Consider the following 56,969-nt stretch of genomic DNA (forward strand, 5'->3'; position numbering starts at 1 on the left):
CCGGCCTTCTGGCCGGCTTTGCTCCACGCCTTCAATTGTCCGCTACTGTTGATGACGGGAACAAGGTCGGCAGCCACCGCTTCGGGTTCCGAGCCCGGCGGCAGCCCGTTCAGCACATGGATTTCCAGCTTCGGTCCGAGTGCGTCGCGCAGCGCTACACCCTCGGTGAGATGCGCCACAAAGAAGCTGTCGCAGCCTTCGGCAACCAGTGCCGCCGCCACTTGCCGCGCGCCAAGCCCGTAGCCGTCGGCCTTGACGACGCCGGCGCAGCGTACGCCGCCGAGCTTTGCCTTGAGCCGCCGGTAATTCTCCCTGACCGCGCCGAGATCGATGGTGAGAATGGCGCCGGCCGCCGCTTCGCTGATCGGCTGCAAGCCGGCTTCCGGTGCAGAATGCAATGACTTCCCTGAGGCGCTGCTCATCCCCGCTCCTGACCAGAGCACGAAACAAACCCTATCAGTAAGGACAGATCATGGACGTCGCAACAGCGAGCCGCCTAAGCCAAATGCCGGAACGCCGTCACCACGTCCTCATAGACCTTGCGTTTGAACGGCACTATCAGATCGGGCAGGTCCTGCATTGGCCGCCATGCCCATTCATCGAATTCGGCGGTGTGGCCGCCCGGCGGCGGATTGATCTGGATCTCTCTGGTCTCGCCGTGAAAGCGGTAGGCGAACCATTTCTGCGTCTGGCCGCGATAGCGGCCCTTGAGGGCGATGCCGACCAGATCGCGCGGCAGGTCGTAGTTGATCCAGTGCGGCGCCTCGTCGAGCAGCGTGACCGAGCGCATGCCGGTCTCTTCATAGAGCTCGCGCCCGGCCGCCTGCAGCGGCTCCTCGCCCTCGTCGATGCCGCCTTGCGGCATCTGCCAGAGCTGCGTGGTCCCGGCAAATTCGCTGTCCGGTTCGGCGATGCGGTGCCCGACCCAGACCAGCCCGTCGCCATTGAGGATCATCAGTCCTACGCAAGGGCGGTAAGGCAGCGTCTCGGGGTCGACAGGTTTCTTCGTCATGATCAGCCTTTTTCCGGGTCGATGGCCACCGCCGAGATCGGCACGATCTCGATGCCGCGCTTTTTTGCTTCGACCACCCAGGACGCCACGGTATCGACGGTGAGGTCGAAGGCCGAGCCGATGCCGACGGCGGAGCCTTTGGCACGCGCGGTCGCTTCCAGCGCGTCGAGCTTTTTCAGGATGGCGCCGCGGTCCTGCACGGCGTCGATTGCCGTATCGCCGGCGACGAATGGCACACCGTCCTTCAAGGCGAGATCGGACGCCAGGCTCCGCGCGGACGAGCCGTCATCGACATAGGCAAGGCCGCGCTTGCCAAGCTCGGCCATGAACGGCCCCATCGCCGTCGCGTCGGCCGAAAAGCGCGCCCCCATATAGTTCATGACGCCGGTATAGTTGGTGGTCCGCGACAGCGCCCAGCGCAGATTCTTCAGATTGTCGTCCGGGCTTGCCGCCACCGTCAGCGTGTTGCGGCCGGGATTGACATTGGGATAGTCGAACGGTTCGAGCGGCACCTGCATGACCACCTCATGCCCGCTCTGCCGTGCCGCCTGCATCCAGCGGCCGATGCTGTTGCCTTGCGGCGCAAAAGCCAGCGTCACTTCGGCCGGCAGCTTGGCGATCGCGGCCTGCGTGCCGGTCTGCGACACGGCAAGCCCGCCGATGACGATTGCCACTCGAGCGCCACGCGAACCCGACCACGGCCGCGCATAGACATCGAACGGCCGCCGGCCGTCAGCGGCGCGAACCGGCAACGGGCCGGTGTCGCTGGCCTCGATCAGCGCCCTGTCGGGGATATGCGCGATCTTCAGGTTCTGGCCGATCGTCGACGGGTCGTGGATGACGATGGCTGCATTGGGCGGGCCATCACCCTCCTGGGACTGCACATGGATGATCTGCGGACCGCTGGCCTTGGGCGTTTCCGCCTTCGGCGCTGCCGCCGTCGCTTGAGCAGTGGGCGCTGCGGCCGCGGGCTCGGCCGCCGCCGTCACCTTCGGCGTCGAGAGCGCGATTGCTTCCGGTTTGCGGAACGGCTTCTCGCGCAGCGCGATCGCACCGGAGATGCCGACCGCGGCCAGCACGACCAGCGTCGCCGCGACGGCGCCAGCGCTGATCCCGCGCGACGCGGCACGCGGTCGGACGGTCTGTCCGAGCGGGCGTTCGATGTCCTTGCCGACGTCAGCCAAGCCGCATCCCCCGGGCGCGTGATCAGCGAAATCTTTTCGCCATGCGCAGATCCAAAACTGACGGCGCGTCCCCTGCGCCTTTTGAGGCGCAGCGCCCAGCGGTCCCCGAATCAAACTGCCGGAACCTCACGGTCCCGGCAGCATTGCATCGCTTCGATTGGGCAGCCAGAGCTACCAGTCGATTTTACTGGTTGAGCACTGCCTTCTCCGGATTCGGCGGGAATGCCGGATCGGTCTTCTGGCCGCGCAGCAGCTGTTCGGCATAGATCAGCTGCAGATCGTCCTTCGGATCCGGCGGCACATAGGCAGCCGAGCCCGAGCCGGTATCGCTCTCGTCGGCGCCCTTGATATGGCCCTTGAGGTCCGATTCGCCGCGCGTCAGGTCCCTGCCCTGCAGTTCGGGCGGCAGCGGCTGGTCGACCTTGATGTCGGGCGTGATGCCCTTGCCCTGGATCGACTTGCCGGACGGCGTGTAATAGAGCGCCGTCGTCAGGCGCAGCGCGCCGTTCTCGCCAAGCGGGATGATGGTCTGCACCGAGCCCTTGCCGAACGACTGCGTGCCGACCACTGTGGCGCGGCGCAGGTCCTGAAGCGCGCCGGCGACGATCTCGGAGGCGCTGGCCGAACCGCCATTGACGAGCACGATCAGCGGCTTGGCGCCGATGTCGTCGCCTGCCTTGGCGTCGAAGCGTGTGACGTCCTTCGGGTCGCGGCCGCGGGTCGAGACGATCTCGCCACGGTCGAGGAAGGCGTCGGACACGCTCACCGCCTGGTCGAGCAGGCCGCCCGGGTTGAGCCTGAGATCGAGCACATAGCCCTTGAGCTTGTCGTTCGGCACCTGCTTCTTGATGGTGTCGATGGCATTCTCGAGGTCGTCATAGGTCTTTTCGGTGAAGGAGGTGATCTTCATGTAGCCGATGTCGTTCTCGACCCGGAACTTGACCGCCTTGACCTTGATGATATCGCGCACCACCGTCAGCTCGATCGGCTTGTCGGCGCCTTGGCGCAGGATGGTCAGCTTGATCGGCGTGTTGACCAGGCCGCGCATCTTTTCGACTGCATCGTTGAGCGTCAGGCCGCGAACCTCTTGGCCGTCGATCTTGGCGATATAGTCGCCGGCCAGCACGCCTGCCTTGGCAGCCGGGGTGTCGTCGATCGGCGTGATCACCTTGACCAGGTCGTTCTCCATGGTGACCTCGATGCCGAGGCCGCCGAACTCACCCTTGGTCTGCACGCGCATGTCCTGCGCCTGCTCGGCATTCATGTAGGAGGAGTGCGGGTCGAGCGAGGTGAGCATGCCGTTGATGGCGTTTTCGACCAGCGACTTGTCGTCCGGCGGCGTCACATACTGCGCCCGCACGCGCTCGAAGATGTCGCCGAAGATCGCCAGTTGCTTGTAGGTCTCGGAGCCTGCAGCGTTCGCCGTCGAGCCGGGGGCGCCATAGACCAGGCTCATCGCTGACGCGCCCATCAGCGCACCGGCAATAAGAAGCGACAGTTTCCGCATCATTTCACGTCCTTCCAGAGAAGCGGTCCGCCCACCATGGGGTCGGATCGACGGGTTTTCCATCCTTGCGGAACTCGACATAGAGTTCCGGCGTGGCATTTCCATTCTTCGAGGCCGAGGTGCTTGCCACCCGGGCCTCTCCCATCGCGCCGACCGGCTCTCCTGCGAGCACCGACTGGCCAGACGCGACGCTGATTCTGCTCATCCCCGCCAGGACGACATGATAGCCGTCTCCCGCATTGAGGATCAAGAGTTGACCATAGGAGCGAAAAGGCCCCGCATAAAGCACATTTCCGTCCGCCGGTGCCGTGACGATGGCTCCCGATTGTGTCGCAACCATGTCGCCAAGCATCACCGCGCCGTTACCGTCATCGGCCCCGAAACGCAGCTTGATCTTGCCGGTGACCGGCAGCGAGACTTGTCCCTGAAGTGCCGAAAACGGCGCGGCGGCGGTGAGGCGGTTGCCTTCCGGCACGGGCAGCGAAGCCAGCTCCGTCGACGCGGTTGTGCCTGCATCGGCGTTATCGGCGTCCGGCTTATCGCTGTCGGCCGCTTTCTGTTCGCCTGCCTTGACGGCATCCGCCGCCTTGCGGCTCTTGTCGGCTTCAAGCGAAGCGATCAGCTCTTTCAGGCTGCCGGCCTTGGCCGCAAGCGCCTGGGACCGCTGCTTTTCAGCGGCCATCGCCGTCCAGGTGTCCGCCTCGAGCTTCTGCTTGGCTTCGAGCAGCATGGAGAGGCGTTTCTTTTCCGCCGTCTGCTCGCCGACCGCCGCTGTCAGCCGCGTCCGCTCGGCCTCGATCGAGGCCGTCACCCGGGTCTGTTCCCTGAGGTCGGCCAGCAATTTGTCGGTCTGCTGGCGCAGTTCCGGCACCACTGCGCCGAGCAGGATGGCGCTGCGCACCGACGACAGTGCGTCTTCCGGCTTGACCAGGATCGCCGGCGGCGGATTGAGCCCCATGCGCTGCAGCGCCCCCAGCACCTCGGCCAGCACGTCGCGCCGCGCCGCCAGCGAGACACGGATCTTCTGTTCCTCGCCCTTCAGTCCTTCGAGCCTGGCGCCGATATCCTCGATGTCCTGGCCGAGCTTCTGCTCGGTCATCGCCGACTGGATAAGCGCCGCGGTGATCGAGGCATGGTCCTTCTTGACCGAAGCAATGTCGGCGGCGAGCTTGGCCAGCCGTTCGGACGACAGCGTGATCTCGGCCGACACCTTCTCATATTCGGCACGGCTCAGATCGGGGTCGGGCGCCACGTCCAGCGTATTTTCGGCCCGCGCAAGCCCGAGCGACAGCAAAACCACTGCTGCAGCGATGCCGCAGCGCGCGTGCCGGAAGCCCGTTCGTGATTTCCCGTTGTCAGCCATTGAAGCCCGACTCTATGCGTGGCTTCGTTAACGAACCATCAACCATGATCGAACCGAAGCCTAGCACAAAACAGCCGCGCATTGGGGCGGAAATCCGGACGATTGATCCTCGACCCACTGATTTACGAACGGTGGTAGGGATGTCCCGAAAGAATCGTTGCCGCCCGATAGAGCTGCTCGCCCAGCATGACGCGCACCAGTTGGTGCGGCCAGGTCGCCGCGCCGAACGAGACTATCAGCTCAGCCTGATCGCGAATCGACTGGTCGTGCCCGTCGGCGCCGCCAATGCCGATGACCAACGCCTTGCGTCCGCCATCGCGCAGCTGGCCGATACGGCTGGCGAAATCGTCTGAGGACAGGTTTTTGCCGCGTTCGTCGAGCAGGAACAGCGCCGTGCCCGGCTGCAGCTGTGCCTGCAGCTTCTGGCCTTCCTCGCGGCGGCGCTCATTGGCGTTCTGGGCTCGTCCCTCGGCGATCTCGGCGACACCAGAGAATTCGAACCCGATCGCCGGGCCGCTCTTGGCGAAACGCTCGAAATAGCGGTCGGCGAGTTCTCTCTCGGGGCCGGCCTTCATCCGGCCCACGGCATGAACTGCTATCTTCATCCCTGCCTCGGCGAGCTTTCAATCCATGTCGCACCCCGGATGGTTACGACATGAGACGGAGCTCAGTGCAAGGTCTCTTCCTCAAGGTCCGGCGCCTGCCACATCTTTTCAAGATTGTAGAATTCGCGGACTTCTGGGCGGAAGACATGGACGATGATGTCGCCTGAATCGATCAGGACCCAGTCGGCGCCGGACAGCCCCTCGACGCGCGCCGTGCCGAGACCGGCATCCTTGAGCGCCTTGAGCAGGTGGTCGGCGACAGCCGAGACATGACGGTGCGACCGGCCCGACGCGATGACCATATAGTCGCCGAGGCTCGATTTCCGCTGAATGTCGATTGAGACAATATTTTCGGCCTTGGAGTCTTCCAGACTGGCAAGGACTGTCTTGATGGCACGGGACACGGCGTCATCTACGCTGATCCTGGCCGGCGAAGGCATGACGTCAGCCTTCTTCCGCAATGCTGTTCTCAGTGTATTTCCTTTCGCAGCAAGAACAACCAAATCACCCACGAAATCAGGTGACACCCTATAGATAGGCAGAGTTCCCTTGCAGTTTCAAGACGGGAGGCCCTGCCACCGCGAACGCAGTGCACGACTTCCGGTTCCGGAGCCTTGAGAAAAATCGGAACCCATGGCCGCGGCAGGGGTTATCGACACACCCCCCAAACGGATTTTCCTGATGCCAATCGACCCCCAGAACACGCTGCTCACCGTGCAGGCTGGCCTTGCGCAACTCAGCACACTGATCGTTTCCTATTCCTTCTCCGCCATCGGCGCCATCATCCTGCTGGTCGTCGGCTATCTCGTCGCCGGGCTCGCAGAACGATCGATCTCAGCCGGCCTCGGCCATATCCATGGTTTCGACGCGACGCTGCGCCATTTCTTCTCGAAGATCGTGCGCTACGCCATCCTGATCCTGGTGGTCATCATGGTGCTCGGCCAGTTCGGCGTTCAGACGGCCTCGATCATCGCCGCCATCGGCGCCATCGGGCTGGCAATCGGCCTGGCGCTGCAAGGCACGCTGCAGAACATCGCCGCAGGCATCATGCTTCTGGCGCTCAGGCCATTCCGCATCGGCGAATATGTCGAGGTCGGCGCCATTTCCGGCACCGTCGAGGAAATCGGCCTGTTCGCCACCAAGCTCCGCACGACAGACGGCGTCTATGTGCTGGCGCCCAATTCGACGCTGTGGAACCAGCCGGTGCGCAATTTTACCCGCAACGGTGTGCGCCGCGGAGACATCACGCTGAGCATCGGCTCCTGGAACGACATCGACCTGGCGCAGAAAACCATGCTGGGCGTTGCCGGCGGCGAGCGCCGCGTCAAGCGAGAGCCGGCGCCGATCGCCTTCGTCGCCACGGTGGGCGATGCCAGCGTCGCCATCACCTTGCGCTACTGGACCACGGCGGCGGATTTCTTCGCCACCCAGATCGATCTCACCAAACGCGTCAAGCAGGCGTTCGACGCCGAAGCCATTTCGGTTCCCGCACCTCCGCCGGAGGCTCGACAGGAAACTGCCGCTACCAGGCAGTAGGAGCTGTGAAACCGTTCAGCGCTTATCTTCCGGGGCGTAGGCGAGCTCCACCGGCAGCGGCGCCTGCGCCGACATCGGCGCGAAACTGCTGGTCTCCGTAGCGGGGACGGCGCGCGTGGTGGCCACTCGCCACAGCACGAACAGGCAGAAGACAGTGGCGATGACGATGGCCACATAAATGAAGGCCTGCGTGCCATAGACAGCCGACAGGGCCGTCACGATACCCGGCACGATGAACCCCGACAGCGACCAGGCAAACAGCAACGAACTCGACAGCGCCACCATGTCGTCCTTGCCGGCGCGGTCGGCGGCATGCGCGCTGGCCAGCGAATAGATCGATTCCGAGGCGCCGTCCCAGACGATGTAGATCACCACGAGCACCATCAGCGCGCCGCCGTCGAAGCCGATGGCCAGAATACCGGCGACGATGGCCAGTGCCGCAGCGCCGGCCAGCACGTAACGGCGATCGGTACGGTCGGAAATCCAGCCGAGCGGTATCTGCAGGATCAGCGTGCCGACGGGCATCGCCGACAAAAGCAGCGCCACATCGGCCTGGCTGTAGCCCTTGGCCGTGGCATGGATCGGTGCGAACCCGGCGATCGCCATCGACAGGCCGCCGACGGCCAGCATGCCGGCCACGCCGACCGGCGAGATCCGCCAGGCGCGACCGAGCGCCACGGAGGCTGCGCGAGGTGGCGGCGGTTGAGCCAACCGCGTCATGCCGACCGGCAGGATCGACACTGCGGTGAAGGCAATGCCGATCAGCGGCGCCTGCGCCGTCGCGATGTCGACCGCTGCCAGCAGGGCATAGCCGACGCCAAGTCCGGCGACATAGGCGACGTAAAACACCGCCATCACCCGGCCGCGAATGGCGTTTGCGACGGCATCGTTGAGCCAGCTCTGGGCGACGATGAACAGGCCGCATATGGCAAAACCGTAAAGCGCGCGCGCGGCGATCCACAGCAGCGGGTAGGTGCCGGCGCCAATGGCAGCATTCGACAGCGCAATCAACGCCGACAGCACCATGAAGGCCCGGGCATGCCCGACGCGGCGCACCAGCGGCCCGGTCAGGATGCAGCCGGCAAGGCCGCCGGCGGAAAGGCCGGTGATGATCAGCCCGGCCCAGGTCGGATCGAAGCGCTCGACGCCAAGCCGGACCGGGATATAGGCGAACATCAACCCATTCCCGACCGCAATCAGCGCCATCGACACGATTACGCTGGCAATGGCGATCACGGGCGCCGGCGGGGCGCCATGATTGTGGTCGATGTCGGTCTGGTTCACTGAATTGGCCATATCCAGCGCAGCATCGCCCAGCGGATCGCGAAAGGCCGCCGTAAAAGCGACATCGGCGATCTGGCCTTACGAGTTACCCCTTGGCTTGCTTGCGAATAGCACTCGATGACAGCGACGAACGCGGGCCGTGAATAAAAGTCCAGGCCGGCGCCTTCATGCGGGCGAGCCGGGGCGCGTCACCCTCGTCGACGCGGGCATAGTCGAAGGTCTTGGCCACGACCGAGGACAGGAAGGACAGCGTCGCGCCCGGGCGGTCGATGACCGCGATGGGGAAGGTCATGACGATCTGGCGCCAGCGCTGCCAACGGTGGAAATCGCGGAGTGAGTCGGCGCCCATGATCCAGACGAAGTCGACGCCGGGATTGCGTGCCTTGACCAGCGCCAGCGTGTCGGCGGTGAAGCGAATATGATACGCCGCCTCGAAGGCGGTGACCTTGATCTTCGGGTTCTTGGCGATCTGCTCCGACTGGAGCAGCCGGTCGCTCAGCGGCGCCAGTTCCCTGGTGCTCTTCAGCGGATTGCCAGGCGTCACTATCCACCACAATTGGTCGAGCGCGAGGCGCCGCAAGGCAATTTCCGCCACCAGCGCATGGCCGGCATGCGGCGGGTTGAACGATCCGCCGAACAGACCGACGGCGAGGCCTTTCTCGGCATGCGGCATACGGAGGTAGTGCGAGGGGATGGCGGGCTGAAGGGACGACAGCATGGTGCTAGGCACCCCCCTCTGCCCCACCGGGCATCTCCCCCGCAAGGGGGGAGATCAGCAGCTTCGGCAAAGGCACTTTTCTTGCAACGTTAGTGATTGGCGAAAGCGGAAGAAAAACCTGATCTCCCCCCTTGCGGGGGAGATGTCCGGCAGGACAGAGGGGGGTGTCTGGGCTCAATGCCTCAAGCCCTGACGCGAATGATTCAAGGCCTCACCTGTCCCGACCCGCGCACGCGGTATTTGAACGAGGTCAGCTGCTCGACACCAACCGGTCCGCGCGCGTGCATCTTGCCGGTGGCGATGCCGATCTCGGCGCCCATGCCGAATTCGCCGCCATCGGCGAACTGCGTCGAGGCATTGTGCAAAAGGATCGCCGAGTCGATCTCGTTGAAGAACCGCTCGACCGCTTTGGTATCCTCGGCGATGATCGCCTCTGTGTGGTGTGAGGAGAACGTCTCGATATGGTCGATGGCGCCGGCAATCCCGTCGACCAGTTTTACCGCGATGACGGCGTCGAGATATTCGGTCACCCAGTCGGTATCGGTCGCCGGCTTGGCGTCGAAGAACAGCTTCATCACTTCCTGATCGGCATGGATCTCGCAGCCGGCGGCGCGTAGCGCGTCGAGGATCGGCACCAGATGTGTGGAGGCCACCGCGCGGTCGACCAGCAAAGTCTCTGCAGCGCCACAGACACCGGTGCGCCGCATCTTGGCGTTGACGGCGATCCTGACCGCCATGTCGAGATCGGCCGAGCGGTCGATGTAGAGATGGCAGATGCCTTCAAGATGGGCAAAGACCGGCACCCGCGCCTCGCTCTGCACGCGCCCGACCAGGCTCTTGCCGCCCCGCGGAATGATGACGTCGAGATTGCCGCCAAGCCCTTTCAGCATCTCGCCGACGGCGGCGCGGTCGGTGGTCGGCACCAGCTGAATGGCGTCTTCCGGCAGGCCGGCGGCCTTCAGCCCCTCGACCAGGCAGGCATGAATGGCGGCGGACGAATTGAGCGAGTCCGAGCCGCCGCGCAGGATCACCGGATTGCCGGCCTTGAGGCAGAGCGCGCCGGCATCCGCCGTCACATTCGGCCGGCTTTCATAAATGACGCCGACAACGCCGAGCGGCGTGCGCACGCGCTCGATCTGCAGGCCGTTGGGGCGATCCCAGGCGGCAATCACATCGCCGACCGGGTCCCTGAGCTCGGCGATTTCACGGATGCCATCCGCCATGGCACGGGTGCGCGCCGGATCGAGCTTCAACCGGTCCATGAAGGAGCCGGACAAGCCCGATTCGTGTCCGTTAGAGACATCGATGGCGTTGGCATCGAGAATCTGCTGCTGGCGCGCGATGATCGCGTCGGCCATGGCGAGAAGTGCGGCATCCTTGGCGGCGGCGGTCGCAATCGCCAACGGTCGGGCGGCCGCGCGGGCGCGGCGGCCGATATCAGCCATCAGCGCGACGGTGTCATCCCCGGATTGTTCATGCAACTTCAGCATGTCTCATCCTCCGCTTACCTCGCCCCCGGCCCATACCTGGCCGGCAGCCCGTATCTGGTCACCCGGATCGCTCACCACCAGATCGTCGCGGTGGATCATCGCCGAGCGCGCCTCGTAGCCGAGCACGGTTTCGATCTCGGCGGTCTTCAGGCCTGCGATCCTTACGGCATCGGCGGCATCATAGGCAACCAGCCCGCGCGCGATCTCGCGGCCCTCGGGCGACAGGATCGCCACCGTGTCGCCACGCGAGAAATTGCCGCTGACCAGCCTGACGCCGGCCGGCAGCAAAGATTTGCCGGACAGCAGCGCACCGATGGCGCCGGCGTCGACGGTGAGCCGCCCGGCCGGTTCGAGCTGGCCGGCGATCCAGGTCTTGTAGCCTTTCACCGGATTGGCGCTCGGCCTGAAGAAGGTGGCGCGCTCGCCACGCTCGATCGCCATCAGTGGCGAGAGCCTGGTGCCCGAGGTGATGATCATGGCGGTGCCGGCGGCGGTGGCGATCTTGCCGGCATCGAGCTTGGTGCGCATGCCGCCGCGCGACAGTTCGGATGCGGCCGCCCCGGCCATAGCCTCGATATCGGGCGTGATGCGGTCGACCACCGAAATGAATTTTGCATCGGGATCGCGCGCCGGCGGCGCCGTATAGAGCCCGTCAATGTCGGAGAGCAGCACAAGCAGGTCGGCGCCCATCATCGTCGCCACCCGGGCCGCCAGCCGGTCATTGTCGCCATAGCGGATTTCGGAGGTCGCTACCGTGTCGTTCTCATTGATGACCGGCACCGCCTTCATCTTGAGCAGCGTCGAGATCGTCGCGCGGGCATTCAGATAGCGTCGGCGCTCCTCGGTGTCGCCGAGCGTCAGCAGGATCTGGCCCGATTTCAGCGCACCCTTGCCCAGCGCATCCGACCATGCGCCGGCGAGCGCAATTTGCCCGACGGCGGCCGCCGCCTGGCTCTCCTCGAGCTTCAGCGCCCGTTTTCCGAGACCGAGAATGGTGCGGCCGAGCGCAATGGCGCCGGACGACACGACCAGGATCTCGGCGCCGCCATTGGCCAGCACCGCAATATCCTCGGCAAGCGAAGCCAGCCAGTCGCGCTTCAGGCCGCTGGTGCGGTCGACCAGCAAGGCCGAACCGATCTTGACCGTGATGCGCCGGTATTTTGTCAGCGACCGCGCCGTCATCGTTATCGGTCCCAGCGGGTCTCGACGGGAGCGGCAGCCCTGTCGCGCGCTTCGCCGACAACTGCCATCAGCGCGCGCAGCACCGCTTCGACGCCCTCGCCGGTGGCCGCCGACAGCAGCATCGGCGCGCGGCCGGCAGCGCGTTTGAGGGACGCAACCTTCTTCTTGCGCTCATCGGCGTCAAGGATATCCACCTGGCTGAGCGCGACGATCTCGACCTTCTCGATCAGCCCATTGCCATAGGCGTCGAGCTCGGCGCGCACGGTCTTGTAGGCCTTGCCCGGGTTTTCCTCCTGCGCCGAGACCAGGTGCAGAAGTACACGCGTGCGCTCGACATGGCCGAGGAAGCGGTCGCCGATGCCGACACCCTCATGCGCGCCCTCGATGAGGCCCGGAATGTCGGCGATGACGAATTCGCGCGCAACGATGCGGGCAACGCCGAGGCCGGGATGCAGCGTGGTGAAGGGGTAGTCTGCGATCTTCGGCTTGGCCGCGGTGACGGTTGCCAAAAAAGTCGACTTGCCTGCATTGGGCAGCCCGACCAGGCCGGCGTCGGCAATCAGCTTCAGCCGCAGCCAGACATTCATCTCTTCGCCGGGCTGGCCGGGATTGGCGCGGCGAGGCGCCTGGTTGGTCGAGGTCTTGAAATGCTGGTTGCCGAAACCGCCATTGCCGCCCTTGGCCAGCAGGAAGCGCTGGCCGACCACGGTCAGGTCGCAGATCAGCGTCTCATTGTCCTCGGCAAACACCTGGGTTCCGGCCGGCACCTTGAGCGTCACATCGGCGCCCTTGGCGCCGGTCATGTTGCGGCCCATGCCGTGGACACCAGTCTTGGCCTTGAAATGCTGCTGATAGCGATAGTCGATCAGCGTGTTGAGACCGTTGACCGCTTCCAGCCAGACATCGCCGCCGCGGCCGCCGTCGCCGCCATCCGGGCCGCCGAACTCGATGAATTTTTCGCGCCGGAACGACACAGAGCCGGCGCCACCGTCGCCGGAGCGGATATAAACCTTGGCTTGATCGAGAAATTTCATTGGACTACGCAGTTTCTGTTGGCCTTGCGGCTTTGCTCTAGATCTTGCGCCTTGCTCTAAACCAAGGCGCGGCCAAGGGCGAGGCCGTTTTGCGACTAAAGCGCCGGATGCCCTTTTGTCGGGGACGCGGTAGCAGTGTTCGCGGACGGAGCTTGAGGGGCGCGGGAATGAAGGTTGTGAGCTACAACATCCAGTACGGTATCGGTCTGGATGGCCGCTACGATCTCGGCCGCATCACCGAGGCGGTTCGCGGCGCCGACGTGATCGCGCTGCAGGAAGTGACCCGCAACAATCCGAGGAACGGCAACCGCGACATGGTCGCCGAGATCGGTGAGGCGCTGCCCGAATATTTTGCCGCCTACGGCAGCAATTTCGAGGTCAATGTCGGCTCGCGCCTGGAGGCCGGCCGCGCCATCACCACCACTTTCCAGCTCGGCAACATGGTGCTGTCGAAGACACCGATCCATCTGTCGCGCAATCTGCTTTTGCCGCGCAGCCGCAGCCTTGAGGCGATGAACTTCCAGCGCGGCGCACTCGAGGCGCTGGTCGAGACCCCGCTCGGCTTCATCCGCTTCTATTCCACGCATCTCGACCATCGCAGTCCGGTTGAGCGCGCCAGCCAGATCCGTTTCCTGCGCCAGCGCCTGTTGAACTATGCCTTCGAGGGCGGCGGTCTCTCCGGCATTCCCGAGATCGGCCTGCCGGACCTGCCCTATCCCGAAGCCTTCATCGTCATGGGCGACTTCAACATGCTGCCCGGCTCGCCCGAATATGTCGAACTCGTCGGCCGCCCGGACCATGAATTCGGCATGCCCTTGACCGCCGATCTCGCCGTCGACGTCGCCCAGCGCCTGAACACACCAGACGTCGTCACCTGGGTCGATCCCACGCGACCCGAAGACACAAGCCGCCACAAGCGCATCGACTACATCTTTACCTCGGCCTCGCTCGCCGGATCGCTGAAGCGCCTGTGGGTCGACCCGCAAGCGGTCGGTTCGGACCATCTCCCGATTTGGGTCGAGATGGGCTGAGTTGAGCCCGATCCACAACCAACGTTTCCAAACCTGTCGTTTGGAGGCACGCGCCTAGGTGTTGAGATTCAGGTCAGGCCGAGCCGAAAACACTGGTTTTCGAGAACCGGAGCGGAGTGTACTTAAGTACGTGCACCGGAAGCGCATAAAACCCGCGTTTGCAGGCCGGCCTCACCTGAATATCAAAACACCTAGAAATGCACCCAGTTTCGAAGACTGATCCAGGTCTTTCTGTCCAGCCGGTACCGCTCGACCGGCACCTGGCCGGCGACGATCGAGTTCAGCATGCCCTGGCCGGCATACTGGAAGCCGCATTTGTGGATGACCCGGCGCGAGGCCGGATTGATCACCCGCGTCGAAGCCTGCAGCACGTGGATCGACGTCCGTTGGAAGGCAAGGTCGACCAACGCGTGCGCGGCCTCCGTCGCATAGCCGCGCTTCCAATAGGGCTCGCCGATCCAGTAGCCGAGTTCCAGCCCGCGATCGGTCATGTTGAGGCCGGCGCAGCCGACGAAAATGTCGGTGCCGGCGAGCGTCAGGGCGTAGGCGATGCCGGCCCGGCGCGACCGGGTCATAGCCAGGAAGGCGCGTGCCTCGGCCTCGCCATAGGGGTGCGGCATGCGGGCCAGCATCTCGGCGACGTGACGGTTGTCGGCAAGCTCGACCAGTTGCGCGATGTCGGCTTCACACGGGGCGCGCATCACCAGCCGCTCCGTGGCCAGCACCGGGCAATCTATCGCGTAACTTTCGTCTTCGGTGTGTTCCGCTTCGGCAACCATTCGACGTCCTCCAGGCAAGAAAAAAGGGGAGATGGAAAACCCATCTCCCCTGATCCTTTTCCTGGCTCCATTCACTGGTTTGGCCAGACACCGGTTCCCGAGATGGGCGCCGGTTTTATAGTGCGGAACCGGCTACTCCGCGGCTTTGGTAATCGGGTTGACCGATACGTAGGTTCGGCCGTTGGCTTTTTTGTTGAAGGTGACTGCGCCGGTCTCGAGCGCAAAAAGGGTGTGGTCCGTGCCCATGCCGACATTGACGCCGGGATGCCAGGTGGTGCCGCGTTGACGGATGATGATGTTGCCCGGGATGACGGCTTCGCCGCCGAACTTCTTCACGCCCAGACGCTTGGAATGCGAGTCGCGACCGTTGCGCGACGAGCCGCCAGCTTTCTTGTGTGCCATCTAACTAACTCCGATGCGCCCTGGGGCGCTTGAATGGTCTTATGAACGCGTTCGCGTTCCGTTTCAAGTCCGATCCGGCGACCTTGTCGCCGGTTCGTTTTACTTCTTCGCCAGTTCCTTGGCCTGCTCGCGCCAGTCGTTGATCTGGTCGGTGCTGAAGGGCATGTGCGCGTCGATCTTGGCCACGTCCTTGTCCGACAGCTTGGCAAGCTGGGCGAAGGTGGTGATGCCCTGCTCGTGCAGCTGGCCGGCGGCAACCGGGCCGATGCCCTTGATCACGGCCAAATCGTCCGGCTCGCCCTTCGGCGCCTTGAACAGCGGCGCGGCGACGGCGGTCTCCGTCTTGGCTTCATCCTTCGGAGCAGCCTCGGCTTTGGCTTCCTTCTTCGCCTTGGCTTCCTTCGGCGCGGCCTCGGCCTTCGCCTCGGGCGCTACGTCAGCCTTGACTTCCACCTTGGCTGAGGCCTTCTTGGAAGGCTTGGCGCCACCCAGCAGGATCTCGGCGATCCGCACGGTGGTCAGAAGCTGGCGGTGGCCGATCTTGCGGCGCGAATTCTGCCGGCGGCGCTTCTTGAAAGCGATGACGGTGCGGTTCTTGCCCTGCTCGACGACTTCCGCCGTGACCAGAGCGCCATCGACGAACGGGGCGCCGAAGGTGACATTTTCGCCTTCGCCATGGGCGAGGACGCTGCCGATTTCGACGATATCGCCGACATTGGCTTCGAGCTTCTCGATCTTCAGGAGATCGTTGGCGGCAACGCGATACTGCTTACCGCCCGTTTTAATGACTGCGAACATTTTTTGCCTTTCGCTGTTCGGTCGGCCTCGATGAGCCGCGTCACGCGGTTCGGCCGTCTTTTTGTCAGTCTGCGGGTTCGAAAAACAAGCGGCGTGGAAGAACCCTCCACGCCGATTGCGCGCTTCCCCTAACCGAAGGTTCGGTACGAGTCAAGGCAAACGGGCGGAATCCTTGGCCACGCCGCCTCCTTGCCGCCCCCGATCTCTCCAGTCGAGGACCGGTTGGCCCCATCTGCCGACGTGGCCGCAACGCAGCCCTCCAGACAGAGCCCGCACAGGAAGCTGAATTCCCCCGCGGATTTGGCCTTGTAACCTGCCCGCCCAGCCGTTATCTAGTGCGCCGCGCCGGCAACGGCCGACCATGACCGCGGAGAGGTGGCAGAGTGGTCGAATGCACCGCACTCGAAATGCGGCATGGGTGCAAGCCCATCGGGGGTTCGAATCCCTCCCTCTCCGCCACCCTACGCCCTGCGGGCTTCGGGTGGCAGGCCACCCGGCACCGCATCTGGGCGTAGGAGTGTCGCCCGAAGCTACGAAGTAGCGTAGGGGGGACCGGAACGAAGCAGGATGCCCTCCGAAGCTTCAGCGTAGAGGCTGCCGCTAGGCAACAAGGCCTTGCCTTATTTGGTTAACCTCTTCGATCGGGACTGGATGCCCGGTGAGGAAGCCCTGCATCAAATTTACCCCCAGGCGCTGCAGCAATATGTACTGCTCCTCCGTTTCGACGCCCTCGGCGAGCACGACATGGCCGAGATTGCGAAGCAGCCCGACCATGTCCCGCAACAGGCTCAAGCCGCGAGAGGTCTGGCAATCGTGGAGGAAGCTGCGATCGATCTTGACCACGTCGAATTTGAAGCGGCGGAGCCATGTCAGGCCGGCAAATCCCGTTCCGAAGTCGTCCAGCCAGATCTGAACGCCGAGTTTTCGCAACCGCTCCACGTTTCTTACCGCTTGCGCCTCCAGAAAGATGTCACTGCCTTCGGTGATTTCGATGGCCAGTTTCTGGGGCGCAAGGCCGTGCCTGCCAAGGATCTCGGTGATCCGGAGTGAAAAGTTGGGAGCCTTGAGCTGAAGAACGGAGACGTTCACCGTCACGACCGAGCCCAATCCGTATTCCGCCATGTCACCGCAGGCTCGATCGATCAGCCACGTACCCAGTTCCACGATCGCTCCGGTCTGCTCGGCAACGGGTATGAATACGGACGGACTGATCATGGTGCCGTCGAAGTCGCATACCCGCATCAGACTCTCGTGGCCCAGCACGCGTCCCGACGCCAGCTCGCGAATTGGCTGGTAAGCGACAGAAACGAGCTGGTTGGAAACTGCCACCTTCAGCAGTTCTGAAAGATTTTCGCCGGAGCGATCCTGGCTGGTGGCATGCGGGTCGTAAATCGTGAACGTAGCCCGACCGGCAAACTTGGACGCGTAGAGCGCGCGGTCAGCTTCCTGCAGCAGGATTCTAAGCTCTATGCTCTGATCGGCGCGCGTCAACGACGCCCCGGCACTGATCGTTACGATGTTGAGCTTGTCGCCCCGATCAGGGTGGTAGATATCCAAATCCTCTACAGCGCGACAGAATTTCTTGGTTATCTCATGAAGGTGAGCCCGCCCGGTGACCTTGCAGAGAATGACGAATTCTTCTCCGCCATAGCGGGCCGCGATGGCGTTGTTGGCAGCCGCCATCTCGGAGAGGACATGGGCGAGTTTGATCAGGCAATCGTCGCCGGCCTGATGACCAAGTCCGTCATTGAACCTTTTGAAGTAGTCGACGTCGATCAGAATGAGCCCTATCTCGTCGTCGTCCGCGGCCCAGTCTTCGCGCAGCTCCGAGAATTCTCGAATGATCGCCCTGCGGTTCTTCATTCCCGTGAGCGGATCGGTGTCGGCGATTTCGGTTAGCTTCTGCCCCTTCTTGATAGCAGCCTGCTCCTGGAACTGCGCCCGAAGCGCGTGCAGGAAGGTCTGGTACCGCTCCAGGCTCAGCCGCCACGAAAGATAAAGCGACAAGACGAGGCAGTTCACGAAATAGGCCGACAGCACGATGCGGCCGGCGATGTCGGCCTGAAGGGAGAACATCGCGGCGTACACAAAGCTTGCGGCGACCGTCGCGGAGGCAAGGGCTGAAAGCCAAAAACGGAAGTTGAAGAACAGATTCGCACCCAGGATGAACACTGTGCCAAAAACCATGAAATGGGAGAGGGCATCCTGATGCTCTGTTCCAACAGCGGAGACGAGCCACCCAAGGGCACCGGAGACAATCGCCAGCGCTGCTACAAGGTGCAAGGTGGCAAGGGCAAAGCCCCGTCGGGCGACAAATTCGACAAGCGCCAGGGAAGTGACCCCTAGCGTAACGCGCGTCAAAACAAGCCGGCCGGCGACATCCGGAAAGAGAAACCAATCGAAAAGGCCATAGGCCACATAGCTGAATACAGCAGCCGCAATACCCCATCGCACAAGACTGCGATTCTCATCGGCATCCTTCTGCAGGAACAGTGTCAGGAGTTCCGGATCGGCGGAATGCCACCGCGGACGTCCAATCGCTGCCGCCACCTTCTGGGCAACGTCCTCGCTCAGTTGCATCGCAACGCTCCTCCGGGATCTGCAGTAGCGAATGCAACAGCCGACGTCGCCTGCGGTCGGGGAATGAAGACGTCCCTGTCCGCAAGAAAAGTCAGATGTCGCTAACCGAGGGTAAACGGGCGGTTCGGATTTAGCCAGTTTGCAGGATTGATGGCCATTCCGTTGATTCAAATTTTACTAAAATTTTATTAAAATTGTTAGCATTGGTTGGCGGCGCACCTATGCTGCTGGCCGGGGACCGGGGCGGTAAACCGGAGAGTAAACGGCATGCCTATCAAGCCAAAACTGCAGCTCGACCAATACAGCCTGGTCACCACCAGGCTGATGAAGAAACATGTTGCGACCTCCGAAGAGGCGGCTGACTCCGACGAGTTGAGGGACAGCACGGCCCAGCTCGCCCTGATACTGGACCTTGCTCATCAAGCCTTTGCGCGAAACAAACCGGCCGCCCCCGTCGTCCATCGTTTGGCGGGGCGACTCCACAAGCTCCGCCGGCAGGTTGCTACCGCGGTTTGGCAGAAACTCGTTCCTTTGGCTCAGCAGCATCGGGTCGCGGAATATTTGCTCCAGGACCCGTTCACGCGGTGGTCGGTCGAAAAACCGCGCGGGTATTCGGGCGATGCAGGCCTGCTGGATATTTACTACAAGCATCCGATCGCCGACGAGATCGTGGCCTCGTCGACCTTACTTGGTCGGCAAATCTATGCGTACACCAGTGAAGCTGCCAGTTCGGTGGCGGGGCGCGAGCGGCGGGATATTCTGGCCAGGACCGTGGACGAGACGGCCAGCAGTGTGGAAAAGGCTGAGGTGCTGGCGATTGCCTGCGGCCACCTCAGGGAAGCCGAACGCTCCGACGCGTTGGCCAGGCATAAACTGCAGCGTTGGATCGGCCTGGATCAGGACCCCGTCAGCGTAGCCACGGTGAACCACGACTTTGCCGGCACGGCAGTCGAGGCAGTCCAGGGTTCCGTACGCGGCATCCTGCGCCGCGCCTACGCCCTTGGCACATTCGATCTAGTCTACGCATCGGGGCTTTACGATTACCTGCCGCGTGCCATCGGCGTCCGCCTGCTTCAAAGAGCCATGGAACTCGTCAAGCCCGGTGGCGAATTCCTGTTTGCCAATTTCAGCGACGAGATAACGACGGATGGTTACATGGAGACTTTCATGGATTGGCCGCTCATCCTACGTTCGGCCGACGATATGTGGGACATCATCAATGCCGCCCTCGGCGGGAGTCCTTTCGACGCGAAAGTCTACTATGGCTCGAACCGGAATATCGTTTACGGCAAGGTGAGGAAGGGCGATCTCTAACTAGGCGCGGGAATCGCGCGCGCATCCCCGTAACAAGGTAGGTCTGCCATGACGAGGCCATGCCTTCGCCGGCTTTCCGGCGACGGGCGAGCAGGTCGTCCGGGCTGCGGGCGGCCTACGCCGTGTTCGTTCTGCTTGCCGCCATACAGATGTGGCGGCGGTTCCAGCAGCACGACGGTGCTGCCCGCTCGGCGGGCTGCGTCTGGCCGTGTTGCTGGCACTGCCGCTGATCGCCAGGCTGTCGGTCGTGCAATGCAACGCGACTGGCCGGCCTGATCAGGCCTCGAAATAGCGGGCACGATCGAGATCGGCGATGAGCCCCGGCCCGGTCGGCTGCCATCCCAGCGCAGTGCGGGTCTGCTCACTTGACGCCGACAAGTCCCCGCCGATGAAATGCCCGAGAAAGCCGAAATGCGCAGCCGCGTCCTCGGGGCCTATGGAAACGACCGGCAGGCCGAGCCGGCGGCCGATGATCTCGGCGATCTCTTTGCTCGCCACGCCCTGTTCGGCAACCGCATGATAGCTGACGCCGCCCGCCCCCTTCTCCACCGCCAGCCTGTACAGGGTGGCGGCGTCGAACCGGTGCACCGCCGCCCAGCGATTTGCGCCGTCGCCAACATAGGCCGAGACGCCCTTTTCACGCGCAATGGCAATCAGCATCGGCACGAAACCGTGATCGCCCTCGCCATGGACCGTCGGCGCCAGCCGCACCGTCGATGCGCGCACCCCGCGCGCTGCGAACGCCACGGCCGTTGCCTCCGAAGCGCGCGGCATGGAGGCCGACGGCGGCGCGGGTTTGTCGTCTTCGGTTGCCGGCCTTCCCTGCGCAAAACCGGCGAGGCCGGAGGTGACAAGCAGCGGCCGCTCGGAACCCTCGAGCGCCGCGCCGAGCGTTTCGATGGCGCGCTGGTCAACTGCGCAACTGGCGGCGAATCTCGAAAAGTCGTGGTTGAAGGCCGTGTGGATGACGCCATCCGATTGGGCAGCGCCGCTGCGCAGGCTGTCGAAATCCTCGATATCGCCGCGATGCACCTCGGCACCCGCTGCCACGATCGACTTCGCACCTGCTCCCGACCGTGCGAGGCCAAGCACCTGATGGCCCGCCCCGAGCAATTCCCGCACAACCGCCGAACCGACAAAACCGGTGGCGCCCGTAACGAACACACGCATGATCATTTCTCCTTGGTTTTTGTCGAACGCCGTAAAGGCAGCCCGTTGCGAAGGAGATAGAAGTTTGAGATCATACGATCTATACTGTAAAATCCGAGATATCTTCGCAATCGTCCGAGAACGCTCATGGATCCGCTGTCAGACGTGCTGTCGCTACTGAAGCCGCGCAATTACCTGTCGGCTGGGCTGGAAACCGGTGGCGACTGGGCGATCCAGTTTCCTGACCAGCAGGCCGCCATCAAATGCGGCGCCGTGGTGTCCGGCCGATGCTGGCTGTCGGTCGAGGGCGTCCCTGACGCGGTGCGGCTGGACGTGGGCGACTGCTTCCTGTTGCCGCGCGGCCGGCCTTTCCGCCTTGCCAGCGATCTCGGCCTGCCGACGGTCGATGCGCGAACGATCTTTTCACCGGCGCGGACCGGCGGCATCACCGTCCATAATGGCGGCGGCGATTTCCTCCTGGTCAGCAGTCGCTTCACGCTGTCCGGCGACCATGCCGGCATCCTCTTGCGGATGCTGCCGCCCATCGTCCACATCCGCGGCGAGAGCGACCATTCGGCGCTTCGCTGGCCGGTGGAGCGGATGATGCAGGAATTGCGCCAGCGGCGTCCCGGCGGCTTTCTCATCGTCGAGCACCTCGCCCACATGATCCTGATCGAGGCCTTGCGCCTGCATATGACCGCGCAAGGCAATGTCGGCTGGCTGTTCGCACTTACCGACAGGCAGATCGGCGCGGCGATCGGCGCCATGCACGAGGACCCGGCGCATGGCTGGACATTGCAGCAACTGGCGGAGCGCGCGGGCATGTCGCGATCGACTTTTGCGCTCAGATTCAAGCAGACGGTCGGGGCCTCACCCCTGGATTATCTGACGCGCTGGCGCATGATGCTGGCCGGCGACAGGCTGATGCATTCCGGCGATCCGGTTTCCGTCATCGCGCTGGCGCTCGGCTACGAATCCGAAAGCGCCTTCAGCACGGCATTCAAGCGCGTCATGGGCTGTTCGCCGCGGCAGTACAGCCGCGGGGAGCCGGACCTGACTGCGCAGGCCGAACGCGAAGCCGCCTGAGGCGGCGATCCGATCGCCTTGATCACCTTGCCCTTAAAGGCTGAAGCGCGAACGAAACTCGGTGAACGACATCGCCAGATGGTTCTCGTCCACATGGCCGGTGATTCCGTCCACACTGCGCGAGTCGAGTTGTAGCGGGCGAGCCAGAGCGGACAATTGCCGAAGCCGCTCGGATTTCCCAGCGCGCTTCGACCGCTGCGGCCCTTCTGCTCAGATCGATCCCTTGCTTGCTCCATGGCATGCGCTTGACAATCGACTGATTCGCAACCCTTCGGGAATATAAGTATTTCAGTTAACTTAGGGATAATCGGCAGCAGGAACTAGATTTCAGACGCTCAATTGGCACGAGCAAAATCGCGTTTTTCATGCTTTCAGAATGACTTGCTCGCGTGCTGGCGGTTAACCGGCACCAACTTCTCCGATTTCCTTGCCTCTACGGCTGGGTAGCGCAATAGGGTTAATTGCGCGATTGCTAATATGCCTATATCTTAGGCGGCGCGGGGGGCCTCATATCTTCCCGCAGTGGCCGGTGCGGTGAAGCCCCACAAGCATGCCCAACCTGCACCGGCCATTCCCTATGGCTGGGTATGGTGTTCCCGCTCGGCAATCTTTTCCAAGAGCTTCCGTGAAGCCTCTAGGACGCGTCGCGTTTCGGCGATGGTCGATTGCAGGGAGTCCAGTTGGCTCTCCGCTCGGAGCTGGCTACGGCGGGCGCTTTCAATGAACTGGTGGTCAGGTTCCCACCGGTCTTTCATCGGGCTTAGCCTCTCTACAGACGAACGAACTTGTCGAGAAGCAGGCGTATCCGCTGGCCCTCAGCATAGGACAGCGCAAACGGTTCAATCACGAATGATCGGGTAATTTCCTGGTCTTCCTTGGCCACAGGAACGGACCATTCGCCGCCGGCTTCGACCACTTCCACGCAAGGCAATGCTTTGCGGATTGGACCCACGTTTCCACCACAGCCTCTATACGAAAAGCAATGGTAACCTCGAGTTTTATACTCCCGTCGAAAGCGGGTTTTCAACAACAAAGATGGTCTGAATCATACCATTCGGCTCAGCGGATCGCGGCTGCCGACGTAGCGTCTCCAAGGCCGAGAAAACCGCCACCCGCGCGCAACAGCGGGTTTCCATAATCACGGCTACATCCGAGAATCGACCGCTTAGATTCAGGAATGTGTGGTTTGTCGTCACGGTTCCATACAATTTGGAAGGCCATTCCCCTACGGCAGGGTAACGCCAAAATGAAAGGATAAGCGGGCGGGCAAGTTGAAGGCGTACTGATGCCGGATCGGGCTTTGGTCCAGCAACACCCTTTCAGCCTGGCGTCTCGGAAAGGTGCGCGGCAATGGCGCTGACAAAAATCGCGCCGAACTCCTTGAGCTTGGCGGCGCCGACGCCATTCACCCCGGCGAAATCGTCGAGGTCTTGCGGACGACGCTCGGCCATGTCGATCAGTGTACGATCCGAAAACACCACATAGGCCGGCACCTGGCGTTCCTTGGCCAGACGCAGCCGCAGCGTCTTGAGCGCCGCGAGCAGCGACGCATCTACATTTTCGCTCTGGGGGCTCTGCCCGGCGCGAGCCGCGCGGCGCGCGGCGCGCGTGCGCATCTCGACCCGATACTGGAACGGCACCTCGCCCCGGCCGAGTGCGTGGCCCTTGTCCGCGATGGCCAACCCGCCATGGCCGGCCGGGTCCGGCATCAGGAAACCGTTCGCGACCAGCTGGCGAATCATAGATTGCCAAAAATCCTTCTTGTGCGCGGTGCCATTGCCGAAGGCTGCCAGCCTGTGATGCCCCCTTGCCGCGATCTTTTCAGTCTCGTGGCCGATGAGGATGTCGATGACATGGCCGGTGCCGAAGCGCTCGCCGCTCTGCGCCACCGCCGCCAGGATGAGGCGCGCCTCGGCGGTGCCGTCGGTGCGCGGCGCCTGTTCCAGGCAATTGTCGCAATTGCCGCAAGGGACCGCCTCTTCACCGAAATAACCGAGCAGCACCTGGCGGCGGCACTCGGCCGTCTCGCAATAGCCGATCAGCGTATCGAGCCGGCCATGCGAGCGGCGCTTGTGCTCAACGGCTGCGTCCTCGTCGTCGATGAACATGCGGCGCATGCGGATATCGCCGAGGCCGTAAAGCATATGCGCCTCAGCCGCCCGCCCGTCACGACCGGCACGGCCGATCTCCTGGTAATAGGCTTCCAGGCTGCCGGGCAGATCGGTGTGGAAGACATAGGCGACATCAGGCTTGTCGATCCCCATGCCGAAGGCGATGGTCGCCACCATGACGACGCCCGACAGGGTCATGAAGGCGTTTTGATTCGCATCGCGCGCCTCCTTGCTCATCCCGGCGTGATAGGCGAGCGCGGTCACGCCGTTCTTTTCGAGAAACGCCGCCATCTCTTCGGTCTTCTTGCGCGACAGGCAATAAACGATGCCGCTGCGTCCCTGATGGCGCCCGATGAAATTGAGCAACTGCCGCTTGCTGTCCTGCTTGGGCTCGATGGCAAGCTTGATGTTGGGCCGGTCGAAGCCAAGCACCTGCGTTTCGACACGCCCGCCAAACAGCCGTCTCTCGATGTCTGCCCGCGTCGTCTCGTCCGCCGTCGCTGTCACCGCAATGATCGGTACGTCGGGAAAGATGCCACGCAGCTGCGACAGGTCTTCATATTCGCGCCGGAACGCCGGCCCCCACTGCGAAATGCAATGCGCCTCGTCGATGGCGATCAGGCTGACATCGAGCCTGGCAAGCGCATCCAGCATCCGCTCGGTCATCAGCCGTTCCGGCGCGAGGTAGAGCAGCCGCGTCTGGCCCGACGCGACGCGGCGCCATGCCGCGACATTGGCATCACGGTCGATCGAGGAATTGATCGTATCGGCGGCGACGCCGGCGAGGCGCAGTGCCGCGACCTGATCCTGCATCAGCGCCACCAGCGGCGAAACGACAATGGTCAGCCCACCCTTGACCAGCGCCGGAACCTGGTAGCACAGCGATTTGCCGGCACCCGTTGGCATGACGGCCAGCACATGGCGGCCGCCAAGCAGCGCCTCCATCACCGCGGCCTGTCCGGGACGGAAATCGTCGAAGCCGAACACGTCCTTGAGGACGCGCCGTTTGGGATCGTGCGTCGGCACGCTTGTCGTCGATATCTGCATCACTGATGTTTTTGCGATCGGCCGCCCGAAGCAGCGGCGTGGCCAGAACGATTAGCGCAGCCCCTGCGTGACCACAACAAGCAGCAGCAACACCCCACCGGCGATCGACCTGATTGGCATCGTTAAACCTATCTTCACCATGTTGCGGCACCGTCCAACCCTGCGGCGATGTTTCGAGTACCGCTGCGCCACGAGCGCACAGGCAACAGCCCGCGCCTCCCCAGGAGGCGCGGGTTTCCTGTTTCTGGAATTGCCGAAAAAGGTTCAGGCCAGGAAATCGGCGCGGTGCGGGGTAAAGCTGTCGACCAGGCGCCCGGCCTCCAGCGCCTTGACGCCGTGCACCAGATTGGACGGCACGATGAAGCTGCCGCCGGTCTCGATGGTCGCGGTGCGGCCGTCGATGGTCACCTCGAAGCGACCTTCGGCGACATAGCTGGCCTGGACATGCGGGTGCGAATGCAGTGCGCCGACGCCGCCCTTGTCGAAGCCGAACTCGACCATCATCAGCTCATCGGTGGAGACGAGAACGCGGCGTCTGTTGCCGTCCGGCGTCGGCGTCCAGGCGCTCTCGCCGGGCTGTGCGAAAATCTTGGCTTCAATCATGACCATCTCCTCATCGCGCCAGCCAGCCGCCGTCCACGGGAACCACCGCGCCATGCATATAGTCGGACGCTGGCGCCAGCAGGAACACGGCGGCATCGCCTATGTCTTCCGGCCCGCCCCAACGTCCCGCCGGAATGCGCGCCAGGATGGCAGCACTGCGGTCGGGATCGGCGCGCAACCCCTCGGTGTTGTTGGTTTCGATATAGCCGGGCGCAATCGCGTTGACGTTGATGCCTTTTGCCGCCCATTCGCAGGCCAGCAGCCGGGTTATGCCGAGCGCGCCATGTTTCGACGCGGTGTAGGACGCGACGCGGATGCCGCCCTGGAAACTCAGCACCGAGGCGATGTTGACGATCTTGCCGCGCCGCCTCGGGTCGGTCAGCACGCGCCTGGCAAAACCTTGGCTGAGAAAGAATAGCGTCTTCAGATTGACGTCGATGACGTCGTCCCAGTCGGCCTCGGAGAAATCGACCGCATCGGCGCGGCGGATGATGCCGGCATTGTTGACCAGCCCGTCGATCGGGCCGGTCTTTTCCCAGACCTGGTCGAGCATCGCCTTGGCGGCCGCATGGTCGGCAAGATCGCATCGCACCGCCTCGAACTGGCCACCGGCTTCCGCGACTTGTCTTTCCGTGTCGTCCATCGCCGAGCGGCCGACACCGATGACGGTGCCGCCGGCGCGCGCGATCGAGCCGGCGATGCCCTGGCCGATGCCGGTGTTCGCGCCGGTGACCAGGATACGCTTGCCGGCCAGGCTGAAGGAGGAAGGGCCGCTCAACGCAATTCACCCAGCGGCACCGGGTCGACATCGGTGTAGTCGACATTGTCGCCGGCCATCGCCCAGATGAAGGCATAGTTCGAGGTGCCGGCCCCCGAATGGATCGACCAGCCCGGCGACAGCACCGCCTCCTCGTTAGCCATCACCAGATGCCGCGTTTCGTCCGGCTCGCCCATGAAATGGAAGACGCGCGCCGTCTCCGGCAGGTCGAAATAGAGATAGGCCTCCATGCGCCGGTCATGCACATGGCAAGGGATAGTGTTCCACACCGAGCCCGGCGCCAGTTGGGTCATACCGACCACCAGTTGGCAGGTCTTGACGCCATCGGCATGGATGAACTGGAAGATGGAGCGTTCGTTGCAGGTTTCCTTGCTGCCGAGATCGAGGCGCTTGGCATCGCCAATGCGGATCAGCCGGCTCGGATGGGTATGATGCGCCGGCGCGCTGAGCAGGTAGAATTTGGCCGGTGCGCCCGCGTCGGCCGACGCGAACGACACGTCGGTCCTGCCCATGCCGAGATAGAGCATGTCACGTGCCTGCAACTGGTGGGTCTCGCCATTTGCCGTCACCGAGCCGGCGCCGCCGATGTTGACGATGATCAGCTCGCGGCGGTCGAGAAAATTCTTGGTCCCCGTCGGCTTGATCGCCTCCAGCGGCAGCGCTGTCCCTTCCGGCACGGCGCCGCCAACGATCATGCGGTCATAATGGGTGTAGGTCAGGCTGATGCGTCCCTGCTGGAACAGGTCGTCAATATGGAAATTGTGACGCAGTTCGTCGGTGCCCATGGAAGCAGCGGCGACCGGGTCGATGGCGAAACGCGAGGTGAAATCGGTATGCGGGTGACTTTGAGTCATTGCTGCTCCAGCTGAATGAATGGCTATTTGGTTGCCGACGCCTTGACCGAGTCGGCGTAGTAGACCTGGCGGGCGTGCAGCCGCTCGCGGTAGCGCTCTTGGCTGGCGGTGAGATGAGCGCGCATCGCCTCGCGCGCGGCTTCGGCGTCGCCTGAGGTGATCGCGTCGAGGATCACCAGATGCTCGCGCTGCAGTCCGCGCTGATAGCTGTCGGATTGCACCAGTTCGGTCGACCAGGGCGAGGTCACGTCGCAAGGAATGGCGCGGCGTCCAAGCACATCGAGCATCTCGACATAGAACGGATTGTTGGTGGCGCTGGCGATTGCCCGGTGGAAGGCGAGATCGGCCGGACCGGTCGGCTCGCTGTTGAGAAGCAGCCGTTCGAATTCGAAGAACGCTTCCTGGATCGCTGCTTCCTGCGCGGCGTTGCGGCGAATGGCGGCGAGCCCGGCCGATTCGATTTCGACGGCCAGGCGCACTTCGAGCACATTGAGCGCGATGGAATCCTTGCTGCCCATGTCGGCGGCGAGCGCGCCGAACATCGTTGAGATGTGCTCGGTGACGAACACGCCTGCGCCCTGGCGCGCCTCGACGAGCCCGTCGGCGGCGAGCTTGGCCAGCGCTTCGCGGATGACGGTGCGGCTGACGCCGAAGGTCTCGGTCAGTTGTCCTTCGGTCGGCAATTTGTAGCCGGGCAGGATCTCGCCCGCCTGCAGCTGCTTGCGAATCGCAGCGACGACGGTCTCCGACAGTTTGGGTTTTCTCTCGACCCTGAGATCAACAGCGCTATCCGATGCCATATCGCACCCCTGTTTGAAGACGCCCTATTTGAACACGCTCGGCAACCAGAGCGAAATCGCCGGAATATAGGTCACCAGCCCCAGGACCACGATGCCCGCGCCATAGAACGGCCAGATCGAGCGCATCGCTTCCCAGACCGTAATCTTGCCGACGGCACAGGCGACGAACTGCACCGTGCCGACCGGTGGCGTGTTGAGCCCAATGCCGAGATTGAGGATGGTGATGACGCCGAAATGCACGGGGTCGACGCCGTAATGGGTGACCAGCGGCAGGAAGATCGGCGTGCAGATGATGATCATCGGCCCCATGTCCATGAAGGTGCCGAGCAGCAGCATCAAGACGTTGAGCAGAAGCAGCACCACCAGCGGATCGGTGGAGATGGCGTTCATGCCTGCGATCAGCAGCACCGGCACTTTGAGATAGGCCATCAGCCAGCTGAACGAGGCCGCCGTGCCGATGATCAGCAGCACCATTGAGGTCGTGCGCACCGCGCCCTTTGTGGCATGGACGAAATCGCCCCAGGCCATCGACCGGTAGACGAAGACGGTGACCAGCAAGGCGTAGATGATGGCGATGCAGGAGCTTTCCGTCGCCGTGAAAACGCCCGAGCGAACGCCGCCGAAGATGATACCGATAAGCAGAAGTCCGGGGATGGCGATGACCGCCAGCTGGCCGACACGCGAGAAGCCGGGAAAGGCCTCGACCGGGTAGCCACGGCTGCGGGCGACAAAATAGGCGGTGACCATCAGCGAAGCGGCGAACAGCAGGCCCGGCAGGATACCGGCGGTGAACAGGTCGGCGATCGAAATCTTGCCGCCGCCGGCGATCGAATAGATGATCATGTTCTGCGACGGCGGCAGAAGCAGCGCGATCAGCGCCGCCATTGAGGTCACGTTGACGGCGTAGTCGGCGCCGTAGCCGCGCGCTTTCATCTGCGGGATCATCAGCCCGCCGACGGCAGCGGCTTCCGCCACAGCCGAGCCGGAAATGCCGCCGAACAACGTCGCGGCGATGATGTTGACCTGACCGAGCCCACCGCGGACATGACCGACCAGCGAGCCGGCAAAGGAAACGATGCGCTGCGCGATGCCGCCGCGCACCATCAGGTCGCCCGCAAAGATGAAGAACGGGATCGCCATCAGTGAGAACGCCGACATGCCCGACTTCAATTGCTGGAACACCACCAGGGGCGGCAGGCCGAGATAAAGCACGGTGGCGAAGGACGCCGCACCCAGGCAAAAGGCGATCGGCGTGCCGGCAAACATCAAAAGCGTGAAGACGCCAAACAGGATCCAGAGTTCCATCTAGGCCTCCTGCACGGCCGGCATTTCCGGCACTTCCTCGAGATTGATATCCTTGTCGATGTCGGCGCCAGACCAGCGCAGCACGATGCGTTCGGCCGAGAACAGGCAGATCAGAAAGCCGCCGGCGACCAGCGGCAGATAGTCGAAACCGCCGGGAAGCTCGAGCGCCGGGATGATGGTCCGCCAGGTCAGCCCGACCAGCTTGCAGCCGTACCAGACCATGCCGAAGCCGAAGCCGAACGCGATCAGGTCGGACAGGGTGCGCAGCGCCCATTTGCTGCCCTTGGGCAGGATATAGAGCAGCACGTCGAAGCCCATATGGTAATTCTCGCGCACGCCGACGGCAGCGCCCAGGAAAATGAACCAGTTCATCAGCATGATGGCGGTGACTTCGGTCCAGCTCGGTGACGCGTTGAGCACGAAGCGGGAAAACACCTGGTAGGCAACAAGCGCGGTCATGGCGACCATCCCGATGCCCGCGAGATAGAGCGCACCGTCGCAAATCTTCGAAAGCACCGCGCTGAAGCGCGGTGGCGCTCCGCTCCTGGCCGTTCCCGCAGTCATCCGATCCTCCCGGTCTTTCCGTCCCCTAAAAGCGATTGGCGGGGCGGCGCCATGCCGCCCCGCGAGAAAATCACTTGGTCGCCTGGATGCGCGTCGCGAGGTCCTTGAGCTCCGGCGTCTTCAGATACTTGTCGTAGACCGGCTTCATCGCATCGATCAGCGGCTGCTTGTCGATCTCGCTGACCTTGACGCCGGCCTTCTCGACGATCTCTCGCGACTTCTTCTCCTGCGCGTCCCACAATTCGCGCATCTTGACGACGCTATCCTTGGCCGCCTGCTTGACGATCGCCTGGTCTTCCGGCGTCAGTCTGTCCCAGCTCGATTTCGACATCACCAGCACTTCCGGCACGATCTGGTGCTGGTCGACGGTATAGTGCTTGGCGACTTCGTAGTGCTTGGCGGATTCGAAGCTGGGCCAGTTGTTCTCGGCGCCGTCGATGACGCCGGTTTCGAGCGCCGAATAGACCTCGCCATACGCCATCGGCGTGGCATTTGCGCCAAGCGCGTTGACCATATCGACGAACACGTCGGACTGGATGACGCGGAACTTCATGCCTTTCAGATCGGCGATCGAGGTGATGTCCTTCTTGGTGTTGTAGAAGGAACGGGCGCCGGAATCGTAGAAGGCAAGGCCGACCAGATCATGCGTCTCGAAGGCCTTGAGGATCTCGTCGCCGATCGGCCCGTCCATGACATGGCGCATGTGCTCGACCGAACGGAACATGTAGGGCAGCGACGGCACCGCGGTTTCCGGCACGATGCCGTTGAACGGACCCATCGAGACGCGGTTCAGATCGATGACACCGGTCTGCGTCTGCTCGATCGTGTCCTTTTCCTCGCCGAGCTGCGCCGAATGATAGACCTCGACCGAATAGCGGCCGGCGGTGCGCTCCTTGATGAGCTCGCCGAGATATTTGACCGCCTCGACAGTCGGATACCCGTCCGGATGGGTGTCGGCCGAGCGCAGTACGGTCTGGGCGCCGGCAACGCCGATCATCAGCGAGCCGAAGGCGAATGTGGCTGCCACCAGTTTTGAAAAATGCAACATGACTGTCTTCCTCCCTTTTAAAATTCCACGCGCCCGGCTCACAGCCGGTACGCCTTCTTGGCAAGCGTGTAGGCAAGCTCCCGCGCCAGCTCATGCGCCTCGTCCTCACGCAGCCGGTGCTCGGCGACGAGACGGGCGAGAAAGGCGCAGTCAACCCGGCGCGCCACATCGTGGCGGGCGGGTATGGATGGAAAGGCGCGGGTGTCGTCGTTGAAACCGACAGTGTTGTAGAAGCCGGCGGTCTCGGTGGTCATCTCGCGGAACCGGCGCATGCCTTCCGGGCTGTCATGGAACCACCAGGCAGGCCCGAGCTTCAGCGCCGGATAGACGCCGGCCAGCGGCGCCAGTTCGCGCGCGTAGCTGGTCTCGTCGAGCGTGAACAGAATGATGGAGAGGTCGCGCTCCAACCCGACGCAGTCGAGCAAGGGTTTGAGCGCCGCGGCATAGTCGGTGCGGGTCGGAATATCGAAGCCTTTGTCGCGGCCGAATCTCTGAAAAATTCCGGGCGAGTGGTTGCGCCATGAGCCGGGATGGATCTGCATGACCAGCCCGTCGTCGCGGCTCATCTTGGCCATCTCGGTCAGCATCTGGGCGCGAAACAGCTTGCGCTCGCGCTCGTCGTCCGAGCCGCGGCGGATGCGGTTGAACAGCTCTTCCGCCGCCGCATCGGAAAGATTGGCGGTCTCGGCCGTCGGATGGCCGTGGTCCGATGAGGTTGCGCCGAAGCTTTTGAAGAAAGCGCGGCGATTGCGATGCGCGTCGAGATAGCCGGCCCATGTGCCGGTGTCGCAGCCGGTGATCTCGCCCAGACGATCGAGATTGGCCGAAAATCCTTCGAAGTCGGGATCGACGACAGCATCCGGCCTGTAGGCAGTGACGACGCGGCCCTGCCAGCCGCTGTCGCGGATCGTCTTGTGCCATTGGAGATCGTCGAGTGCGCCCTCGGTCGTCGCGATGACCTCGATGTTGAAGCGCTCGAACAGCGCGCGTGGGCGATAATCGTCGCGCTGCAAAAGCGCCGCGATGGTGTCGTAATGGCGGCTAGCGGTGCTGGCGTTGAGCGGCTCTTCGATGCCGAACAGATGCTCGAGCACATGGTCGAGCCACAACCGCGTCGGCGTGCCGCGGAAGAGGTAATAGTGCTCGGCGAAGCGCCGCCAGATCGCCCTGGGATCGGTCTCGACCGGCGAGCCGTCGAGGGTCGGGACGCCGAGATCTTCCAGCCGCACGCCCTGGCTGAACAGCATACGGAAAATGTAGTGGTCGGGCACCACCAGCAATTGCGCGGGATCGGGGAATGGCTCGTTGAGCGCATACCAACGCGGATCGGTGTGGCCGTGCGGGCTGATGATCGGCAGGTCCTTGATGCCGGCATGGAGATCGCGCGCGATCGACAGCGCGCGCCCTTCGGCGGCAAAAAGTAGATCCGGATCGGTCAGTCCCGCCACGTCGTTCCTCCCAGGGGCGATATCGGTAGGATTGGAAAGAAATAATGTCAACATACAAAAATTGGATTGTTGTATGATGACTTTTAACCGGCGTCAGGTCATTGTGCGGCGGAAGAGCGGATGTTAGGCCGCTAGCAGATCCCGCCCCGCACACCATCCAGCGACAAGCCGCGCCATGACCAGCAGACGCCTTTCCAACGCAACAGTGCAATCCTTGCCGGCCTCGGTCGCGGTCCCCCCCTATGATCGCGCCAGTGTCGCCCCAGGCATCGTCCATCTCGGCGTTGGAGCCTTCCACCGTGCCCATCAGGCCGCCTATGTCGATGACTGCCTAGCGGCCGGCGAGACCGGCTGGGGCATTGTCGGCGTCTCGCTGCGCAGCCCCGACACGCGCGATGCGCTGACGCCACAGGACGGGCTCTACACGCTGGCGGTGCGCGGCAGCGATGGCGAAGCGCTGCACATTGTCGGCTCGATCCAGTCGATGCTGGTCGCGCCGGAAGACCCCGGCGCGGTGCTGGCCGCGCTGACCGACCCGCGCACCCGCATCGTCACCCTGACCATCACCGAAAAGGCCTATCTCAGGGCCGCCGACGGCAGCCTCGACGAAAACCATCCCGATATCGTCCACGATCTGGGCAATCCCGGATCTCCCAGGACAGCGCATGGATTCCTGGCGGAAGCGCTGGTGCGACGCCGGGCCGCCGGCACGCCGCCCTTCACCGTGCTTTGCTGCGACAACCTGCCGGCCAATGGCGCCACGCTGCACCGGCTGCTGGTCGGGTTTGCAAAACTGCGCGATGCCGGCGCTGCTGCTTCAGGCGACGCTGCCCTCGCCGGTCATATAGCCGATGACGTTGCATTCCCATCGAGCATGGTCGACCGCATCGTGCCGGCAACCACCGATGCCGACCGGGCGCGCATCGCGGTCGAACTCGGCCTCGAGGACGCCTGGCCGGTGATGACCGAACCGTTCCGGCAATGGGTGATCGAAAACAGGTTTCCAGCCGGCCGCCCGGCCTGGGAGAAATTCGGCGTCACCATGGTCGAGGATGTCCGGCCGTTCGAGGACATGAAGCTTCGGCTGCTCAACGGCGCCCATTCGGGCATCGCCTATATCGGCCTGCTCAGCGGCCACGTCACCGTCGACCGCGCCTTCGCGGATCCCGCGATCCGCGCGTTCGTCGACCGGCTCTGGGCCGAGGCCATCCCGACCTTGCCTGGGGATGCCGGGCTCGACACGTCAGCCTATACGGCCGAACTTGCCGAACGTTTCTCCAACACCGCGCTGGCCCACCGCACCGCGCAGATCGCCAATGACGGCAGCCAGAAATTGCCGCAGCGCATTGTCGCTACCGCCATCGAGCGCATCCAGGCCGGCCTGGTCCCGGAGCATCTGACGCTGGTGATCGCCGCTTGGATCGCCGCCTGCGAGGCGCGCGGCAAGGACCTGCCGGAAGCCCACTTTACCGATCCGCTCGACGCGGCGCTGGCGGCGCTCGACGAACGACGGATGCTGGAACGAGTAGCGGCGGTGTTCGACTGGGCCGGCTTCGCCAGCGGCAAGCCCGAGCGGCAGACGCTGATCGAACTGGTCGCCGCTCATCGCGAGCATATCCTGCAAGGCGGGATCGTGCTTGCGCTCTCAGCGCTCGGCATACCGGAGCCGACAAACGTAGGCTGAAGCTGGTCCGGAACCGCCCATTTCAAGCCTATTGTCCCGCCGGAGCGTCCAGCCTCTGCCGCGACGAATACTCCGTGCCTTGCGAATTCCAGAACAGTCGCACTGCCTTACCGACCAGGTTTTCGGCAGGAACGAAGCCGACACTGAGCCGGCTATCGGAGGAATTATCCCTGTTGTCGCCAAGCACGAAATAGTGGCCTTCGGGCACGTCGAACACCCGCGTGTTGTCGGTTATTGAATTGTCCGTAAGACTGATGACGGAATAGGAAACGCCGTTGGGGAGGGTTTCACCTTGCAGTCTGGCGCTTTGGGGAGAGTCCTCGGAGCTGTACGGACCAACATCCTCGAGTTTGACCGCCACACCATTGATGCGAAGGATTCCGTCGACCATCTGGATTTTGTCGCCCGGCAGTCCAACGACCCGCTTGACGTAGTCCATGCTCGGATCCGCTGGAAATTTGAACACCACAATATCTCCGCGCTTCGGCTCGGCGGCAAAGATCCGGCCTTCGAAGGGCAGCAGCCCAAGAGGAACACTGTAGCGGCTGTAACCATAGGCAAACTTCGAGACGAAGAAATAGTCGCCGAGTTCCAGCGTTGGTGTCATGCTGCCTGCCGGGGTCGAAAACGGCTGGAAGAGGAATGTGCGGATCGCTAACGCGGCTCCGTAGGAGGTCAGCGCGGCCAACAGCAGCACCGAAAGGCCGTGTGAATACCACCGGTTCGGTCTGTATCGTGACGCGAAAGGCACGACGAGCGCTACCCACAGGACCATGAGACCTAAACTGGAGAGATCCACCAGCCAGGCGAGATCGACCCCCGGCAGAACCGGGAATCCCACATATGTCAGCGCAATGCTTATGGCGCTGATCACCACCAGGCTGGCAACCGCCGGCCGGCCGGCGCCGATCCAAAGGAACCCGCCGAACGGACCGCCAAAGGCCGCGATCAGCGCCGTCGTCCACCGGGATCGCGAGGCCGCTTCCGGTTGCGTTGTCTGTTCCGTCATCGGCCACCCCAAATCGATAGACAGCCGGACTGTCGAACAACCAGAAAGCAGGGGCAAGCCCCGATCCGACTGTACCCCCGCAGCCAAATCGCGGTTCCGCCGGCGCCATCGCCTAATACAAGCTCATCTCGCCCTGACTGGCAGCCGGCATGCCGCCACCCGATCTGATCATGCTGGCTGCCCGCCCCGAAATCCCGCCAAGGCCCTGCGCCTATGCGAGACGATCCAGGATGGCGGCCGCAACAAAAAAGCCGGGCTGAGCCCGGCCTTTTCTTCAAGTCATTCTGCGGCTTACGCCGGCAGCAGTGCGCCTTCGAGCGTGGTCAGCTGGGCGAGGAACTGCTCGGCCTTGCTGCGGGACTGATCGTCCTTGGCGTCAGCGGCGTCTTCCTTGGCTTCCTGGATGCGGCGGGCGAGATCGGCGCGGTCGATATCGCCGACGGCAACCGCCGATTCGGCCAGCAGCGTGCAACCGGCCGGAACGATGTCGGCAAAGCCGCCGAACACCACATAGCGCTCTTCCTTGCCGCCGGCGGTCTTCAGCGTGACGACGCCCGGCTTGATCGTGGTCATGACCGGCGCATGGTGCGCCATGACCGTCATTTCACCCTCGGCGCCTGGAATGACGACTGACTCGACCTGCTCGGAAACCAGGAGGCGCTCCGGCGAGACCAGTTCGAACTTGAAAGCTTCAGCCATGTCAATTTAGTGAGTAGGGAGTAGTGAGTAGGGAGTAGGGAGAGGACAACTGTCCTGATCACCCGGCTGCTATTCACTACTGACTACTGACTACTCCCTATTGCCTTGATTACGCTGCTTCAGCCGCCAGGCGCTGAGCCTTCTCGACCGCTTCGTCGATGCCGCCGACCATGTAGAAGGCGGCTTCCGGCAGGTGATCGTAGTCGCCGTTGCAGAGGCCCTTGAAGCCCTTGATGGTGTCGGCGAGGTCGACCAGCTTGCCCGGCGCACCCGTGAACACTTCGGCGACGAAGAACGGCTGCGACAGGAAGCGCTCGATCTTGCGGGCGCGGGCGACAGTCTGTTTGTCTTCTTCACTGAGCTCGTCCATGCCCAGGATGGCGATGATGTCCTGCAGCGACTTGTAGCGCTGGAGGATCGACTGCACCTGGCGGGCGACGGCATAGTGCTCCTCGCCGACGACCAGCGGATCGAGCATGCGCGAGGTCGAGTCGAGCGGATCGACGGCGGGGTAGATGCCCTTTTCCGAGATCGCGCGGTTGAGCACGGTCGTCGCGTCCAGGTGGGCGAACGAGGTCGCAGGCGCCGGGTCGGTCAAATCGTCGGCCGGCACGTAGATCGCCTGCACCGAAGTGATCGAACCCTTGGTCGTTGTGGTGATGCGTTCCTGCAGCGCACCCATGTCGGTGGCCAGCGTTGGCTGGTAACCCACGGCCGAAGGAATACGGCCGAGCAGCGCCGACACTTCAGAACCGGCCTGCGTGAAGCGGAAGATGTTGTCGACGAAGAACAGCACGTCCTGGCCCTGGTCGCGGAAATATTCGGCGACCGTCAGGCCGGTCAGGCCGACGCGGGCACGCGCGCCCGGCGGCTCGTTCATCTGGCCATAGACCAGTGCCGCCTTGGAGCCTTCGCCGCCGCCCTTCTTGTTGACGCCGGACTCGATGAACTCGTGATAAAGATCGTTGCCCTCGCGGGTGCGCTCGCCGACGCCGGCGAAGACCGAGAAGCCGCCATGCGCCTTGGCGACGTTGTTGATCAGCTCCTGGATCAGAACCGTCTTGCCGACGCCGGCGCCGCCGAACAGGCCGATCTTGCCTCCGCGGGCGTAGGGCGCCAGAAGGTCGAGCACCTTGATGCCGGTGATCAGGATCTGCGCTTCCGTCGACTGTTCGACATAGGTAGGCGCCGGCTGGTGGATGGCGCGCATCTCGATGCCGTCGACCGGGCCTTCTTCGTCGACCGGCTCGCCGATGACGTTGATGATGCGGCCGAGCATGCCCGGGCCGACCGGAACGGTGATCGGCGCGCCGGTGTCATAGACGTCCTGGCCGCGAACCAGGCCTTCGGTGGAATCCATGGCGATGCAGCGCACGGTGTTTTCGCCCAGATGCTGGGCAACTTCGAGCACCAGGCGGTTGCCGACATTGGAGGTTTCGATGGCGTTCAAAATGGCCGGCAGATGATCGCCGAACTGCACGTCGACGACGGCGCCGATGACCTGGCGAACCTTGCCGATGGCGCCGGTCTTCTTGACGGCAACGCTCGTCGTCTTCGCTGCCGGGGCCGCGGCCTTGGCGGGCGCGGCCGCCTTCTTGGCCGGAGCGGCCTTCGCCGCTGCTGCCGGAGCCTTTGCGGCCGCCTTGGGGGCCGTCTTCGCGGGGGTCGCTGCTTTCGCCATCGTCTTTACCCTTCTCGTCCTTTGTTTCTCACGCTCCATCAGAAGGTCGATGACCTCCTGGCGGTCGCGCCTAGAGCGCTTCGGCGCCCGAAATGATTTCGATCAGTTCCTTGGTGATCTGCGCCTGCCGCTGGCGGTTATAGGTGATCGACAGTTTGTTGATCATGTCGCCGGCATTGCGCGTTGCATTGTCCATGGCGCTCATTTTGGCGCCCATCTCGCCGGCTGCGTTTTCGAGCAGCGCGCGGAAGACCTGGACCGAGATGTTGCGCGGAATGAGGTCGGTGAGGATCTCGCCCGGCTCCGGCTCGTATTCGTAGACGGCATTGCCACCGGCGGTCGCTTCGGCGGGAGCCGAAGCCACGCCGGCAGGAATGATCTGCTGCGCGGTCGGAATCTGGCTGATCACCGACTTGAACTGCGAATAAAACAGCGTGCAGATATCGAAGCCGCCTTCGCCGAACAGATGGATGATCTTACGGGCGATCGCATCGGCATTGACGAAGCCGAGCTTCTTGACATCGCGTAGGTCGACGCGGTCGATAATCAGCGAGGCATAGTCTCGGCGCAGAATGTCGAAACCCTTCTTGCCGACGCAGATGATCTTGACCTGCTTGCCGTCGGCCAGAAGCCGGCGGATATGGTCGCGGGCCAGACGTGCGATCTGCGAGTTGAAGCCGCCGCACAGGCCGCGCTCGGCCGTGCAGACGACGAGCAGATGCACATCGTCCTTGCCGGTGCCGGTCATCAGCGCCGGGGCATCGCCGCCGCCGCCGATCGCCTGCGTGATATTGGCCAGCACCGCACCCATCCGCTCGGAATAGGGACGCGCCGCCTCCGCTGCTTCCTGCGCGCGACGCAGCTTCGCCGCGGCGACCATCTGCATCGCCTTGGTGATCTTCTGCGTCGCCTTGACCGAGGCGATACGGTTACGAAGGTCTTTTAATGAAGGCATGCTTCAAACCTGATCCCGAGCGTCCGGCTTCTTCTCAAGCGAAGGTCTTGGCGAAGGCGTCGATCTCGGCCTTCAGCTTGGCGCGCAGATCGTCCGACAGCGCCTTTTCCTTGCGGATGCCGTCCAGCACGTCCTTGCCGGCCGAGCGCATATGGCTGAGCAGGCCGTGCTCGAACTTGCCGACCTGGTTCAGCGCCAGCTTGTCGAGATAGCCGTTGACGCCGGCGAAGATCACCGTGACCTGCTCCTCGACCTTGAGCGGCGAGAACTGCGGCTGCTTCAACAGTTCGGTCAGGCGCGAGCCGCGGTTGAGCAGGCGCTGCGTGGCGGCGTCGAGATCGGAGCCGAACTGCGCGAACGCAGCCATTTCGCGGTACTGCGCGAGCTCGCCCTTGATCGAGCCGGCGACCTGCTTCATCGCCTTGATTTGCGCCGACGAACCGACGCGCGACACCGACAGGCCGACGTTGACCGCCGGACGGATGCCCTGGAAGAACAGGTTGGTTTCGAGGAAGATCTGGCCGTCGGTGATCGAGATCACGTTGGTCGGGATGTAGGCCGACACGTCGTTGGCCTGCGTCTCGATGATCGGCAGCGCGGTCAGCGAACCGCCGCCCAGATCGTCGTTGAGCTTGGCGGCGCGCTCGAGCAGGCGCGAATGCAGGTAGAACACGTCGCCCGGATAGGCTTCGCGACCCGGCGGGCGGCGCAGCAAGAGCGACATCTGGCGATAGGCGACGGCCTGCTTCGACAGATCGTCATAGCTGATCAGCGCATGCATGCCGTTGTCGCGGAAATATTCGCCCATGGTGGCGCCGGTGAACGGCGCCAGGAACTGCATCGGCGCCGGATCGGAAGCTGTGGCGGCGACGATGATCGAATATTCAAGGGCGCCGCGCTCTTCGAGAACCTTCACGAACTGCGCGACCGTCGAGCGCTTCTGCCCGATGGCGACGTAGACGCAGTAGAGCTTTTCCTTTTCCGGCCCGTTGTCGTGCACGGCCTTCTGGTTGAGCATCGTGTCGAGGATGATCGCGGTCTTGCCGGTCTGGCGATCGCCGATGACCAGCTCGCGCTGGCCGCGGCCAACGGGGATCAGCGCATCGATGGCCTTGAGGCCGGTCGACATCGGCTCGTTGACCGACTTGCGCGGGATGATGCCTGGCGCCTTGACGTCGACGCGCTTGCGTTCGGTCGCCTTGATCGGGCCCTTGCCGTCGATCGGATTCCCGAGCGCGTCGACGACGCGGCCGAGCAGGCCCATGCCGACAGGCGTATCGACGATGGCGCCGGTGCGTTTGACGATGTCGCCTTCCTTGATGTCGCGGTCGGCGCCGAAGATGACGACGCCGACATTGTCGGCTTCGAGGTTGAGCGCCATGCCGCGGATGCCGCCGGGGAATTCGACCATTTCGCCGGCCTGGACATTGTCGAGGCCGTAGACGCGAGCGATACCGTCACCGACGGACAGCACCTGGCCGACTTCGGAGACCTCGGCCTCCTTGCCGAAATTCTTGATCTGGTCTTTGAGAATTGCGGAAATTTCCGCGGCGCGGATGTCCATCAGCCGACCTCTTTCAGTGCAAGCTTGAGCGAATTGAGTTTGGTTTTGAGCGACGTATCGATCTGGCGCGAGCCCATCTTGACCACCAGCCCGCCGAGCAGCGACGGATCGACGGTAACAGTGATGGCCACGTCCTTGCCGGCGACGCCTTTCAGCGCGGCCTTGAGTTCGGTCTGCTGGGCAGCCGTCAGTTCATGCGCCGAAGTGACCTCGGCTGATGTCTCACCGCGCTGTTCGGCGGCGATCTTGCGAAAAGCCTTGATCATGCCGGGCACCGCGAAGAGCCGGCGGTTGCGGGCGACGACGCGCAGGAAATTGCCGGTCAGGCCGGTGATGCCGGCCTTGTCGGCGATCGACGCGATTGCCTTGGCCTGGTCCTCGCTGGAGAACACCGGGCTGTTGATGAGGCGCGTCAGGTCGGCGCTGTCATCCAGCATCCTGGCGAAACTGTCGAGGTCGGCCTCGACCTTGGCCACCGAATTCGACTGCCGCGCAAGTTCGAACAGCGAACCCGCGTAGCGTTCTGCGACACCCGAGATTGGCGATGACGATTGAGCCACGGACCGTCTTTTCTCTTGTCTGAGGGGCCGCAGATTGTTGGCGCGAGCAAAAACTCTGGCTAAATCTTTGACCTTACTAAGTTTTTCCAAGCACGGAGGCGCGGCTTCCGCTATCCCCGGCCGAAAGTCGATTGCCGTCTAGCACAGGCATTTTAAGACCGCAATGCGTCGTCCCGCATGCTTTTCGGGCACTATTGTCGCATCCGGCCGCAGAGTTCAACCGAAGCCTTTGGATTGGCTGCCGATTCAGGGCAGAAAGCCGAAGACGAAGGCAAGCGGCAACGCGGCCAGGACGAGTTCGACGACGATCGACGCCCAGTTGAAAGGCGTGTTGGCGCCGTCCGACATCATCGACAGCAAACGGCCAAAAGCGGTGAACAGCCAGGAAAAGCCGAGTGCCATATAGAGCCACGGCTGCGCCAACAGAATGCAGCACAGGCTGACGCCGAGATAGAAGCCCGACATCCGGCCGCGCCCTTCCGCGATTGCCGCTGCCCTTTCGGGCCGGACCTGCAGCCGCAGAATCCGAAATGCCAGCCCTGGCGCGAGGAAAAACAGCAGACCGAGCGCCAAGGTGACGACGGCGCTGGACCAAGCCAGCCATTCGCCCTGGCTGGTCGGCCACGGAAACGCAAATTCCATCTTGCTTTCATCCCCTCACAGCAATGCCGGATGTATTGAATGTCGCTGCAAAAAGAAGTCAAGCGCGCGGCAGTTTTGGCACGCAATTCGTGAAGGAGCGGAAGGCTGTTTAGGCCGCGCGCGCGTCCGGCCAGCATCGTGGCCAACCTGTATTGTCAGGCGACGCCTCACTCCTATCTGCAGGACCGGTTTTGCACAGCCAAAGGCCCCGACACCGATCGCCTTTATTTCCTGACCGGGCACCTCAATCTGGCCGGCACGGAAGCAGATCGATGGAAGCTGAAAGTGGTCGGCAGCGGCAATGTCGCCGTGGCCGCCCAGCCCTGATCTCTGTTTTGGCCCTTCAGGGCAGCATGAATGCGACCGCCGCCTCGGCATGGATGCGCGTGGTGTCGAACACCGGAATGTCGAAATCGCGCTCGCCAATCAACATGGTGATCTCGGTGCAGCCCATGATGACGCCATCGATCTTCTCATCGCGTCGCAGACGGGCGACCTCGTCGATATAGGCCGCCTTCGATGCCGCGCTGACGATGCCCCGGCAGAGCTCGTCGTAGATTACCTGGTGCACCATGTCGCGCCCGGCCTGGTCCGGCACCACGGGCTGCAGCCCGTATTTCTCCGTCAGTCGGCCCTTGTAGAAATCCTGCTCCATGGTGAAGCGGGTCGCCAGCAGCGCCGGCCGCTTGACGCCGGCGCCCTTGACCGCGACGGCCGTGGCGTCGGCAATGTGGATAAGCGGGATCGACACCGCCGCCTGCACCCGGTCGGCGAGCTTGTGCATGGTGTTGGTGCAGATCAAAAGCCCCTCTGCGCCGCCCGCCTCCAGCTTGCGCGCCGCATCCGCCAGCAGCACGCCCGCACTGTCCCAGTCGCCATGATGCTGCCGGTCGGCGATTTCGGCGAAGTCGAAGGAATAGAGCAACAGCTTTGCCGAATGCAGCCCGCTCAGCCGCTCGCGCACGATCTCGTTGAGCAGGCGATAATAGATCGCCGTCGATTCCCAGCTCATGCCGCCGATGAGGCCAAGGGTTTTCATGCGCTGAGCCTCCAGCAGGACCGAACGATCTCTCTCACAGAAAAGCTTTACGGGTCGATGTCAACCTTAACGCGCGCCGTACCACGCTCTTCGGCCCGCCTCCACAAACATCACCGCGCGCCCGATTCGGTCATCCTCGCATTGGCGCCGAGATGATGCAGGCTTTGTGTCGTGTGCCTTGAACTCCAGGCAACCGGCGGATCGGGCAGATCGAGATCGAACTGTGCCCGCCCGAGCAGCGAATTGACGATCTTGGCGCTGCGCCAAGCCATCAGGCTGAGCTGCGGCTCGGCTATGCCATGGCTGAGCCGGCCGGCATTGAGCGCGTAGATCCGGCGGTCGTCGGGCCCGTCCCATTCGACCTCGAAGCTGGCGTTGAGCCTGTAATGACCGCGCTCGTCCAGCGCGATCCTGTTCATGAGCGGCGCCATGCAATCAGGAATGGCAAAGGCATAGCCGGTGGCCAGAACCACCGCATCGACGGTGCGCGTCTCGATGGCGCCGTCGAAGCCGTTGCGCATGATCAGCCGGTATTCGCTGCCTTCCCGCGTCACGTTCAGCACTTCGCGGTGCGGCGTCATGTTGACCGCCGTCGTTTCCTCCGAGAGGTGCCGCAGCGTGTAAAGCTGGCGATAGATCGCCTTCAGTGTGCTCGTCGATGCGCCGTCACCGGCAAGCAGTTGCTGTTCCAGGATCGTCTCACGCCGCCCTTGCGGCAGCCGATGGAAGCTTTCGACATAGCCCGGCGTGAAGAGTTCGTCGGTGAAAGGCGAGTCGTCCAGTGGCAGGAAATTCGGCCGCATCGAGATCCACTCGATTTCGCGGCCGGCGAAGCGGTCGGAGGAGATCAGATGCAGAAGCACTTCGGCGCCGCTCTGGCCACCGCCGATCACGGCGACACGCTGTCCGCTCAGGCGATCGAGGCGGTTGGCGGCCTGGGCGTTGTGGAAGCATTGATCGGAGGCCGCCGCCCGCGCCCAGGCGGGGATGTTGGGCACCAGCCCGACGGCAATGGCGAGATTGCGCGCGTTCACCTGCTCGCGGCCGATACGCAGCCTGAAATTCGTTCCGTCGAAGTCGATCCGGTCGACGGCGCTGGCGAAGCGCAGCGAAGACAAGTTCTCACCGACCCATCCGAGATAGCGGGCGAATTCCGGCCGCGGGATGGCTGAGAAATCCGCGTTGAGGAATTCATAGAACCGCTTCTGCGCGACCAGATAGGACATGAACGACCATGGGCTGGTCGGATGCGTCGCGGTGACGAGATCCTTGAGGAAGGATGTCTGCAGTTCGACGCCCGGCAGCATCATGCCCGGGTGCCATTCGAGCCGCGTCGCCCGATCGAAGAAGCGCGCTTCGACGCCGTCCACCGCATCGAGATGGGCGGCGAGGCTGAGATTGAACGGCCCGATGCCGATGCCTGCGAGGTCAAGCGTATGGGTCATGGCGAACTCCTTATGGAGCTGGCTGGGCTGATGGGAGATCGCCGGGCTGACTCGGGGTTAAGCGGATTGTCGAGCGGTGTGCCAAGGTCAGGCAGAGGGCGTTCGCCGCTGTCGCCGTAGCCGATGGCGAAGCGCACCTTGTTGATGGCGATGCGTGGGATCTTCGGAGCAAACAGATCGAAGAGCGCGAACCGTTCCGACAGCTCAGGGTTCTGCGCCTGGTAGCGCCGGATGGCGGCGGCCAGGATGGCGTAGAAAGTCCTCTCGTCGAAGCGGTCATAGGCGGCCAGCGCCTCGGATAGGAAGCGCAGAACGCTGACGATGTGTCCCGTTTGCAGATGCTGGAGAAGATGTGCCGGTGGCCGACGCTTCAGCGTCGACAGGATTTTGGGGTCGAGGCCGGCCAGTTCGGGAAACGGCTGGTCGACGAGATCGAGGTCGCCCTGGAAATCCTTGACCGCCACGCCGAGAGGCGTCGCTCCGTCGAGGATGATGGTGACGTTCTGGCCATGGGCGATGAAGCCGACGCCGTAACGGCACATGAAGTGGTAGAGCGGCACGAAGGCCGTGGAGAACAGGCGATCGAGCCATGCCTCCGGACCAAGGCCGGACTGCTCCATCAGGGCGCTGGCGATCGGCCTGCCATGCGCGTCGCGCTGCGGCAGGGCGCCCATCATCATCGGCCGCTGGCCCGCTGTCAGATCCTTTTCGGGGCTTTCGCGCCATATGGCGCCCAGCATCTCGCAAAACTGATAGGGCGCGCCTTCAACGCCGGTATAGTGCGGATGCGGATAGAAGGCGCCGGCGACTTCCTGCAAGACCTTGACGTCCTTGAGCACCGGGTCCGCGGCCGCCACCGTGGCCAGCCAGCGCGACAGATCGGCGCCGATCGCCATGTATTTGCCCGGCACGCCGCGCCACGCTGAGGTGTTGAGGATGGTCAGCGGCAGCTTGACATGCAGCGCCTCGGGCCGTGCCACATTGGCAAGCGTGCGCAGCGACTGCAAGGGCAGGAACGCGTCGCCGAACTGGCCAAGCGGCACCAGCCGGCCGGCAGCGATCTCGCTACCATATTGCGAGGCGATCATCGCCTGCCACTGCCAGGGGTGGACCGGCAGCAGCCTATGCGTCGATCGCGAGATCCCGGCGGCGCTGAAAGCCGCTTCGAGCCTTGCGCGCTCGTAGTCGCCGAGTGCGGCCTGCAGCAGCGCCTCTTCGTCGAGCCCGCAGTCAAGCGCCAGCAGGCAGCGATCGCTGGCGGCGGCAAGCCAGAAGAGCTGGAATGCGGTGGCCGATTCTGGCGCGTAGCGCTCGAAGTCGTCCCGTCCCCAGCCGAGCCGGCCCTTGTTGGCGGGCGCCTTCGGATGGCCGTCGAGCAATGCCTGCAACTCGGTATCCGGCAGCGCGGCTAGTTCGGCGGCTGGTCGATTGCCGCGGGCTTTGGCGATCCGCATGTCGGCCATCAGCGTGTTGTAAAGCTCCTTCGCATAGGTGCAGAATGTTGCCGGCGGCATGCCGAGCGTCTCGCGCGCGTCGGCGAAGAAGGCGACCGCATCGTCGACCGGCAGCTCGATGCCGGCATCGCGGGTCAGCGTCTCCGGACGGACGGCGATCTGACCCCACAGGCGCCGCGTCGCGGCAAAGCGATAGGTCAAGCCGGGGCCGAGCGTCAGTTTCCATCGGCCGGGCGAAAGCTCGCGGGGCGACAGGCACTCCTCGAAGGTCAGTTCGGAAATGGCCTTGGCGACGGCATCGCGGTTGATCGCGGCCCAGCGTGTCGCCTCGCCCGCTTTGGCAATCGGTTGCTGCACCGTCACATCGGCACCTCGCGGAAGAAGCGTTCCCGCTCGCAGCAGACCAGTGCCGCGCGCTTGTGCGGGAAGTCGAACTCCTTGACTTTGTCGTAGGCGGCGCCGGCGCAATAGCTCAGCATCTTCTGGTGCGCTGCGCGTGGCTCGCCGACGACGCGCTGCGTGCGCGGCTCGTCGAGGAACAGATAGTGGGTGACGGAACGGAACAGAGCCAGCGTCTTCGGCCGGCCGAGATGGCGCGTATTGCCGATCAGCCCATGCCAGCCGCGGTCCCAGTCGAGCGGCTCGTAATAGGGCCCGAGCCGGTCCTCCTTGGCCCAGTAGAACTCGAAATAGCCGGTCGGCTCGCCGTCGAAGCTGGCGATGACGCCGAAAATATGCGGATCGCTTTCCTGCTCGGCGAGATATTTGTCGAGCTCCTCATGGCCCCGGGCAAGCTCCCAGAAGAAGGCGATACGGCCATCGTTCATCCAGCGATGGAAGAGGTCGAGATCGGTCCGGCGGTCGATCGGCCGCAACGACACGGTGAGACCGATCTCGGCAATCCAGCGTTCGTACATCGGGCCGCAGGGGCGCGGTTGGCGCAATGGCGGCAGCCGGTCTTGCGGGCCGATAGCGGTCGTCAATGCCGGATAGGTGACATGCGAGGCCTGGCTGCGCCACAGCAGCGGCAGCTGGCGGAGGACCGAGCGATGGATGACGGCGCGTTCCGGTTCACCCGGAACCGTCTCGGTGGCCAGCGCCGAAACCGGCCACAGCGTCTTGGCCGCCGGCAGGAAGGCGCGGTCGAAGGAAGGATGCAGGCGCAGCGCGGCGTCGACGAGACCTGCAAGGATTTGCGGTTGGTCGAGGCGGCCGCCAGTGAACGCGACATCGTCGATGAGCAGGCGGCCATCCGCGATGGAGATGCGGGCCTGTCCCACCGCTGTTCCCTCAGCGTTGACCAGGCTGACATGGCCATCGCCGGCACGGATGGCGAGCGGCTCCGCGGCCGAGGCCAGATGCTGCCATCCTTCGTTGCCGGCGACGGTGGCGGGTGACCAGTTCTTCGCAGCCTCGATGTTCATGCGTATTCTCTCACATGCAGGGGGTTGGGAAGCTCGACGTAACCTGCCAGCGGATCGGTCACCTCGGTGTTCTCATTGATGTCGCGCAGCGCGATCAGGAAATTGCCCTTGGCAGCCAGCGTCGGCGCGTTGAGCAAATAGTCGACGCAGGACCGGTCAGCCATCGGCGTGGCAGCCAGCCGCTCGAGCGAGCGGCGGAATATCGCCAGCAGATCGTCTTCGTTGGTGAGGCCAGCGGCGGCAAGGGCTGCGACGGCGGCGAAAGCGCCATTGACGACCAGATAGTAGCCGAACAGCTTCGCAGCCGCTTCCGCTGGGAAGACATGATCGCCCGCCTGACCAGCCTCGGGCACGAATTCGCGCAGCCTGGGCAGGAATTCCTCGACATACCCGGTGCCCTGGCAGTCGCGAAAATAGAGCGCATTCGGCCAGCCGCCGGCGAGGCCGACGACGAGGTTCTGCTGATGGGCGCCGAACAGCAGGCCGAATTCCGAGAAGGCAACGATAAACGGCTCGATGGCGGCATGAAGGAAACGCTCGAACCACAAACGCGCCGTTTCCTCGACAGGTCGCTTCTCGTCGCGGGCGATACGGTGGACCAGGTCGGACAGATGGCTTTCGGTACGGCCGGGATGGCGCTCGCAAAGCGCGCCGAGAACGGCAGCCGGCGGATTGCCCGTGCCGCGAAACGGATTTTCGCGAAACGAGACGATGGTATCCGTCATCAGCCGGCCGTCTTCGTCACGCAGGCCGAACCAGGCGGGCTCACCCAGCACCGTCATGGTCGGGCAGCGCCGCTGCAAGGCATAGCCGAGCTTGCCCTTGACCAGCCGGTGCACCGAAAGGCCGCGCCGGCACTCATGCTCCTCGACGATGCGCCTGGAATTGGTCAGGCGCAGGCTGAGCGAGAATTTCAGCATCCACTCGGCTTCAGCTGAATGAACCGTGCGCAGCGAGGTCGTGGCCCGCCACGCTGGTCCGCCGAGCCCAACATCAACGATACGGCCGGCGCGAAACAGGCGCTCGACGGGGTCTTCCAGCACGAGCCGTACGGCCTGCCACGGATGCATCGGAACGAGAACCTTGCCCTGTTGCTTGCCAGCCCGAGCAAGCAGCTGCGGATCGCTGGCGGCAAGCCCGCGGACCATCTCGGTGACATCTAGCGGCTCGACGCTGCCCCCAGTGAGGATGGTCGGGTCGACGGCCCACCAGCGCAGTTTGAACGCATTGCAGTATTCATGCCCGAAGCGCGCGGAATCCGTGTGCGTGAACTCTTCGCGACTCATCGGCGCCGGATGCACGGCATGGCCGAAGCGCAGGGCGCTTTCGGCATCGATGAAATCAGGATCGCCTTCGGAGAAGGGCCGCGACGATCCACGCGCCGCAGTCGCGTCAGCGATTGCGGCGATGCTGGCCAGGCTGCGGCGCAGGAAGGTCAGTCGGCTTTTCGCTGTCGCCCGGCCGGCAATGTCGGGATCCGCCAGGATCAGCGCCAAAAGGCTGAAAAGGTCGATCTCGGTCGCTTCGCCATCGGCCCCCTCGTTACTAATATCGAGGCGCCAGAGCGGCATCGCTAAATCGTGGTAACCGACCTTCGAGCGATGCCGCGCTTCGACGAGCACCGCCGCGCGCGAGGCAGGGAAATTCAGACGCAGCACGGCTGCCTGCGGCCGAAACAGCGCGGTTTGCCTGGCGTCGACGAATTCCCAGCCATTCCATTCCCGCAGCAACGCGTTGAGTAACGGGCTTAATGCAGAGGAAGATTCTGGTCCTACTTGTTCCATGTGCATCTCGATAAATCCTAATAATACTGCAGATTACATCTATAAGTCGTCGTCTTTAAACATTTATGTTGATTAACTGTTATAAACAAGAAATAAGCTTGGTCTTATGACGACCGGTATGAAAAATCGATCTTCGCTTCTGCGCCGCCTGGCGATCGCGGTCTCGGCAATCGGCTTCGGCCAGTCGGCCTTCGTATCGCTCGTTCCCCTGGTGATGGAGCGGCTGAGGCTCGACACGTTTGCCATCGGCGCGGCAACTGCTGTCGGCGCGGCGGCCTTTCTGGTCGGCTCGCCGCTGTGGGGTCGCATGGGCGAGCGGCTTGGCCATGCCAGGCTGCTGCGCTTGCTCGGCCTCGCCATGCTGGCCGGCCAGGCGGTGTTCGCCATTCTGCTGATAGCCGGCACGGGAGCCGCGCTGGGCATCGCTTTGCTGATGCTTTCGCGAACCGTGTACGGTTTTGCCGCGTCCGGCGTCATGCCGACGGCGCAGGTCTGGGCCAGCCGCTCGGTTGCCGATGACAGGCGACAGGCCGCGCTGGGACTGCTTGGCGCCGGCGTCAGCATGGGGCGGCTGGCCGGCGCGCTGGCGGCAACGGCTGCCGTCCTGTCGCCGCTGCTGCCGCCCATCCTGTTCCTGTTCAGCCCGCTGTTGCTGTGGCTCGCGCGGGGCAAAGGGGAAGCCGGCGGACGGACCGACGGCAGGGCGGCCGACGTTGGCCGTGGAATATCGCCCTTCGATCGCCGCGCTCTGCCTTGCCTGGCGATGGGCTTGTGCCTGACGCTCGGCTTCGGACAGGTGCAGATGATGCTCGGCCCGATGGCCCAGCAGCGTTTTGGCCTTGGTGCGACGCAGGCCACGACGGTGACCGGCCTGGCCCTGATGCTGGTCGCCATCGTCATGGTTCTGGTCCAGGGACTGCTCATGGCGCGCCTGCGGCTGGCGGAGCGCAACAGCGTCGTCGTCGGCTGTCTCATGGTTTGCGTCGGCATGACGGCGCTGGCCGTCACGGCCAGCCATGTTGCCTCGGCAGCGTCTCTGGTGGTGGCGGCGGCCGGCATTGCCCTGGCGACACCCGGCTACACCGCCTGGCTGATGAAGCGCCTGGAGCCCGGCGAGCAGGGCGCGGCGGCCGGCTGGCTCACCAGCACCCATGTGCTCGGCCAGAGCATCGGCGCATTGGCCGGCGGCTTTGCCTTCACGCTCTGGCCCTTTGCGCCGCTGGCCGACTGCGCGGCGCTGGCGCTGGCCGCTGCCTGTCTCGCTGCCATGGTTCGCAAGCGCTAGCCAAACCGCGCTCATTCGGCGAGCTCCGGCAATGGCGGCATCGGAGTACCCGGTTGGGCTTTTGCGGTATCGGCGAAATGGGCATTCAACATGCGATAGGTCGCCACCACGGCGATGCCCGACAGCACGGTCGCCAGGGTGAACAGCGCGGAGTAGCCGAGCATGTCGGCGAGGCGCCCGGCAAGCATGGAGCCGACGAGGTAGACGATAAGCTGGGCGCAGGACAGGATGGTGAAGTCGGTGCCCGGCTGGTCCGACGACGTCACGGCCATGAACAGGCTATAGAGCGCCACGATCTCCATGTAGCGCACCAGCGTCTGCAGGAACGAGGCGCCGAAGATCGGCCAGAAGCCGGCGATAGCGCCGAAAGCATGCAGTGCAAAGATCAGGAAGCAGATGGTGCGCAGCGCGCCGAGCAGGCCGAGCACCGAGGCGGCGCCCCTTTTGTGCAGCAGCCATGCCGCCAGCGCCGAGCCGCCGAGCCCGACGGTGAGCGCGGCGCCGCCCGAGAGATAACCGATGATGTCGAGCGGCACGCCGGCATCGACGAGATAGGAGCCTTCCATCGACTTCACCAGCCCCTCGCTGGCGCGGTAGATGAGCGCGATCCACAGGATCTGGCGTGCCTCGGGCCGGCGCAGGAAACGCAGGATCGAGGGGCGGTCGATGGCCGCCTGCAGCGCGCTGGCGACGGGATCGGTCTCGCGCATGGCGAAGGCAGCAAACAGCGGGATGACGGACAGCGCGGCCACCATGGCCACCATGGTTTGCCAGCCGGCATGATGATAAACCAACAGGCCGAGCGTGCCGCCGAGAACGACGCCGAGCGCGAAGGCGCCGCCCTGGATCGCATTGCCGATCGGCCTGTCCTTCGGGTCGAGATATTTGGCCGCGTAGCCGTCGGTGGCGATGTCCTGGGTCGACATCAACAGGCTCACGACAAGGCCGACGGCAAAGATACCGGCGACATCGGTCGGCTCGATCCAAAGCATGGCCGCGATGCCGGCGATGACGCCGATCTGGGTGATGATGACCCAGCCGGCGCGATGGGCGCGGGCCACTGGCCGAAAGTGATCGACCAGCGGCGCCCACAGGAATTTCAGCACCAGCGGCAGCATCAGCAGCGCCATCATGCCGATGGCGGTGCGCGACACGCCTTGCTCGCGCAGGATCGGCGGGATCGTCGCGGCAAACAGATAGCTCGGGATGGCCTGCGCCAGATAAAGGCAGGCGAGAACGACGAAAAGCCGCAGGCGCGAAAGCCCGGCGGGCGCCGGCCGGTCTGTGTCGCCGCTCATTTGACATAGTCCTTCGGTGCGTAACCGTTCAGGAAGGCGCCGGCCTCCGCCCGGCTGCGGGTGACGAGCACTGGAAAGCCGAACAGGCTTTGCCAGACGCGCTGCATGTTCTCGTCGGCGGCGGTGCGCACCAGTGCGCAGGCGCGACAGATCTTTTCGAGCTGCTCGCGTTCCGCCTTGTACCAGAGGTTTTGCGCCTTGCGCTGGGCGTCGCTCAGCGCGATCTCGATGCCGATATCGACCAGCAGCACGAACGGCTCTAGTTCCTGCGAAAGGCGGCCGAGCGCCTCGATATAGCGCGCGCCATCCGCCGGATCGGCGGGCGCTTCTGCCAGCAGCGAGACCAATGCACCGTTTCGTTGGAGAGACACCGCCATCGCCGCCCTCAGAATGTGATCTGGTAGGACAGAGCGACCGAACGCCCCAGCCCCGGAACGTCGGCGCCGCGCGTCGCCGATGCGGAAGGGTTGATGTAGTAGGTGTCGAACACATTGCGCACGGCAAGGTTCAGCACGCTTTCATTGGCGAACGTCTTCGATACGGCGAGATTGACCAGCGCAGCGCCGTCCAGGTCCTGGGTGGCGATGCGGTCGCGCCCGGAAAACAGCTCCAACTCGCTGCGCAGGGTCAGCTCGTTCTCGAAACGGGTGGTGAGATAGACCAGGCCCTTGTAGGTCGAGGGGATACGGTTGTTCGGCAGATACTCGTTAGCTTCGATGTGGCCGTCGTGATCCGCATCGTATTTGCCTTCGACATAGCCGACCGATCCGCCCAGCGTAAACATGCCGCTGAGATCTGCCTCGAGATTGGCTTCCACGCCCCAGATGCGTTCCTTCTGCTGCGATACCCGGTTGTTGACGATGTCGTAGCTGACGCCGTTGTCCGAGGTCGACAGATAGGCGCTGACGCCGCCGCGATAGTCGCCCCAGTCGCCGCGCAGACCGGCTTCCCAGGTGTTCACCAGCTGGGGTTCAGGCGCGATATCGGCATAGCTGATCGCGTAATCCGGCGCGTTGGTGCACGGCAGCAGCGGCCGGATGGCGGTGCCATAGGCGTCGCAGGTTTCGGCGTTGGAGTTCAACCCGGCCCGGCGGGTGAAGCCGCCAATGTCGGTCAGGCTGTAGCCTTGCGAGAAATTGCCGAAAAGCTGCATCCTTTCGGTCAGATCGTAGACGGCGCCGGCGTTGAAGGTGACGGCGTCGTAGTCGAACGAGCCGCCGGTCACCTGGATCGCCGGCAGGCCGATAATGTTCCGGCCTAGCAGAACGGCAGCGGCAGGCCGGGTGAAGTCTTCAACGTTGAGATAAAACTGGTCGTAGCGCGCGCCGCCGCTGATGCGAAAGCGATCCGTCACCGGAATTTCGCCCTGCGCAAACAAGGCGACCGAGTTCTGGGTCGTGGGCGAGATGGCGTCCTGGCCGTTGGTCAGCTGCTGATCGGTGGCATCGAAGACGTGGTCGGCGCCCCAGGTCAGCGTGCTGCCCTGAGTGATAAAGTCCATCGGAGTGTTGACGGTCAGGTTGACGCCGCTGCGCCGCGATTGCAGCGCCGTCTGGTTGAAGTCGGCGGTCGGGTCCGTACCCGGCGGCAGGATCACCGGCCGCGTCGGGTTCGTCGGTAAATACACCTGGCTGTTGACGGCCGAGAATTTGGTAAAGGGCGACTGCTTGAAGATGTCGTTGTAGAACGCCTTGACCTCGAGGTTTCCGAGCGCGAAGTCGCTGTCGGTGTATTTGGCGGTCAGATATTTCGAATCTTCCTTCAGCGGCTTGCCTTCATAGGGATCGCCGAAATCCGGGGAGACGGGATTGGTCGTGTAATCGGTGAACCAGTCCGGCTTCTGGTTGGCATAGGTCCAGTCGACGCTGGCCTCGAAGCGCCTGGAATCGAACTGGTAGCCGGCCACGCCGAACAGATTGCCCGTGCCGGTGCGGTCGCCGCCGCCTTGGCCAAGCATGGCGTCCGAAGCCACCTCGTTGCCGTGGCCGCCATAGGTGCGACGCGACAGATCGCCGGACGCCGAGAAGAAATAGTCGAAATCGCCTTTCTTGCCCTCGACCGAGACGCTGGTGCTGGGCCCGGCCGATTTGCCGGGATTCTCGGTGAAGGCGGTGACGCCGGTGCGCACTGTCACCTTCGGCTTGTCGCTATCGCCGCGCTTGGTGATGAAGTTGATCGTGCCGCCGGTGGCCCCGGCGCCATAAAGGCTGGACGCGCCATTGATGACTTCGATGCGCTCGACCGAATTCAGGTCGATCATCGACAGGATGCGTGAGACGTCCCGCAGCGGTGTGTTGCGCGGCACACCGTCGACCATGATGAGAACGCTGCGCCCGCGGAAGGTTTCCGAAGCGCCGGAAATGGTCTGGTTGCGTGGCGCGTAGCCGGGGACGATGCGGCTGATCAGGGTCGCGGCGTCGATATTTTCCTGCGTTGCTTCCTCGACCTGTTCCTGTTCCACGACCTGGACAGACTGGGCGACGCTGGAAATCGACCTTTCATTGCGGCCGGTGACCAGGATCTGGTCGAGCACGGTGGCTCCCTGCTGGTCTGTCGGAGCGGTTTCCTGGGCAAATGCCGCGCCTGCCATAATCGACGAACCCAAAGCCGATGACCAAAGAAGCGTACTGAAAAATCTGCGCATGCTGTCCCCATCCATGCCCTGGTCCCCAGCGCCAGAGCGGAAAGGCCCAGTTATAATTCATGATAAAATGAGTCAACATTTATTTTGTGGCTTTTCAAATCAGGATTAGTCAGCGAACGGATGAGAGCCGGGTACATGAACGGCGCGCATTTTAGCCGGCACTAAGATGCTGAGTTTTCTTGACAAACGGCTTACGGGCGGCCGGCGGCGGCGTCAGCCTTTGTGCTTACAAGAAGCTCTGCGGATCGATGTCGACCTGCACGCGGACCGAGCCGCGCTGCTTCGGCCCTTCGGCCAGCATGGTTCGGATGAAGCCTTGGATGTCGGCGCGCTTTTCACCCTGGATCAGCAAACGGAAACGATGGCGCCCACCGAGCAGCGACAGCGGCGCCTCGGCCGGACCGAGCACGAACAGGTCGCTGGCCTGGGGTGCTGCACGGCGCAGGCCGCGCGCGTGGCCTTCGGCCTCGGCCCGCGTCACCGCACTGACGATGACGCCGGCAAGCCTGCCGAAGGGCGGCAGGGCTGCCCGTTCGCGCTCAGTGATCTCGCGTTCGTAAAAGGCCTCGGCATCGCCCGAGACGATCGCCCGCATCACCGGATGGTCCGGCTGGAAAGTCTGCAGCAGGCCGAGGCTCTTCTTGCCGGTGCGGCCGGCGCGGCCGGTCACCTGGCTGAGCAACTGGAAGGTGCGCTCAGCGGCGCGGGGATCGCCATTGGCGAGGCCGAGATCGGCATCGACGACACCGACCAGCGTCATGTTGGGAAAGTTATGGCCCTTGGCGACCAGCTGCGTGCCGATGACGATGTCGGCCTCGCCATTGGCAATGGCCTCGAGCTCCAGCCGCAGCCGGCGCACTCCACCCATCAAATCGGATGACAGGACGATCGTGCGCGCGTCGGGGAAATGCGCCACGACTTCTTCAGCTATCCGCTCGACGCCAGGCCCGCAGGCGACCAGATGGTCGAGCGTGCCGCATTCCGGGCAAGCCTCCGGCCGCTTCTCATTGTGCCCGCAATGATGGCAGACGAGTTGGCCGCGAAAGCGGTGCTCGACCAGCCAGGCCGAACAAACCGGGCAGCCGAAGCGGTGGCCGCAGACACGGCACAGCGTCAGCGGCGCATAGCCGCGCCGGTTGAGGAACAGCAGCGACTGCTCCTTCTTCTCCAGCGTACGTTGCATCTGGTCGATCAGCAGCGGCGACAGAAAGCCGCCGCGGGCCGGCGGCGCGCGCCGCATGTCGATCGTCTTGAGATCGGGAAGCGCGGCTTCGGCAAAGCGCGCCGACAGCACCGCCCTGCTGTAGCGGCCCTGCTGCGCATTGACCCGGCTTTCGACCGATGGCGTCGCCGACGCCAGCACCACCGGGAAGCCGCTGATATGGCCGCGCACCACCGCCATGTCGCGCGCATTGTAGAAGACGCGATCCTCCTGCTTGTAGGCGGGGTCGTGCTCCTCGTCGACGACGATCAGCCCGAGCTCGCGGAACGGCAGGAACAGCGCCGAACGCGCCCCGGCAACGACGCGCACGCCGCCTTCCGCCACCTGTCGCCAGACCTTTTCGCGCATTCGGGGCGGCAGGTCGGAATGCCATTCCGCCGGCTTGGCGCCGAAACGCTGCTGGAAGCGTTCGAGGAAGGCATGCGTCAGCGCGATCTCCGGCAGCAGGATCAACACCTGCCTGCCCTGGTCGAGGGCTGCCGCCACCGCCTCGAAATAAACTTCCGTCTTGCCCGAGCCGGTGACGCCGTCGAGCAGCGTGACGTTGAAAGCAGCGGCCGCGACATTGGCGCGCAGCATGGCGGCCGCGTCTGCCTGGTCCGGCATCAGCTCCGGCATGGCGTAGGAGGGATCGGGCGCGGCGACCACCGGTCGAGGCGGGATCATCACCGTCTCGAACACGCCTTGCGCCTTGAGTCCCTCGACCACCGTCGACGACACGCCCGCCGCGTGCGCCAGGCCGGATCGCGTCCAGGCAAGCCCCCCTTCCGCCGTCTCCAGCACGCGCGTCCTGGCATCCGTCATCCGGTCGGGCATGACGAGGGTCCGCTGCAGGCCCTCGATCCATGGTTCGGGATCGAACGCCTCCGGCGCGCGCAACAGCATGCGCGCCACCATGCCGGGCGGCGACAGCGTGTACTGCGCCACCCAGTCGACGAAGCGGCGCATGCCGCGGTCGATCGGCGGGCAGTCGAAGACCTGTTCGATCGGGCGCAGCTTTTTGGCGTCGATATTCTCGACCGCACCATCCCAGACGATGCCGGCAACCTGGCGCGGACCGAGCGGCACGCGCACGATCGAGCCCGGCACCACGCGCACGCCGGCAGGCACAGCGTAGGTGTAGGGCCGTTCGGCCGGCATCGGCACCAGCACCGGCGCGGCTGCGACAAAGGGCGAATCTTCGATCATCGGGCGTGACCTTGCCCCGACTTTGGTCTAGATCAAAGGGCAACCCGGAATGTGCATGGCATGCACATGGAAATCTTTCAGGAGACCCCCATGAAATTTTTTGTCGACACCGCTGACATCAAGGACATCAAGGAACTGAACGACCTGGGGCTGCTCGACGGCGTGACCACCAATCCCTCGCTGATCCTGAAATCCGGCGGCAAGATCGCCGAGGTCACCAAGCAGATCTGCGACATCGTCAAGGGCCCGGTTTCGGCCGAGGTCGTTGCGATCGAATACAAGGACATGATGGCCGAGGCCAACATCCTGGCCAAGATCGCCGACAATGTCTGCATCAAGGTGCCGCTGACGCTCGACGGCCTGCGCGCCTGCAAGACGATCCGCACCGAGATGAACCGCATGGTCAATGTAACGCTGTGCTTCTCGGCCAACCAGGCGCTGCTGGCGGCCAAGGCCGGCGCCTCGTTCATCTCGCCCTTCGTCGGCCGCGTCGACGATACCGGCGCGGACGGCATGGAACTGATCCAGGAGATCCGGCAGATCTACGACAATTACGATTTCGACACCGAGATCCTCGTCGCTTCGGTTCGCACCGTGAATCACGTCAAGCAGGCAGCCCTGATCGGCGCCGATGTCGTTACCGCGCCGGCCGCGACGCTGAAGGCGCTGGTCAAGCACCCGTTGACCGACAAGGGCCTGGATCAGTTCGCTGCCGACTGGGCCAAGACCGGCCAGAAGATCGGCTGAGATCGGTTCGATACAAACGAAAAAAGGCCGGGA

51 protein-coding genes and 1 tRNA gene (1 of these 52 running past the window's edge) are annotated in these 56,969 nt (G+C 63.7%); 9 read left to right on the forward strand and 43 right to left on the reverse strand.

The window, feature by feature from the left end; translation table 11 throughout:
- The 7 genes from alr to rsfS all read right to left on the reverse strand — a co-directional run.
- On the reverse strand, positions 1 to 422 hold the 5' portion of the coding sequence (gene alr, locus NKJ75_RS16000) for an alanine racemase (RefSeq protein WP_023834625.1). It extends 724 nt beyond the left edge of the window; only the first 422 of its 1,146 coding nucleotides appear in the window; it begins with the start codon at positions 420 to 422; its stop codon lies off the left edge, out of view.
- 74 nt (positions 423 to 496) lie between these two features.
- Entirely contained in the window at positions 497 to 1,012 is a 516-nt protein-coding gene (locus NKJ75_RS16005) for an RNA pyrophosphohydrolase (RefSeq protein WP_023737900.1), read from the reverse strand.
- A gap of 2 nt (positions 1,013 to 1,014) precedes the next feature.
- Positions 1,015 to 2,196, reverse strand: coding sequence for a divergent polysaccharide deacetylase family protein (locus NKJ75_RS16010; protein ID WP_023737901.1), 1,182 nt, complete (start codon positions 2,194 to 2,196; stop codon positions 1,015 to 1,017).
- A 184-nt stretch (positions 2,197 to 2,380) separates the two neighbouring features.
- Positions 2,381 to 3,706: a S41 family peptidase gene (locus NKJ75_RS16015; protein ID WP_023668701.1), complete on the reverse strand. Its 1,326-nt coding sequence runs from the start codon at positions 3,704 to 3,706 to the stop codon at positions 2,381 to 2,383.
- Between the two features lies 1 nt (position 3,707).
- Complete coding sequence (locus NKJ75_RS16020) at positions 3,708 to 5,066, reverse strand: murein hydrolase activator EnvC family protein (RefSeq protein ID WP_023668700.1); 1,359 nt, start codon at positions 5,064 to 5,066, stop codon at positions 3,708 to 3,710.
- Between the two features lie 122 nt (positions 5,067 to 5,188).
- Positions 5,189 to 5,671 (reverse strand): 23S rRNA (pseudouridine(1915)-N(3))-methyltransferase RlmH, encoded by a 483-nt coding sequence (rlmH, locus tag NKJ75_RS16025; protein WP_023834623.1) that lies wholly within the window; start codon positions 5,669 to 5,671, stop codon positions 5,189 to 5,191.
- Positions 5,672 to 5,733: 62 nt separating this feature from the next.
- Positions 5,734 to 6,111: a ribosome silencing factor gene (gene rsfS, locus NKJ75_RS16030; RefSeq protein WP_023668698.1), complete on the reverse strand. Its 378-nt coding sequence runs from the start codon at positions 6,109 to 6,111 to the stop codon at positions 5,734 to 5,736.
- Between the two features lie 241 nt (positions 6,112 to 6,352).
- Between rsfS and NKJ75_RS16035 the strand changes: the two genes are divergently transcribed.
- The gene (locus tag NKJ75_RS16035; RefSeq protein WP_023736854.1) at positions 6,353 to 7,207 is read left to right on the forward strand and encodes a mechanosensitive ion channel family protein; all 855 of its coding nucleotides are present in this window, start codon (positions 6,353 to 6,355) and stop codon (positions 7,205 to 7,207) included.
- A 15-nt stretch (positions 7,208 to 7,222) separates the two neighbouring features.
- Here NKJ75_RS16035 and NKJ75_RS16040 read toward each other — a convergent pair whose 3' ends face one another.
- The 5 genes from NKJ75_RS16040 to obgE all read right to left on the reverse strand — a co-directional run bounded on the left by NKJ75_RS16040 (position 7,223) and on the right by obgE (position 12,915).
- The gene (locus NKJ75_RS16040) at positions 7,223 to 8,491 is read right to left on the reverse strand and encodes an MFS transporter (RefSeq protein WP_502903876.1); all 1,269 of its coding nucleotides are present in this window, start codon (positions 8,489 to 8,491) and stop codon (positions 7,223 to 7,225) included.
- 85 nt (positions 8,492 to 8,576) lie between these two features.
- Positions 8,577 to 9,209 carry a nicotinate-nucleotide adenylyltransferase gene (locus tag NKJ75_RS16045; RefSeq protein WP_023822432.1) on the reverse strand — a complete coding sequence of 211 codons (633 nt, stop codon included), beginning with the start codon at positions 9,207 to 9,209 and terminating at the stop codon, positions 8,577 to 8,579.
- Between the two features lie 203 nt (positions 9,210 to 9,412).
- On the reverse strand, positions 9,413 to 10,699 hold the full coding sequence (locus NKJ75_RS16050; RefSeq protein WP_352499934.1) for a glutamate-5-semialdehyde dehydrogenase: 1,287 nt from the start codon (positions 10,697 to 10,699) through the stop codon (positions 9,413 to 9,415).
- A gap of 3 nt (positions 10,700 to 10,702) precedes the next feature.
- A complete protein-coding gene (gene proB / locus NKJ75_RS16055) occupies positions 10,703 to 11,881 on the reverse strand; it encodes a glutamate 5-kinase (protein ID WP_352499935.1) in 1,179 nt (392 codons plus the stop codon).
- A gap of 2 nt (positions 11,882 to 11,883) precedes the next feature.
- A complete protein-coding gene (gene obgE / locus NKJ75_RS16060; RefSeq protein WP_352499936.1) occupies positions 11,884 to 12,915 on the reverse strand; it encodes a GTPase ObgE in 1,032 nt (343 codons plus the stop codon).
- Positions 12,916 to 13,082: 167 nt separating this feature from the next.
- On the opposite strand from obgE, the gene NKJ75_RS16065 reads away from it, so the two are divergent.
- A complete protein-coding gene (locus NKJ75_RS16065; protein WP_023668690.1) occupies positions 13,083 to 13,946 on the forward strand; it encodes an endonuclease/exonuclease/phosphatase family protein in 864 nt (287 codons plus the stop codon).
- A gap of 191 nt (positions 13,947 to 14,137) precedes the next feature.
- On the opposite strand, the gene NKJ75_RS16070 is transcribed toward NKJ75_RS16065, so the two are convergent.
- The 3 genes from NKJ75_RS16070 to NKJ75_RS16080 form a co-directional block, all read right to left on the reverse strand.
- Positions 14,138 to 14,725, reverse strand: a complete 588-nt coding sequence (locus tag NKJ75_RS16070) for a GNAT family N-acetyltransferase (RefSeq protein WP_352499937.1) — start codon at positions 14,723 to 14,725, stop codon at positions 14,138 to 14,140.
- A gap of 132 nt (positions 14,726 to 14,857) precedes the next feature.
- The gene (gene rpmA, locus NKJ75_RS16075; protein ID WP_015315190.1) at positions 14,858 to 15,127 is read right to left on the reverse strand and encodes a 50S ribosomal protein L27; all 270 of its coding nucleotides are present in this window, start codon (positions 15,125 to 15,127) and stop codon (positions 14,858 to 14,860) included.
- A gap of 99 nt (positions 15,128 to 15,226) precedes the next feature.
- Positions 15,227 to 15,925 (reverse strand): 50S ribosomal protein L21, encoded by a 699-nt coding sequence (locus NKJ75_RS16080; protein WP_023668688.1) that lies wholly within the window; start codon positions 15,923 to 15,925, stop codon positions 15,227 to 15,229.
- A gap of 369 nt (positions 15,926 to 16,294) precedes the next feature.
- On the opposite strand from NKJ75_RS16080, the gene NKJ75_RS16085 reads away from it, so the two are divergent.
- A tRNA-Ser gene (locus tag NKJ75_RS16085) sits at positions 16,295 to 16,384 on the forward strand.
- Between the two features lie 141 nt (positions 16,385 to 16,525).
- Here NKJ75_RS16085 and NKJ75_RS16090 read toward each other — a convergent pair.
- Positions 16,526 to 18,505, reverse strand: a complete 1,980-nt coding sequence (locus NKJ75_RS16090; RefSeq protein ID WP_352499938.1) for a putative bifunctional diguanylate cyclase/phosphodiesterase — start codon at positions 18,503 to 18,505, stop codon at positions 16,526 to 16,528.
- Between the two features lie 267 nt (positions 18,506 to 18,772).
- Between NKJ75_RS16090 and NKJ75_RS16095 the strand changes: the two genes are divergently transcribed.
- Positions 18,773 to 19,819 carry a class I SAM-dependent methyltransferase gene (locus NKJ75_RS16095; protein WP_023684116.1) on the forward strand — a complete coding sequence of 349 codons (1,047 nt, stop codon included), beginning with the start codon at positions 18,773 to 18,775 and terminating at the stop codon, positions 19,817 to 19,819.
- Between the two features lie 276 nt (positions 19,820 to 20,095).
- Here the strand turns inward: NKJ75_RS16095 and NKJ75_RS16100 are convergent, their stop codons facing one another.
- Entirely contained in the window at positions 20,096 to 20,989 is an 894-nt protein-coding gene (locus NKJ75_RS16100; protein WP_352499939.1) for an SDR family oxidoreductase, read from the reverse strand.
- A 126-nt stretch (positions 20,990 to 21,115) separates the two neighbouring features.
- Here NKJ75_RS16100 and NKJ75_RS16105 point away from each other — a divergent pair, with 126 nt between their 5' ends.
- Entirely contained in the window at positions 21,116 to 22,054 is a 939-nt protein-coding gene (locus NKJ75_RS16105; RefSeq protein WP_352499940.1) for an AraC family transcriptional regulator, read from the forward strand.
- A gap of 769 nt (positions 22,055 to 22,823) precedes the next feature.
- Here the strand turns inward: NKJ75_RS16105 and NKJ75_RS16110 are convergent.
- From NKJ75_RS16110 to uxaC, 10 genes are all read right to left on the reverse strand, one after another.
- Positions 22,824 to 22,976, reverse strand: coding sequence for a hypothetical protein (locus NKJ75_RS16110; RefSeq protein ID WP_023684112.1), 153 nt, complete (start codon positions 22,974 to 22,976; stop codon positions 22,824 to 22,826).
- Between the two features lie 397 nt (positions 22,977 to 23,373).
- Positions 23,374 to 25,212 carry a DNA helicase RecQ gene (gene recQ / locus NKJ75_RS16115; protein ID WP_352499962.1) on the reverse strand — a complete coding sequence of 613 codons (1,839 nt, stop codon included), beginning with the start codon at positions 25,210 to 25,212 and terminating at the stop codon, positions 23,374 to 23,376.
- 264 nt (positions 25,213 to 25,476) lie between these two features.
- Positions 25,477 to 25,815: a cupin domain-containing protein gene (locus NKJ75_RS16120; protein WP_023684110.1), complete on the reverse strand. Its 339-nt coding sequence runs from the start codon at positions 25,813 to 25,815 to the stop codon at positions 25,477 to 25,479.
- Positions 25,816 to 25,825: 10 nt separating this feature from the next.
- On the reverse strand, positions 25,826 to 26,593 hold the full coding sequence (kduD, locus tag NKJ75_RS16125) for a 2-dehydro-3-deoxy-D-gluconate 5-dehydrogenase KduD (RefSeq protein WP_023742216.1): 768 nt from the start codon (positions 26,591 to 26,593) through the stop codon (positions 25,826 to 25,828).
- Entirely contained in the window at positions 26,590 to 27,447 is an 858-nt protein-coding gene (gene kduI, locus NKJ75_RS16130; RefSeq protein WP_023728681.1) for a 5-dehydro-4-deoxy-D-glucuronate isomerase, read from the reverse strand. The genes kduD and kduI overlap by 4 nt, the downstream gene beginning before the upstream one ends.
- 23 nt (positions 27,448 to 27,470) lie before the next feature.
- Positions 27,471 to 28,247 (reverse strand): FadR/GntR family transcriptional regulator, encoded by a 777-nt coding sequence (locus tag NKJ75_RS16135; protein WP_352499941.1) that lies wholly within the window; start codon positions 28,245 to 28,247, stop codon positions 27,471 to 27,473.
- A gap of 24 nt (positions 28,248 to 28,271) precedes the next feature.
- A complete protein-coding gene (locus tag NKJ75_RS16140; protein WP_023668679.1) occupies positions 28,272 to 29,552 on the reverse strand; it encodes a TRAP transporter large permease in 1,281 nt (426 codons plus the stop codon).
- Complete coding sequence (locus NKJ75_RS16145; RefSeq protein WP_023688890.1) at positions 29,553 to 30,116, reverse strand: TRAP transporter small permease; 564 nt, start codon at positions 30,114 to 30,116, stop codon at positions 29,553 to 29,555.
- Positions 30,117 to 30,186: 70 nt separating this feature from the next.
- Positions 30,187 to 31,164: a TRAP transporter substrate-binding protein gene (locus NKJ75_RS16150; RefSeq protein WP_023668677.1), complete on the reverse strand. Its 978-nt coding sequence runs from the start codon at positions 31,162 to 31,164 to the stop codon at positions 30,187 to 30,189.
- 38 nt (positions 31,165 to 31,202) lie between these two features.
- A complete protein-coding gene (gene uxaC / locus NKJ75_RS16155; RefSeq protein WP_023835226.1) occupies positions 31,203 to 32,612 on the reverse strand; it encodes a glucuronate isomerase in 1,410 nt (469 codons plus the stop codon).
- A 175-nt stretch (positions 32,613 to 32,787) separates the two neighbouring features.
- On the opposite strand from uxaC, the gene NKJ75_RS16160 reads away from it, so the two are divergent.
- Entirely contained in the window at positions 32,788 to 34,296 is a 1,509-nt protein-coding gene (locus NKJ75_RS16160; RefSeq protein WP_352499942.1) for a mannitol dehydrogenase family protein, read from the forward strand.
- 28 nt (positions 34,297 to 34,324) lie between these two features.
- Here NKJ75_RS16160 and lepB read toward each other — a convergent pair whose 3' ends face one another.
- The 7 genes from lepB to NKJ75_RS16195 all read right to left on the reverse strand — a co-directional run bounded on the left by lepB (position 34,325) and on the right by NKJ75_RS16195 (position 41,406).
- Positions 34,325 to 35,071 (reverse strand): signal peptidase I, encoded by a 747-nt coding sequence (gene lepB, locus NKJ75_RS16165; RefSeq protein ID WP_352499963.1) that lies wholly within the window; start codon positions 35,069 to 35,071, stop codon positions 34,325 to 34,327.
- Between the two features lie 525 nt (positions 35,072 to 35,596).
- On the reverse strand, positions 35,597 to 36,004 hold the full coding sequence (locus tag NKJ75_RS16170; protein WP_023750363.1) for a F0F1 ATP synthase subunit epsilon: 408 nt from the start codon (positions 36,002 to 36,004) through the stop codon (positions 35,597 to 35,599).
- Between the two features lie 109 nt (positions 36,005 to 36,113).
- The gene (gene atpD / locus NKJ75_RS16175; protein ID WP_023668673.1) at positions 36,114 to 37,685 is read right to left on the reverse strand and encodes a F0F1 ATP synthase subunit beta; all 1,572 of its coding nucleotides are present in this window, start codon (positions 37,683 to 37,685) and stop codon (positions 36,114 to 36,116) included.
- 70 nt (positions 37,686 to 37,755) lie between these two features.
- Positions 37,756 to 38,640, reverse strand: coding sequence for a F0F1 ATP synthase subunit gamma (locus NKJ75_RS16180; RefSeq protein ID WP_023668672.1), 885 nt, complete (start codon positions 38,638 to 38,640; stop codon positions 37,756 to 37,758).
- A 34-nt stretch (positions 38,641 to 38,674) separates the two neighbouring features.
- Positions 38,675 to 40,204, reverse strand: coding sequence for a F0F1 ATP synthase subunit alpha (gene atpA, locus NKJ75_RS16185; protein ID WP_023684101.1), 1,530 nt, complete (start codon positions 40,202 to 40,204; stop codon positions 38,675 to 38,677).
- The gene (locus NKJ75_RS16190; protein WP_023688887.1) at positions 40,204 to 40,764 is read right to left on the reverse strand and encodes a F0F1 ATP synthase subunit delta; all 561 of its coding nucleotides are present in this window, start codon (positions 40,762 to 40,764) and stop codon (positions 40,204 to 40,206) included. Before NKJ75_RS16190 ends, atpA begins: the two co-directional genes overlap by 1 nt.
- Before the next feature lie 246 nt (positions 40,765 to 41,010).
- Positions 41,011 to 41,406: an AGROH133_08824 family phage infection protein gene (locus NKJ75_RS16195; RefSeq protein ID WP_023684099.1), complete on the reverse strand. Its 396-nt coding sequence runs from the start codon at positions 41,404 to 41,406 to the stop codon at positions 41,011 to 41,013.
- A 138-nt stretch (positions 41,407 to 41,544) separates the two neighbouring features.
- On the opposite strand from NKJ75_RS16195, the gene NKJ75_RS16200 reads away from it, so the two are divergent.
- Entirely contained in the window at positions 41,545 to 41,733 is a 189-nt protein-coding gene (locus NKJ75_RS16200; protein ID WP_023726136.1) for a hypothetical protein, read from the forward strand.
- A 16-nt stretch (positions 41,734 to 41,749) separates the two neighbouring features.
- Here the strand turns inward: NKJ75_RS16200 and NKJ75_RS16205 are convergent, their stop codons facing one another.
- The 5 genes from NKJ75_RS16205 to NKJ75_RS16225 form a co-directional block, all read right to left on the reverse strand.
- Positions 41,750 to 42,445, reverse strand: a complete 696-nt coding sequence (locus NKJ75_RS16205) for an aspartate/glutamate racemase family protein (RefSeq protein WP_023726135.1) — start codon at positions 42,443 to 42,445, stop codon at positions 41,750 to 41,752.
- A 110-nt stretch (positions 42,446 to 42,555) separates the two neighbouring features.
- Entirely contained in the window at positions 42,556 to 43,890 is a 1,335-nt protein-coding gene (locus tag NKJ75_RS16210; RefSeq protein WP_050485873.1) for a lysine N(6)-hydroxylase/L-ornithine N(5)-oxygenase family protein, read from the reverse strand.
- Positions 43,887 to 45,707: an IucA/IucC family protein gene (locus NKJ75_RS16215; RefSeq protein WP_050592387.1), complete on the reverse strand. Its 1,821-nt coding sequence runs from the start codon at positions 45,705 to 45,707 to the stop codon at positions 43,887 to 43,889. Before NKJ75_RS16215 ends, NKJ75_RS16210 begins: the two co-directional genes overlap by 4 nt.
- Complete coding sequence (locus NKJ75_RS16220) at positions 45,704 to 46,768, reverse strand: GNAT family N-acetyltransferase (protein WP_023835221.1); 1,065 nt, start codon at positions 46,766 to 46,768, stop codon at positions 45,704 to 45,706. Before NKJ75_RS16220 ends, NKJ75_RS16215 begins: the two co-directional genes overlap by 4 nt.
- Positions 46,765 to 48,552: an IucA/IucC family protein gene (locus NKJ75_RS16225; RefSeq protein WP_031204743.1), complete on the reverse strand. Its 1,788-nt coding sequence runs from the start codon at positions 48,550 to 48,552 to the stop codon at positions 46,765 to 46,767. Before NKJ75_RS16225 ends, NKJ75_RS16220 begins: the two co-directional genes overlap by 4 nt.
- Positions 48,553 to 48,670: 118 nt before the next feature.
- Here NKJ75_RS16225 and NKJ75_RS16230 point away from each other — a divergent pair, with 118 nt between their 5' ends.
- On the forward strand, positions 48,671 to 49,837 hold the full coding sequence (locus NKJ75_RS16230) for an MFS transporter (RefSeq protein ID WP_352499943.1): 1,167 nt from the start codon (positions 48,671 to 48,673) through the stop codon (positions 49,835 to 49,837).
- Positions 49,838 to 49,848: 11 nt separating this feature from the next.
- Here the strand turns inward: NKJ75_RS16230 and NKJ75_RS16235 are convergent, their stop codons facing one another.
- From NKJ75_RS16235 to NKJ75_RS16250, 4 genes are all read right to left on the reverse strand, one after another.
- Complete coding sequence (locus NKJ75_RS16235; protein WP_352499944.1) at positions 49,849 to 51,135, reverse strand: MFS transporter; 1,287 nt, start codon at positions 51,133 to 51,135, stop codon at positions 49,849 to 49,851.
- The gene (locus NKJ75_RS16240; RefSeq protein WP_155923622.1) at positions 51,132 to 51,512 is read right to left on the reverse strand and encodes a hypothetical protein; all 381 of its coding nucleotides are present in this window, start codon (positions 51,510 to 51,512) and stop codon (positions 51,132 to 51,134) included. The genes NKJ75_RS16235 and NKJ75_RS16240 overlap by 4 nt, the downstream gene beginning before the upstream one ends.
- Before the next feature lie 8 nt (positions 51,513 to 51,520).
- Complete coding sequence (locus NKJ75_RS16245) at positions 51,521 to 53,725, reverse strand: TonB-dependent receptor (protein ID WP_050591331.1); 2,205 nt, start codon at positions 53,723 to 53,725, stop codon at positions 51,521 to 51,523.
- A gap of 280 nt (positions 53,726 to 54,005) precedes the next feature.
- Entirely contained in the window at positions 54,006 to 56,189 is a 2,184-nt protein-coding gene (locus NKJ75_RS16250) for a primosomal protein N' (RefSeq protein WP_023684089.1), read from the reverse strand.
- 90 nt (positions 56,190 to 56,279) lie between these two features.
- Here NKJ75_RS16250 and fsa point away from each other — a divergent pair, with 90 nt between their 5' ends.
- Entirely contained in the window at positions 56,280 to 56,936 is a 657-nt protein-coding gene (fsa, locus tag NKJ75_RS16255; protein WP_023684088.1) for a fructose-6-phosphate aldolase, read from the forward strand.
- Positions 56,937 to 56,969 lie beyond the last annotated feature (33 nt).

The sequence above is a fragment of the Mesorhizobium sp. M0058 genome (genome assembly GCF_040323095.1).
GTDB lineage: Bacteria > Pseudomonadota > Alphaproteobacteria > Rhizobiales > Rhizobiaceae > Mesorhizobium.

Excerpts from the sequence above, each read along its gene's own strand:
- NKJ75_RS16005 (WP_023737900.1), bottom strand. The coding sequence starts at position 1,012 with ATGACGAAGAAACCTGTCGACCCCGAGACGCTGCCTTACCGCCCTTGC.
- NKJ75_RS16015 (WP_023668701.1), bottom strand. The coding sequence starts at position 3,706 with ATGATGCGGAAACTGTCGCTTCTTATTGCCGGTGCGCTGATGGGCGCG.
- NKJ75_RS16020 (WP_023668700.1), bottom strand. The coding sequence starts at position 5,066 with ATGGCTGACAACGGGAAATCACGAACGGGCTTCCGGCACGCGCGCTGC.
- rlmH (WP_023834623.1), bottom strand. The coding sequence starts at position 5,671 with ATGAAGATAGCAGTTCATGCCGTGGGCCGGATGAAGGCCGGCCCCGAG.
- rsfS (WP_023668698.1), bottom strand. The coding sequence starts at position 6,111 with ATGCCTTCGCCGGCCAGGATCAGCGTAGATGACGCCGTGTCCCGTGCC.
- NKJ75_RS16035 (WP_023736854.1), top strand. The coding sequence starts at position 6,353 with ATGCCAATCGACCCCCAGAACACGCTGCTCACCGTGCAGGCTGGCCTT.
- NKJ75_RS16045 (WP_023822432.1), bottom strand. The coding sequence starts at position 9,209 with ATGCTGTCGTCCCTTCAGCCCGCCATCCCCTCGCACTACCTCCGTATG.
- NKJ75_RS16050 (WP_352499934.1), bottom strand. The coding sequence starts at position 10,699 with ATGCTGAAGTTGCATGAACAATCCGGGGATGACACCGTCGCGCTGATG.
- proB (WP_352499935.1), bottom strand. The coding sequence starts at position 11,881 with ATGACGGCGCGGTCGCTGACAAAATACCGGCGCATCACGGTCAAGATC.
- obgE (WP_352499936.1), bottom strand. The coding sequence starts at position 12,915 with ATGAAATTTCTCGATCAAGCCAAGGTTTATATCCGCTCCGGCGACGGT.
- NKJ75_RS16065 (WP_023668690.1), top strand. The coding sequence starts at position 13,083 with ATGAAGGTTGTGAGCTACAACATCCAGTACGGTATCGGTCTGGATGGC.
- NKJ75_RS16070 (WP_352499937.1), bottom strand. The coding sequence starts at position 14,725 with ATGGTTGCCGAAGCGGAACACACCGAAGACGAAAGTTACGCGATAGAT.
- rpmA (WP_015315190.1), bottom strand. The coding sequence starts at position 15,127 with ATGGCACACAAGAAAGCTGGCGGCTCGTCGCGCAACGGTCGCGACTCG.
- NKJ75_RS16080 (WP_023668688.1), bottom strand. The coding sequence starts at position 15,925 with ATGTTCGCAGTCATTAAAACGGGCGGTAAGCAGTATCGCGTTGCCGCC.
- NKJ75_RS16090 (WP_352499938.1), bottom strand. The coding sequence starts at position 18,505 with ATGCAACTGAGCGAGGACGTTGCCCAGAAGGTGGCGGCAGCGATTGGA.
- NKJ75_RS16095 (WP_023684116.1), top strand. The coding sequence starts at position 18,773 with ATGCCTATCAAGCCAAAACTGCAGCTCGACCAATACAGCCTGGTCACC.
- NKJ75_RS16100 (WP_352499939.1), bottom strand. The coding sequence starts at position 20,989 with ATGCGTGTGTTCGTTACGGGCGCCACCGGTTTTGTCGGTTCGGCGGTT.
- NKJ75_RS16105 (WP_352499940.1), top strand. The coding sequence starts at position 21,116 with ATGGATCCGCTGTCAGACGTGCTGTCGCTACTGAAGCCGCGCAATTAC.
- recQ (WP_352499962.1), bottom strand. The coding sequence starts at position 25,212 with ATGCAGATATCGACGACAAGCGTGCCGACGCACGATCCCAAACGGCGC.
- NKJ75_RS16120 (WP_023684110.1), bottom strand. The coding sequence starts at position 25,815 with ATGATTGAAGCCAAGATTTTCGCACAGCCCGGCGAGAGCGCCTGGACG.
- kduI (WP_023728681.1), bottom strand. The coding sequence starts at position 27,447 with ATGACTCAAAGTCACCCGCATACCGATTTCACCTCGCGTTTCGCCATC.
- NKJ75_RS16135 (WP_352499941.1), bottom strand. The coding sequence starts at position 28,247 with ATGGCATCGGATAGCGCTGTTGATCTCAGGGTCGAGAGAAAACCCAAA.
- NKJ75_RS16140 (WP_023668679.1), bottom strand. The coding sequence starts at position 29,552 with ATGGAACTCTGGATCCTGTTTGGCGTCTTCACGCTTTTGATGTTTGCC.
- NKJ75_RS16145 (WP_023688890.1), bottom strand. The coding sequence starts at position 30,116 with ATGACTGCGGGAACGGCCAGGAGCGGAGCGCCACCGCGCTTCAGCGCG.
- NKJ75_RS16150 (WP_023668677.1), bottom strand. The coding sequence starts at position 31,164 with ATGTTGCATTTTTCAAAACTGGTGGCAGCCACATTCGCCTTCGGCTCG.
- NKJ75_RS16160 (WP_352499942.1), top strand. The coding sequence starts at position 32,788 with ATGACCAGCAGACGCCTTTCCAACGCAACAGTGCAATCCTTGCCGGCC.
- lepB (WP_352499963.1), bottom strand. The coding sequence starts at position 35,071 with ATGGTCCTGTGGGTAGCGCTCGTCGTGCCTTTCGCGTCACGATACAGA.
- NKJ75_RS16170 (WP_023750363.1), bottom strand. The coding sequence starts at position 36,004 with ATGGCTGAAGCTTTCAAGTTCGAACTGGTCTCGCCGGAGCGCCTCCTG.
- atpD (WP_023668673.1), bottom strand. The coding sequence starts at position 37,685 with ATGGCGAAAGCAGCGACCCCCGCGAAGACGGCCCCCAAGGCGGCCGCA.
- NKJ75_RS16180 (WP_023668672.1), bottom strand. The coding sequence starts at position 38,640 with ATGCCTTCATTAAAAGACCTTCGTAACCGTATCGCCTCGGTCAAGGCG.
- atpA (WP_023684101.1), bottom strand. The coding sequence starts at position 40,204 with ATGGACATCCGCGCCGCGGAAATTTCCGCAATTCTCAAAGACCAGATC.
- NKJ75_RS16195 (WP_023684099.1), bottom strand. The coding sequence starts at position 41,406 with ATGGAATTTGCGTTTCCGTGGCCGACCAGCCAGGGCGAATGGCTGGCT.
- NKJ75_RS16205 (WP_023726135.1), bottom strand. The coding sequence starts at position 42,445 with ATGAAAACCCTTGGCCTCATCGGCGGCATGAGCTGGGAATCGACGGCG.
- NKJ75_RS16210 (WP_050485873.1), bottom strand. The coding sequence starts at position 43,890 with ATGACCCATACGCTTGACCTCGCAGGCATCGGCATCGGGCCGTTCAAT.
- NKJ75_RS16220 (WP_023835221.1), bottom strand. The coding sequence starts at position 46,768 with ATGAACATCGAGGCTGCGAAGAACTGGTCACCCGCCACCGTCGCCGGC.
- NKJ75_RS16225 (WP_031204743.1), bottom strand. The coding sequence starts at position 48,552 with ATGGAACAAGTAGGACCAGAATCTTCCTCTGCATTAAGCCCGTTACTC.
- NKJ75_RS16230 (WP_352499943.1), top strand. The coding sequence starts at position 48,671 with ATGAAAAATCGATCTTCGCTTCTGCGCCGCCTGGCGATCGCGGTCTCG.
- NKJ75_RS16235 (WP_352499944.1), bottom strand. The coding sequence starts at position 51,135 with ATGAGCGGCGACACAGACCGGCCGGCGCCCGCCGGGCTTTCGCGCCTG.
- NKJ75_RS16240 (WP_155923622.1), bottom strand. The coding sequence starts at position 51,512 with ATGGCGGTGTCTCTCCAACGAAACGGTGCATTGGTCTCGCTGCTGGCA.
- NKJ75_RS16245 (WP_050591331.1), bottom strand. The coding sequence starts at position 53,725 with ATGGCAGGCGCGGCATTTGCCCAGGAAACCGCTCCGACAGACCAGCAG.
- NKJ75_RS16250 (WP_023684089.1), bottom strand. The coding sequence starts at position 56,189 with ATGATCGAAGATTCGCCCTTTGTCGCAGCCGCGCCGGTGCTGGTGCCG.
- fsa (WP_023684088.1), top strand. The coding sequence starts at position 56,280 with ATGAAATTTTTTGTCGACACCGCTGACATCAAGGACATCAAGGAACTG.